General features: G+C 61.8%; 58 protein-coding genes, 2 riboswitches and 1 other annotated feature (2 of these 61 cut by a window edge). Of the genes, 40 read left to right on the plus strand and 18 right to left on the minus strand.

The features are described 5' to 3' along the window. Together KP003_RS06270 and KP003_RS06275 are read right to left on the minus strand one after the other, a co-directional pair. Window positions 1-138 carry the 5' portion of a hypothetical protein gene (locus KP003_RS06270; RefSeq protein ID WP_216498667.1) on the minus strand. The gene continues 291 nt to the left of window position 1, outside the view, so only the first 138 of its 429 coding nucleotides appear in the window; its start codon is at window positions 136-138; its stop codon lies off the left edge, out of view. Window positions 139-185: 47 nt separating this feature from the next. Next, entirely contained in the window at window positions 186-1,415 is a 1,230-nt protein-coding gene (locus KP003_RS06275) for a radical SAM protein (protein ID WP_367620819.1), read from the minus strand. 59 nt (window positions 1,416-1,474) lie between these two features. Between KP003_RS06275 and KP003_RS06280 the strand changes: the two genes are divergently transcribed. Then, window positions 1,475-1,612 carry a hypothetical protein gene (locus KP003_RS06280; protein ID WP_216498669.1) on the plus strand — a complete coding sequence of 46 codons (138 nt, stop codon included), beginning with the start codon at window positions 1,475-1,477 and terminating at the stop codon, window positions 1,610-1,612. A 432-nt stretch (window positions 1,613-2,044) separates the two neighbouring features. Here KP003_RS06280 and KP003_RS06285 read toward each other — a convergent pair whose 3' ends face one another. The 5 genes from KP003_RS06285 to KP003_RS06305 form a co-directional block, all read right to left on the minus strand. Further along, entirely contained in the window at window positions 2,045-2,413 is a 369-nt protein-coding gene (locus KP003_RS06285) for a hypothetical protein (protein WP_216498670.1), read from the minus strand. 270 nt (window positions 2,414-2,683) lie between these two features. Further along, window positions 2,684-3,349, minus strand: coding sequence for a lipid-binding SYLF domain-containing protein (locus tag KP003_RS06290; RefSeq protein ID WP_216498671.1), 666 nt, complete (start codon window positions 3,347-3,349; stop codon window positions 2,684-2,686). A 181-nt stretch (window positions 3,350-3,530) separates the two neighbouring features. Then, window positions 3,531-3,607, minus strand: a riboswitch (cyclic di-GMP riboswitch). A gap of 57 nt (window positions 3,608-3,664) precedes the next feature. After that, window positions 3,665-4,066, minus strand: coding sequence for a bacteriohemerythrin (locus tag KP003_RS06295; RefSeq protein WP_216498672.1), 402 nt, complete (start codon window positions 4,064-4,066; stop codon window positions 3,665-3,667). A gap of 72 nt (window positions 4,067-4,138) precedes the next feature. Then, complete coding sequence (locus KP003_RS06300; protein WP_216498673.1) at window positions 4,139-5,071, minus strand: DUF4382 domain-containing protein; 933 nt, start codon at window positions 5,069-5,071, stop codon at window positions 4,139-4,141. A 34-nt stretch (window positions 5,072-5,105) separates the two neighbouring features. After that, complete coding sequence (locus tag KP003_RS06305) at window positions 5,106-5,378, minus strand: hypothetical protein (RefSeq protein WP_236026854.1); 273 nt, start codon at window positions 5,376-5,378, stop codon at window positions 5,106-5,108. Between the two features lie 119 nt (window positions 5,379-5,497). Beyond that, a riboswitch (cyclic di-GMP riboswitch) is annotated at window positions 5,498-5,574 on the minus strand. 218 nt (window positions 5,575-5,792) lie between these two features. On the opposite strand from KP003_RS06305, the gene KP003_RS06310 reads away from it, so the two are divergent. Continuing rightward, window positions 5,793-6,164: a hypothetical protein gene (locus KP003_RS06310; RefSeq protein ID WP_216498674.1), complete on the plus strand. Its 372-nt coding sequence runs from the start codon at window positions 5,793-5,795 to the stop codon at window positions 6,162-6,164. 22 nt (window positions 6,165-6,186) lie between these two features. Here the strand turns inward: KP003_RS06310 and KP003_RS06315 are convergent, their stop codons facing one another. After that, a complete protein-coding gene (locus tag KP003_RS06315; RefSeq protein WP_216498675.1) occupies window positions 6,187-6,600 on the minus strand; it encodes a PilZ domain-containing protein in 414 nt (137 codons plus the stop codon). Window positions 6,601-6,927: 327 nt separating this feature from the next. Between KP003_RS06315 and KP003_RS06320 the strand changes: the two genes are divergently transcribed. The 9 genes from KP003_RS06320 (at window position 6,928) to KP003_RS06360 (ending at window position 13,152) form a co-directional block, all read left to right on the plus strand. Next, on the plus strand, window positions 6,928-7,878 hold the full coding sequence (locus KP003_RS06320) for a ribose-phosphate pyrophosphokinase (RefSeq protein ID WP_216498676.1): 951 nt from the start codon (window positions 6,928-6,930) through the stop codon (window positions 7,876-7,878). Between the two features lie 58 nt (window positions 7,879-7,936). Then, complete coding sequence (locus tag KP003_RS06325) at window positions 7,937-8,524, plus strand: 50S ribosomal protein L25 (RefSeq protein WP_216498677.1); 588 nt, start codon at window positions 7,937-7,939, stop codon at window positions 8,522-8,524. 12 nt (window positions 8,525-8,536) lie between these two features. Next, window positions 8,537-9,103: an aminoacyl-tRNA hydrolase gene (pth, locus tag KP003_RS06330; RefSeq protein ID WP_216498678.1), complete on the plus strand. Its 567-nt coding sequence runs from the start codon at window positions 8,537-8,539 to the stop codon at window positions 9,101-9,103. Between the two features lie 131 nt (window positions 9,104-9,234). Beyond that, window positions 9,235-10,329, plus strand: coding sequence for a redox-regulated ATPase YchF (gene ychF / locus KP003_RS06335; protein ID WP_216498679.1), 1,095 nt, complete (start codon window positions 9,235-9,237; stop codon window positions 10,327-10,329). Window positions 10,330-10,554: 225 nt separating this feature from the next. Continuing rightward, on the plus strand, window positions 10,555-10,956 hold the full coding sequence (gene rpsF / locus KP003_RS06340; RefSeq protein ID WP_216498680.1) for a 30S ribosomal protein S6: 402 nt from the start codon (window positions 10,555-10,557) through the stop codon (window positions 10,954-10,956). A gap of 3 nt (window positions 10,957-10,959) precedes the next feature. Then, window positions 10,960-11,238 (plus strand): 30S ribosomal protein S18, encoded by a 279-nt coding sequence (gene rpsR / locus KP003_RS06345; protein ID WP_183350613.1) that lies wholly within the window; start codon window positions 10,960-10,962, stop codon window positions 11,236-11,238. A 12-nt stretch (window positions 11,239-11,250) separates the two neighbouring features. Continuing rightward, a complete protein-coding gene (locus tag KP003_RS06350) occupies window positions 11,251-12,192 on the plus strand; it encodes a YybS family protein (protein ID WP_239027622.1) in 942 nt (313 codons plus the stop codon). A 23-nt stretch (window positions 12,193-12,215) separates the two neighbouring features. After that, window positions 12,216-12,659 (plus strand): 50S ribosomal protein L9, encoded by a 444-nt coding sequence (gene rplI / locus KP003_RS06355; protein WP_216498682.1) that lies wholly within the window; start codon window positions 12,216-12,218, stop codon window positions 12,657-12,659. A 103-nt stretch (window positions 12,660-12,762) separates the two neighbouring features. Next, a complete protein-coding gene (locus tag KP003_RS06360; RefSeq protein WP_216498683.1) occupies window positions 12,763-13,152 on the plus strand; it encodes a hypothetical protein in 390 nt (129 codons plus the stop codon). A gap of 163 nt (window positions 13,153-13,315) precedes the next feature. On the opposite strand, the gene KP003_RS06365 is transcribed toward KP003_RS06360, so the two are convergent. Next, window positions 13,316-14,086, minus strand: a complete 771-nt coding sequence (locus tag KP003_RS06365; RefSeq protein ID WP_216498684.1) for a DNA-binding protein — start codon at window positions 14,084-14,086, stop codon at window positions 13,316-13,318. Between the two features lie 307 nt (window positions 14,087-14,393). Here KP003_RS06365 and KP003_RS06370 point away from each other — a divergent pair, with 307 nt between their 5' ends. Next, entirely contained in the window at window positions 14,394-15,266 is an 873-nt protein-coding gene (locus KP003_RS06370; protein WP_216498685.1) for a hypothetical protein, read from the plus strand. A 96-nt stretch (window positions 15,267-15,362) separates the two neighbouring features. Here KP003_RS06370 and ilvC read toward each other — a convergent pair whose 3' ends face one another. After that, the gene (gene ilvC, locus KP003_RS06375; RefSeq protein WP_216498686.1) at window positions 15,363-16,835 is read right to left on the minus strand and encodes a ketol-acid reductoisomerase; all 1,473 of its coding nucleotides are present in this window, start codon (window positions 16,833-16,835) and stop codon (window positions 15,363-15,365) included. Between the two features lie 239 nt (window positions 16,836-17,074). On the opposite strand from ilvC, the gene ilvY reads away from it, so the two are divergent. From ilvY to KP003_RS06465, 18 genes are all read left to right on the plus strand, one after another. Next, window positions 17,075-17,998 carry an HTH-type transcriptional activator IlvY gene (gene ilvY, locus KP003_RS06380; protein WP_216498687.1) on the plus strand — a complete coding sequence of 308 codons (924 nt, stop codon included), beginning with the start codon at window positions 17,075-17,077 and terminating at the stop codon, window positions 17,996-17,998. Between the two features lie 248 nt (window positions 17,999-18,246). Further along, window positions 18,247-19,014: a 30S ribosomal protein S2 gene (rpsB, locus tag KP003_RS06385; RefSeq protein WP_216498688.1), complete on the plus strand. Its 768-nt coding sequence runs from the start codon at window positions 18,247-18,249 to the stop codon at window positions 19,012-19,014. A gap of 91 nt (window positions 19,015-19,105) precedes the next feature. Continuing rightward, on the plus strand, window positions 19,106-19,756 hold the full coding sequence (gene tsf / locus KP003_RS06390; protein WP_216498689.1) for a translation elongation factor Ts: 651 nt from the start codon (window positions 19,106-19,108) through the stop codon (window positions 19,754-19,756). Between the two features lie 175 nt (window positions 19,757-19,931). Beyond that, entirely contained in the window at window positions 19,932-20,654 is a 723-nt protein-coding gene (gene pyrH, locus KP003_RS06395; protein ID WP_216498690.1) for a UMP kinase, read from the plus strand. Window position 20,655: 1 nt separating this feature from the next. Then, a complete protein-coding gene (frr, locus tag KP003_RS06400) occupies window positions 20,656-21,213 on the plus strand; it encodes a ribosome recycling factor (protein ID WP_216498691.1) in 558 nt (185 codons plus the stop codon). Between the two features lie 114 nt (window positions 21,214-21,327). Then, window positions 21,328-22,074: an undecaprenyl pyrophosphate synthase gene (uppS, locus tag KP003_RS06405; protein WP_216498692.1), complete on the plus strand. Its 747-nt coding sequence runs from the start codon at window positions 21,328-21,330 to the stop codon at window positions 22,072-22,074. A 73-nt stretch (window positions 22,075-22,147) separates the two neighbouring features. Next, entirely contained in the window at window positions 22,148-22,897 is a 750-nt protein-coding gene (locus KP003_RS06410; RefSeq protein WP_239027623.1) for a phosphatidate cytidylyltransferase, read from the plus strand. A gap of 112 nt (window positions 22,898-23,009) precedes the next feature. After that, window positions 23,010-24,167 (plus strand): 1-deoxy-D-xylulose-5-phosphate reductoisomerase, encoded by a 1,158-nt coding sequence (locus KP003_RS06415; RefSeq protein WP_216498693.1) that lies wholly within the window; start codon window positions 23,010-23,012, stop codon window positions 24,165-24,167. 82 nt (window positions 24,168-24,249) lie between these two features. After that, window positions 24,250-25,317, plus strand: a complete 1,068-nt coding sequence (rseP, locus tag KP003_RS06420; RefSeq protein ID WP_216498694.1) for an RIP metalloprotease RseP — start codon at window positions 24,250-24,252, stop codon at window positions 25,315-25,317. 4 nt (window positions 25,318-25,321) lie between these two features. Beyond that, window positions 25,322-26,014: a tRNA (adenosine(37)-N6)-threonylcarbamoyltransferase complex dimerization subunit type 1 TsaB gene (tsaB, locus tag KP003_RS06425; RefSeq protein WP_216498695.1), complete on the plus strand. Its 693-nt coding sequence runs from the start codon at window positions 25,322-25,324 to the stop codon at window positions 26,012-26,014. Window positions 26,015-26,170: 156 nt separating this feature from the next. Beyond that, entirely contained in the window at window positions 26,171-27,832 is a 1,662-nt protein-coding gene (gene ilvD / locus KP003_RS06430) for a dihydroxy-acid dehydratase (RefSeq protein WP_216498696.1), read from the plus strand. A gap of 155 nt (window positions 27,833-27,987) precedes the next feature. Further along, the gene (gene ilvB, locus KP003_RS06435; RefSeq protein ID WP_216498697.1) at window positions 27,988-29,688 is read left to right on the plus strand and encodes a biosynthetic-type acetolactate synthase large subunit; all 1,701 of its coding nucleotides are present in this window, start codon (window positions 27,988-27,990) and stop codon (window positions 29,686-29,688) included. A 26-nt stretch (window positions 29,689-29,714) separates the two neighbouring features. Then, window positions 29,715-30,206 (plus strand): acetolactate synthase small subunit, encoded by a 492-nt coding sequence (ilvN, locus tag KP003_RS06440; RefSeq protein WP_199389755.1) that lies wholly within the window; start codon window positions 29,715-29,717, stop codon window positions 30,204-30,206. 151 nt (window positions 30,207-30,357) lie between these two features. After that, complete coding sequence (locus KP003_RS06445) at window positions 30,358-31,017, plus strand: phosphatidylserine decarboxylase family protein (RefSeq protein ID WP_217300487.1); 660 nt, start codon at window positions 30,358-30,360, stop codon at window positions 31,015-31,017. Between the two features lie 32 nt (window positions 31,018-31,049). Next, window positions 31,050-31,799 (plus strand): CDP-diacylglycerol--serine O-phosphatidyltransferase, encoded by a 750-nt coding sequence (gene pssA, locus KP003_RS06450; protein ID WP_216498769.1) that lies wholly within the window; start codon window positions 31,050-31,052, stop codon window positions 31,797-31,799. Window positions 31,800-31,983: 184 nt separating this feature from the next. After that, window positions 31,984-32,234: a binding site (T-box leader), on the plus strand. 118 nt (window positions 32,235-32,352) lie between these two features. Next, window positions 32,353-33,900, plus strand: a complete 1,548-nt coding sequence (locus tag KP003_RS06455; protein WP_216498699.1) for a 2-isopropylmalate synthase — start codon at window positions 32,353-32,355, stop codon at window positions 33,898-33,900. 255 nt (window positions 33,901-34,155) lie between these two features. Then, on the plus strand, window positions 34,156-34,662 hold the full coding sequence (locus KP003_RS06460) for a hypothetical protein (protein ID WP_216498700.1): 507 nt from the start codon (window positions 34,156-34,158) through the stop codon (window positions 34,660-34,662). Next, complete coding sequence (locus tag KP003_RS06465) at window positions 34,662-36,497, plus strand: MXAN_6640 family putative metalloprotease (protein ID WP_239027624.1); 1,836 nt, start codon at window positions 34,662-34,664, stop codon at window positions 36,495-36,497. Before KP003_RS06460 ends, KP003_RS06465 begins: the two co-directional genes overlap by 1 nt. Window positions 36,498-36,728: 231 nt before the next feature. Here the strand turns inward: KP003_RS06465 and KP003_RS06470 are convergent, their stop codons facing one another. Together KP003_RS06470 and KP003_RS06475 are read right to left on the minus strand one after the other, a co-directional pair. Then, window positions 36,729-36,932, minus strand: coding sequence for a cold-shock protein (locus KP003_RS06470; RefSeq protein ID WP_129126359.1), 204 nt, complete (start codon window positions 36,930-36,932; stop codon window positions 36,729-36,731). Between the two features lie 220 nt (window positions 36,933-37,152). Beyond that, entirely contained in the window at window positions 37,153-38,181 is a 1,029-nt protein-coding gene (locus KP003_RS06475; protein WP_216498701.1) for an LOG family protein, read from the minus strand. A gap of 161 nt (window positions 38,182-38,342) precedes the next feature. Here KP003_RS06475 and KP003_RS06480 point away from each other — a divergent pair, with 161 nt between their 5' ends. From KP003_RS06480 to KP003_RS06515, 8 genes are all read left to right on the plus strand, one after another. Next, the gene (locus KP003_RS06480) at window positions 38,343-39,626 is read left to right on the plus strand and encodes a 3-isopropylmalate dehydratase large subunit (protein WP_216498702.1); all 1,284 of its coding nucleotides are present in this window, start codon (window positions 38,343-38,345) and stop codon (window positions 39,624-39,626) included. 112 nt (window positions 39,627-39,738) lie between these two features. Further along, window positions 39,739-40,266 (plus strand): 3-isopropylmalate dehydratase small subunit, encoded by a 528-nt coding sequence (locus tag KP003_RS06485; protein ID WP_216791160.1) that lies wholly within the window; start codon window positions 39,739-39,741, stop codon window positions 40,264-40,266. Window positions 40,267-40,545: 279 nt separating this feature from the next. Then, on the plus strand, window positions 40,546-42,141 hold the full coding sequence (locus KP003_RS06490) for a hypothetical protein (RefSeq protein ID WP_239027625.1): 1,596 nt from the start codon (window positions 40,546-40,548) through the stop codon (window positions 42,139-42,141). Further along, window positions 42,138-42,914 (plus strand): MlaE family ABC transporter permease, encoded by a 777-nt coding sequence (locus tag KP003_RS06495; RefSeq protein WP_216498705.1) that lies wholly within the window; start codon window positions 42,138-42,140, stop codon window positions 42,912-42,914. The genes KP003_RS06490 and KP003_RS06495 overlap by 4 nt, the downstream gene beginning before the upstream one ends. 34 nt (window positions 42,915-42,948) lie before the next feature. After that, complete coding sequence (locus KP003_RS06500) at window positions 42,949-44,019, plus strand: MlaD family protein (RefSeq protein ID WP_217300488.1); 1,071 nt, start codon at window positions 42,949-42,951, stop codon at window positions 44,017-44,019. A 110-nt stretch (window positions 44,020-44,129) separates the two neighbouring features. Further along, window positions 44,130-45,011, plus strand: a complete 882-nt coding sequence (locus KP003_RS06505) for a carotenoid biosynthesis protein (protein WP_217300489.1) — start codon at window positions 44,130-44,132, stop codon at window positions 45,009-45,011. A gap of 114 nt (window positions 45,012-45,125) precedes the next feature. Beyond that, window positions 45,126-45,602 carry a cytochrome P460 family protein gene (locus KP003_RS06510; protein WP_216498708.1) on the plus strand — a complete coding sequence of 159 codons (477 nt, stop codon included), beginning with the start codon at window positions 45,126-45,128 and terminating at the stop codon, window positions 45,600-45,602. A 146-nt stretch (window positions 45,603-45,748) separates the two neighbouring features. Further along, a complete protein-coding gene (locus tag KP003_RS06515) occupies window positions 45,749-47,023 on the plus strand; it encodes a M16 family metallopeptidase (protein ID WP_216791166.1) in 1,275 nt (424 codons plus the stop codon). A gap of 102 nt (window positions 47,024-47,125) precedes the next feature. On the opposite strand, the gene KP003_RS06520 is transcribed toward KP003_RS06515, so the two are convergent. From KP003_RS06520 to KP003_RS06530, 3 genes are read right to left on the minus strand one after another with little or no spacing between them, the layout of a single operon-like run. Then, entirely contained in the window at window positions 47,126-47,335 is a 210-nt protein-coding gene (locus tag KP003_RS06520; protein ID WP_216498710.1) for a hypothetical protein, read from the minus strand. Window positions 47,336-47,363: 28 nt separating this feature from the next. Beyond that, on the minus strand, window positions 47,364-48,896 hold the full coding sequence (locus KP003_RS06525; RefSeq protein ID WP_217300490.1) for a phospholipase D-like domain-containing protein: 1,533 nt from the start codon (window positions 48,894-48,896) through the stop codon (window positions 47,364-47,366). Continuing rightward, window positions 48,893-49,633 carry an endonuclease/exonuclease/phosphatase family protein gene (locus KP003_RS06530; protein WP_217300491.1) on the minus strand — a complete coding sequence of 247 codons (741 nt, stop codon included), beginning with the start codon at window positions 49,631-49,633 and terminating at the stop codon, window positions 48,893-48,895. The genes KP003_RS06525 and KP003_RS06530 overlap by 4 nt, the downstream gene beginning before the upstream one ends. A gap of 75 nt (window positions 49,634-49,708) precedes the next feature. On the opposite strand from KP003_RS06530, the gene KP003_RS21600 reads away from it, so the two are divergent. After that, window positions 49,709-49,798 carry a pentapeptide repeat-containing protein gene (locus KP003_RS21600; protein WP_367620868.1) on the plus strand — a complete coding sequence of 30 codons (90 nt, stop codon included), beginning with the start codon at window positions 49,709-49,711 and terminating at the stop codon, window positions 49,796-49,798. Between the two features lie 142 nt (window positions 49,799-49,940). On the opposite strand, the gene KP003_RS06540 is transcribed toward KP003_RS21600, so the two are convergent. Continuing rightward, entirely contained in the window at window positions 49,941-51,413 is a 1,473-nt protein-coding gene (locus tag KP003_RS06540; protein WP_216498713.1) for a leucyl aminopeptidase, read from the minus strand. 22 nt (window positions 51,414-51,435) lie between these two features. Beyond that, window positions 51,436-52,788, minus strand: a complete 1,353-nt coding sequence (locus KP003_RS06545; RefSeq protein WP_216498714.1) for a class II 3-deoxy-7-phosphoheptulonate synthase — start codon at window positions 52,786-52,788, stop codon at window positions 51,436-51,438. 175 nt (window positions 52,789-52,963) lie between these two features. Between KP003_RS06545 and KP003_RS06550 the strand changes: the two genes are divergently transcribed. Next, window positions 52,964-54,466 (plus strand): C13 family peptidase, encoded by a 1,503-nt coding sequence (locus tag KP003_RS06550; RefSeq protein ID WP_217300493.1) that lies wholly within the window; start codon window positions 52,964-52,966, stop codon window positions 54,464-54,466. 47 nt (window positions 54,467-54,513) lie between these two features. Here the strand turns inward: KP003_RS06550 and KP003_RS06555 are convergent, their stop codons facing one another. Further along, window positions 54,514-55,242, minus strand: partial view of a TldD/PmbA family protein gene (locus tag KP003_RS06555; protein ID WP_217300494.1) — the 3' portion only. Its footprint extends 654 nt past the window's final position; 729 of the gene's 1,383 nt are visible here — the last part of the coding sequence; its start codon lies beyond the right edge, outside the window; it ends in the stop codon at window positions 54,514-54,516.

The raw sequence follows: 55,242 nt of genomic DNA on the forward strand, positions 1-55,242 counted from the left end.
CATTCCCATCTGGACGTTTTGGGAATACCCGCATCCTGATCCAAGTTTTGCCTGGACCTCTTCTGGGGGGACCTTGTACTGGTCGGCCATGTCGTCAGGAATCTCGTAAAAAGTGCCGTCTAGTCCTCTGGTAATCATGTTCATCCTCCTTTTTCCTGTTGTGGTTACGCGTTGGACAGCAGGTGCTACTCTCCTCCTTGTGCTCCGACCTCGATCTGACATCGGTGGTCGCCGTCTGTCGCTGTCGGTGGTTTCATGCACTGCTGCATTTTTCGCATGGTCATCTCGTGAAGCTTCCGGGCCTGATCGGGGTTGTTGCCGAAGTAGGTCCACATCTGCCTGGTGTAGTTGCAATGGTTCTCCCGGAAGTTTTCGGAAAGGTCGCAGGATATGGGGCAGCCGTGGGTGCAGAAGTGGTTGGCCTTGCAATCGAAGCAGCGGATATACCATGTTCCTTTCCTGGGGAAGTTGTCGCGCAGCCGTTGTACCCCGCATTCGTCGATCTCCTCGCCCAACCGGCCGAGCAGGTAATCCCTGTTCCTGGTTCCACCGCACACGAAGATGTTCCCCTCTGCATCTATGCCGACCTTGTCCTCCGCCGAGTCGCAGGAGCGGTTCCACTGCGGCTGGGAGGCGTTGCCATGGTTGGCGCAGAGGAATTGGTAGGCGAGTCTCCCGATCCTCATGTCGTCCACGGACAAGTCGGTCTTCAGCATGTGCTCTATCATCGCGACGGTGCTCCGGTACATCTGGTCCGCTGAAAGTTGCTCGGCATCGCCACGTCCCTGCGCGACCACGAAGTTCGAGATCATCCCCGCCACCCCCTGCTCACGCAGATACTCCATTACTTCCGGCATCCTGTCGCAGTTGTGCCTGTTTATGGTGGTGACCACGCCCACCTGAATGTTCCGCTTGCGTGCCGCCCCGAACAGTTCGTGGATCTTCGCTCCCCCCTCGCGACAGGCGTCGTGGATATGGGGCGGCCCGTCGCAGCTTATCGAGAACGAGACGCCGAGGTCGTGCAGCCTCACCATGCGCTCCTCATCCAGCAGCGTCCCGTTCGTACTCAGGGGAAAGATCACTCCTTTGCCCTGCTGTTGGCCAAGCGCCCTGGCATAGGCGACGAACTCCGCGATCCAGGCGTCCTCGACCAGCAACGGTTCGCCGCCGTATAAATGCAGGACTACTTGTGGGTACTGGGAATTCGCGACCAGGAGACGGGCTATCTCCTTTGCGGTGTCGAGCGACATCCTTGAATCGTTGGCAGGCGTGCAGTCGATGAAACAATACGAGCACCGCAAATTGCAGCGATCGGTGAGCAGCATGGAAACGTTCGAAATTTTGCGAAAGAGCCTCTCCAAAGTGGCGTTGCCAACAGTCATGTTCATCCCTCCGAGGTTAGAAGTGCCGGGCATTGCGACGGAATAAAATTAAAACATGCTAATGGTATCGCGGCCCAGGTGGGAGTCAAGCCGTGATGTGGGCCGTCAGAGGCGACACCGTTGTGGCCGGTATCAACATCGTTGCGATGGTCATCAACACTGCTGCGATGGTCATCAACATCGTTTTGATGGTCATCAACACTGCTGTGATGGTCATCATCATTGTTTAGATGGTCATCAACACTGTTGCGATGGTAATAAACATTGTTGCGATGGTCATAAACATTGTTTTGATAGTCATCAACATTGCTGCGATGGGTATCAACATTGTTTAGATGGTCATCAACATTGTTTAGATGGTCATCAACATTGGTGCGATGGTCATCTTCATTGCTACGATGGGTATCAACACCGTTTCGATGGTCATCAACATTGCTACGATGGTCATCAACACTGTTGCGACGGGTACCTTCACTGTCGTGAGGCGTTTCGAACTCGAAAATCAGAGATGGGGGGGCACCGGGGGCGTATTTGTAGAGGAGTTGACGCAGCGGCTGGGAAGGAAGCCCCCCCGGGAACTACGCCATAGGCCGGTTCCTCGGGGGGGATTTCATTTTAGCCTGCTTTAGCTGCTTGGGCCTGACGAAGTGATGTGGTCTTTTTTAACCTGCCATAGGTGCCGGTGCTGTCTTTTTGCGGTACACCGGAACATGGGCGTTGAACCCGGCTTGCATTAGAGCGGGGATATCCTCTTCTGTCGCTACTGACTGTAAGAACGAGACGATTTTCTTGAACATTTCCGTGACGACTTTGCGTGCGTTTTTACGCCTTTGGATCTGTGAACGATTACCGGATTTACCCTCTTCGTGCGCTGCATCATACTCATCTACAGCTTGTTGCACGATATTAATAGGGATGGGGCCGTTCTTGTACAGCTCCAAATCCGCCAATCCACGAGCACAGCGGCGAACGTTGCTTAGGCAGGTGGAGTCTTTACCTTTAACGTCAGCTGATACAGTGATGTAGGACATGGCTATTCTCCTCTTCTCCGGCAGGTTGCGGCCAGCATTAGCAGGATTTCACGAAGTCTAGGGCACGTTTTGGCGGTTTGCAAGCGGCTGAAACCCTCGCGAGCCATTCATTAGTTAAGTGGGGCGTAACGTGATTAATATCTTTGTGGGGAGAGCGGGATTAGCCTTGAAGAAATTGGAATCAATGAGAGCGTCGTCGGTTTAGCGTGCAGCAAAAAAAAGCCGCCCGGCCACGAGGGCAACGGGCGGCCTTCTGGTCTGGTGGGGGGATTACAGCAGGTCAAGCAGCTGCTTTACTTCCGGGGAGCGCTTGCCGGCCTGGCCGGCCGCTATGGTCCTTGGGTCGAGGTTGCCGTAGTATGCGCCGTTGGCATCGTCATCGATCATCAGGGCGGCGCCGTTGAGCGCGATACCGGCAAAGAGACCGCGGCTGCGAGAATAGGAGAGGATCTCGCTTTTCAGGGTGACGTCGGTCGCCCCCTCGGCGCTTCGACCGACCGGCCCTGCGGCCACAGATGCGTCGGCTCCGAGGGTAAACTTGCCCCTGAGGACGCCGTCCACTCCTTTTTTAGTCTTGAAGACCAGGATGAGGTCGGTCGACTCGGCACCGATCTGCCACCCCAGGCTGCCGCCGGCTATTTTTACGAAGACGGGATCGCTCCAGTTCCCTTTCTCGTCGCGTACGGTCAGCACGCCGGTGCCGTACCTGCCGCCGACTACGAAGCCGACCTTCAGCACTTCAGGAATGATCATGATCCCCTGCGCGTTCTTCAGCAGCATCGGGGGTATCCCATCCTCGGGGATGGCCTTGATCGCCTTGACCACCTCGATGCAGTCCTCGATCTTTCTCGACTCCTTCCCGGCATAGGCCGGCGTGACGGAAATGAACATTGCGACAGCCGCGACAGCTGCTGCCAATAGTTTCATCGTTTTCATATGCTCTTGTCCTCCTTTGCGTCCGTGCAGATTGTGGATCCAACCAATGCAAACCCCCTCAGTCTCCCCTTCACAAGGGGGAGGACGCGAGTTCTCGCGCAGCGGTTGATTTAAAAATATAATATTCCTTATATTCCAGGTGCGGACCAAAAAAAAGCCGGGGCCGAATATCAGGTGATAGTTCGGCAACCCGGCTGTCTCGGTGAGACCCTGTAGGCTTTCCGCCCCATCCTCGCGGATGGTTGAGTATTATCGCTTATCGATGCCCCCGCGGCGGCTTGCCTCCAGGTATATGTGTCGGTTCGCAGCTCCCCTTTAGCCGCGCCGGGACTGGGAGTTCAGGTACCTGCCGAAGTCCGCATCGGTTTCCCGTATGTGGTGGGTGACCCAGTTGCAGAGAAACCAGAGCAGCTCGACGGATGCCTTGGTGTCGAGGGGCTGTTTTTTCTTCAGTTGGGAGATCTTGGTGCGAAATTGCCGGTGCTCCTCCTTGTGCGGCCCGAGCTTTGGGTAGGAGGAGTTCTCCATCCAGCGCTCTTCGCAACCGAAATGCTGCATGGAATAGTCGATCAGGATCTCCAGCACGGAGGGGTCCAACGGGTGCCCCTCACGGAAGTGGTCATAGGTTTTGTTGAGATACTGCACCAGGCTTTGGTGGTGTTGATCGATCTCCTGTATGCCAACCACATAACAGTCCTTCCATTCAATTATAGGCATACACTTTCATCTCCTCTACGTTAATGCGCCCCCGGTCCTCCTCTGCGAGGACCGGGGCACTTCATGGCACTCTTATTGCGGAACCAGGACGATTTCACCCAGGTCCCTGGCCTGTCCCTGCACCACCGGTACTGCGGCGGAGGAGTAGAGCGCGAAGCCGTTGGAGTTGACGAAGGCCTTGTAGCCCCACCCCGGTTCGCTCGCCGGCACGAAGGCCGAGAAGGGGGCTTGCCACTTGCCGCTGGTATAGCCGGCGAAGATCTGGCCGGACGCGATGGGCGTGGTGTCGTTGATGGACCCGCGACGCTTGATGGAAACGGTCGCGCTGCTCCAATTCTGGAGGGTGCTGCTGACGTTGCCGATGATGGAGCCGAACTGCGTCAGGACGTCCGCCATCTGTATCAGCCTGATGCCGGTGGGTTTGAGGTTGTACTCGTTGGTGTTGCCGCGCTTGACCACCGCGGTGTTCGGGTCGAAGTCGATCATGACCGCGTTGATCACGCCGGGCTTGACCTCCATCGGCCCGAGGATCTTGAGCCCGGACTGCTGACCGCTCGGGGTGGTCAGCGGGATCTTGGTGTTCGGGTCGCTCTTCAGGGTAAGGTAGTTGACCGGCGCCTGGTTCCCGTTCGGGTTGGGGTACAGCACCAGGCGGATCTGGCGGTAGGTCCCGGCCGGGAGCACCAACTCGCCCAGGGCTTGCTGGACGAATTGCAGGGTCATCACGTCGATGACCTTTTCCTGCGGGTTGAACCTTGCCAGGACCGGGAGGGCGGGGTCGTCATCGGCGGCGTTCTCGTGGCCGGCCGGGACCACCCTGATCTCCTTGACGGAGATGACGAGGTTCTGGAAGTCGTCGCTTTGCTTGTCGGTGATGGCGAGCTTGAGGGTTCCTTTGCCGGCGCTGCTGCCGCCACCGCCGCAGCCGCTCAGGTACAAAAGGGTCGTGGCAACGGCGCAAACGAAAAGGATCATGATACGTAAGGCAGAACGTTTCTCTCGCATGGTGCTATCCTCCTGTCAGTGGGGAGTTATGCTCTCAGTCGCGATGATGTTTCTTGTGCCCTTTCTTTTTACCGTGGTCGTGATGCTCCTTTTCCTTCTGCTTCAGGTACACCCGCTGGTGGTTTTCGACGTAGTAGGGGCGGCCGGATTCGTAATAGATGTGGACTCCCGGCGGGGCGGGGATGTAGCCATTCAGTTGGACGTTGACGCCGACGGATCCGGCTTGCGCGGTCGGGGCGGTTGCCGCTCCGAGCAGAACGAATGCGGCTCCTGCCGCCAAGACGCTCAGTAACGATTTCATGCTCATGTCAGTTCCTCCTGGGGTACCACTTCGCCCGGCTGGCCACATGAATGTGGAGTCAAAGCAAAGGTGAATACGGGGTTTTGGGCAATAAAAAAGCCGGGGCCGAATATCTAGTCTGATATTTCGGCGACCCGGCTGTCTCGGTGAGACCCAGTAGGCTTTCCGTCCCATCCTCGCGGATGGTTTAGTATTATCGTGTATCGTATGTGGATCTGGAAAATTTGCTGGAACGATAGCGCAAGGCTGGAACCGTGTCAAGGGAGCTTTTGCTTTGTCGGGGCTTTTTCTTCTAATCGAAAGCAGATACTGCAGTCAAAAACACTAAAGTTTCCCGAGCAGTTGCCGAAATCTTACTTCATGGAGGCGATCGTTGCGCCGTCTTCTTTTTAATGATTTCGAGTTGTATCGGGAGAGGGCATGGTTAGAAGCATCCTTGAAATAGGTAATGCCAAGTACAAGATCGACCGGCTTATCTTGGGACGGTTCAAAGAGGAGGTCCGTCAGCACTGGACCAAAGGGGACGCTGGCGTAGAAGCGCCGGTGCCGGGCCCCGCTCCCTCGTTGGATGAGTCGCTGGAGCTTGTGTTCAAGGAAGTGATGCAGTTGTACAACGAATACGCGAAGACCGAGAGTATCGATGTCCTGTTGCGTTTAAAGGACAAACTGGAGCAGGTCTCCCTGAGGTACAAGAGCCTCGCCCTGGCCGAGGAGGTGCTCAATATAAACAGTTGCCTCCCCTACGAGCGGCGCGTTCCCCAAGGCTCGGAGGAAGGCCCCGCAAAGCATTGAGCCGGGGCTAGCGCCGCGGTGATCAGTAGGTGGCCGCCACCGGTTCCGGCATGCCGGCCCTGTCTTCCTCCGCAACTGATTTTCCCTTCTTGAGACTCTCCCACTCCTGCATCAGCTTGTCAGGCTCCGATGTCTTCTGCTTCAGTAATTCGAGCAGTCTCAGTTCCGAATCGCCGGTAAACCCGGTGAACTTCACGCCGATCATCGAGAAGAAGCAGTGCACCACGCTGACCGTGAGGGTCAAAGGTTCTGTGCCCGGTTCGAGGGGGACCGTGAGCCTGCAGGATTCGTTGAGAGGCACCATGAGGCACTCGTCGGCACTGATAAGGGCTCCGCGCAGGGAGACGTTTTCCAGGCGGCAACGATATTTGATGTCATGATGAACCAATTCTCCAGGCGCACTGTATGTGACCCGGTGAAATCGCCGCTGTTCCATCTTGGTACCCTCCTCGCACACATCGGTGATGTTCGCCAGGCATCTTATCGTCAAGATCCCTTACTAGCTGAAGTCTTTTTTGTCAACATTCCGTTGTGCCGGAACTTTTTGACCGCGGCGCGCGAATGGTCCTTCCTGGCGCCGGCCAGAACTCGCCTGCGCGAAGGGGGAGGGAGCCCCGTCACGGTAGGTTTTCCATTGACTTCACCCGGCAACTATTGTATTAAGTAGCGTTTCCTGGGTTTTGGATGCAGGCTGCCCCGCCGTCGCGAGTGGTGCACGCGCAGCCAATTTAAAAAGAAAAAAGTAGAGAGGGCCGGTGCATTGATGGAAAACAAGATCAGGGTGTTCAGCGGTAACTCCAATCCGGTTCTGGCAGAGAAGATCTGTGACTGCCTCAGGGTCCCTCTGGGCAAGGCGAAGGTCAGGACCTTCTCCGACGGCGAGATCATGGTCGAGATCGGCGAGAACGTGCGCGGTCGTGACGTCTACGTGGTTCAGTCCACCTGCTGCCCGACCAACAACAATTTGATGGAACTGCTCATCATGATCGATGCCCTGAAGAGGGCGTCCGCGGCGACCATCACCGCCGTGATCCCCTACTACGGCTACGCGCGCCAGGACCGCAAGGCTGCACCGAGGACCCCGATCACGTCCAAGCTGGTGGCGGACCTGATCACCACCGCGGGCGCGCACAGGGTGGTCACCATCGACCTGCACGCCGGCCAGATCCAGGGCTTCTTCAACATCCCGGTGGACAACCTCTACGCCGCACCGGTGCTTTTGGCCCACCTGAAGAGCCGTTTCGCCGACGACCTGGACAACCTGGTCATGGTTTCCCCCGACGCGGGGGGTACCGAGCGCGCCAGGGCCTTCGCCAAGAGGCTCGGCTGCACCCTGGCCGTGATCGACAAGCGCCGCACCGGTCCCAACGTCGCGGAGATCATGCACCTGATCGGTGACGTGAAGGGGAAGTCCGCCATCATCCTCGACGACATGATCGATACCGCCGGCACCCTGACCCAGGCAGCCCTGGCGCTGAAGGAGCACGGCGCCGCCAGCGTCTACGCCTGCGCCACCCACGGGGTCCTCTCCGGGCCGGCCATCGATAGGATCAACAATTCCGTCATCGAGAAGGTCGTCATCACGGACACCGTTCCGCTGGGCGAGAAGGCGGAACAGACCGACAAGCTCAGGGTGCTTTCCGTGGCAGACCTTCTGGCCGAGGCGATCCGCCGCATCCACGAGGACGAATCCGTCAGCTCCCTTTTCGTGTAGTACTAAAATATAAACTGTCATTGGAAGATCAAATACCAAGATTGACATCGGAGGATGTATGAGTAAGCAGGTGCTTAATGTTGAACTGAGGGAAAAAACCGGCAAGGGGATCTGCCGTCGTCTGCGCGCCGCCGGCCGCGTTCCGGCCGTCGTGTACGGCAAGGGTATCGAGCCGGTCTGCATCTCGCTCGGGCTGAAGGAACTGACCGAAGCCATCGCCGGCGAAGGTGGCCGCAACCACATCCTGACCCTGCAGGGCGTAGCCGCACTGGAAGGCGCCAACGTCATCGTGGCTGACCTGCTGCGCGACTCCCTCAAGAACCACGCACGTCACGTCGACCTGCACAAGATCAACCTCGCCGACAAGGTGAAGGTACAGGTCAAGCTGAACCTGGTCGGCACCCCGACCGGCGTCAAGGCAGGCGGCTTCCTCGACTTTGCGATGCACACCGTTGAAGTCGAGTGCCTCCCGGTTCACATCCCGGGGCACATCAACGTCGACGTCACCGAGCTCGCCATCGGCCACTCCATCCACGTGGGCGACATCAGCGCGCCGGTGGGCGCCGCCATCCTGAGCGATCCGAAGGCTCCGGTGGTCAGCATCCTCGGCCGCAAGGCTACTGCCGAGGAAGAGGCCGCTGCCTAGTCCAGGATCCTTATGGCAGCAAAATTGATCGTAGGGCTCGGCAACCCCGGGCCCAAGTACACATGGACCCGCCACAACGCGGGTTTCATGGTTTTAGACCGTCTGGCGAGCCTGTCCAACATCGCCGTCACCAGGAAGGCGTTTTCCGGCCTTGCCGGTGACGGCAGCTGGGCGGGCGAGCGGGTCTATCTCCTCAAGCCGCAGACCTTCATGAATCTGTCCGGCCGATCGGTGGCCGAGGCGCTCCGCTTCTACAAGCTCTCCCTGTCAGATCTCATCGTGATCCACGACGACCTCGATATCCCGTTCGGCAAGGTGCGGCTCAAGGAAGGGGGCGGGCACGGCGGGCACAACGGCCTGCGCTCGCTGGGGCAGGAGCTGGGCTCCAACGCCTTCGCCCGGGTGCGAGTCGGCATCGGCCGGCCGCTGCACGGCGATGTGGTGAACTTCGTCCTGACCAACTTCGCCAAAGAGGAGATGAACGAGCTGCTGGAAGTGCTGGACACCTCCCTTGACGCCATGGAAATGGCAATCAAGGAGGGGATGCCCAAGGCGATGAGCATCTTCAACGCGAAGTAGCCGAGACCCGGATAGAGAATAACATCGAGACCAAGACCCCCTCGCCCTTTGGGAGAGGGGGGACAGAGATACCCCCTCGAGGGGCTTCAGCCCCGTTGAAGCGGGTTGATTTAAGCTAAAAGGAAACACACATGGGTTTCAACTGCGGCATAGTCGGTCTCCCCAACGTGGGGAAATCCACCATCTTCAACGCGCTCACCTCGGCCGGTGCCGAGTCCGCCAACTATCCCTTCTGCACCATCGACCCCAACGTCGGCATCGTCTCGGTGCCCGATCCCCGCATGGACAAGCTGGCCGAGATCGTGCTCCCGGAGCGGATCCTCCCCACCACCGTCGAGTTCCTCGACATCGCCGGTCTTGTAAAAGGGGCGAGCCAGGGTGAGGGACTGGGGAACAAGTTCCTGGGGCACATCCGCTCCGTGGACGCGATCCTGCACGTGGTGCGCTGCTTCGAGAACGAGAACGTGGTGCACGTAAGCGGCAGCGTCTCGCCGGTGCGCGACATCGAGGTGATCCAGACCGAGCTGGCGCTTGCCGACCTCGATACGGTGGAAAAGCGCATGCAGCGAACCGAGAAGCAAGCGAGAAGCGGCGACAAGAAGGCCAAGGAAGACGTCGAGTTCTGCCAGAAGGTGAAGGCGACCCTGGAGAAGGGGCTCTCGCCGCGGGATCTCCCCGAGAACGAGGACGAGCGGATGATCCTGCGCGACATGCACCTGATGACCGCGAAGCCGGTGCTCTACGTCGCCAACGTGGCCGAAGACGACCTCGAGGGGAAACACCCCTACGTCGACGAGGTGCGCCAGTTCGCCGCCAAGGAAGGAAACGGCGTGGTCACCATCTGCGGCTCCATCGAAGCCGAGATCTCCGAGCTGGCGGGGGAGGAGAAGCAGGCCTTCCTCGAGGAGATGGGGCTCGCCGAATCCGGGCTCGACCGCCTGATCCGTTCCGGCTACGAGCTGCTCGGGCTCATCACCTACTTCACCGCCGGGGTCAAGGAAGTGCGCGCCTGGACCATCACCAAGGGGACCAAGGCCCCCGGCGCCGCGGGCGTTATCCACTCCGACTTCGAGAAGGGGTTCATCCGTGCCGAGGTGATTTCCTACAACGACTACATCGCCTCCGGCGGCGAGAGTGGCGCCAAGGAAAAGGGGCTGATGCGCCTGGAGGGGAAGGAGTACGTGGTGCAGGACGGCGACGTCATGCATTTCAGGTTCAATGTATAAAAGCAGATAAAGATTGAGATTAAGATTAAGAAGACCCGGCCGCCATGGCGGGATTGCGGACAGGGGCTGGAACTTTATCTTAATCTTTGTCTTAATCTGATTCTTTTTCCCTTGTCAAATTTTCATAAGTGTAGTAAGAAGTACCGTTCACCAGAACGGCCTTAGGGCCGTATCTCCTTGCTCCGGGTTGGACCGGGGCTAAATTAACCGTGAGGAGGCTTAACAATGAGCAGGATGTACGAGACGATTTACATCGTCCAGCCGGACCTCGGTGACGAAGAGATCAAAGCTCTTTCCACCAAGGTGCAGGACGTGATCGCCAGCATGAACGGCGATTTCAAGAGGCTTGAAGACTGGGGCACCAGGAAGCTGGCTTACCCGATCAACAAGAACCCGCGTGGCCGTTACTTTTACCTCCGTTTCGACGCCGATGCCCCGCTGATCGCTGAGCTGGAGCGCCGTCTGCGCCTTGACGACAAGGTGATCAGGTACCAGAGCGTTAAGCTCGAGCAGGAAGTGGTTGTCCCGGCAGCCGCTCCGGCCAAGAGTGCCGAGGAAGGGACCGAGGAAGTGGCTGCTGCTGCTACCGAGGCTCCGGCCGAAACGACTACTACGGTGGAGGAATAAAAGATGGCTGACGAAAGAGCACCCCAGAGAACCAGCAGCGGGCCGAGGAAGAAGCGTCCGTTCCAGCGTCGTAAGGTCTGCCGTTTCTGCGCGGACAAGCAGGTTACCATTGACTACAAAGATCCCCGCACCCTCCGTTATTTCGTTTCGGAGCGCGGCAAGATCATCCCGCGCCGCATTTCCGGCAACTGCTCCAAGCACCAGAGGGAAATCACCGAGGCGATCAAGCGCGCCAGGAACATCGCGCTGCTTCCGATTGCCGGCAGCCACGCAACCGCCTAGGTGCCGCTGACGGTGAATCCGTTGCAGGGGAAGATTTTCGATGTGATCAAGGGGAGCGTCGCTACGGTGACGCTCTTCCTTGCTTTCGTCTATCTCCCCGTGGTCGGCACCATTCCCGGGCTCTTTGCCTCGGCTCCTGCCGCGTTCTACGCGGTCAAGCGGGGGAGGGTGACCGGGTTTGCGATTGTCCTTGCCAGCTGCGCCATTCTTCTCGGCGTCGGTGATCCGGCCGCGACGGCCGTCTATCTGTTGCAGGCCGGCGTGCTGTCCCTGGCGCTTCCCGAGTTCCTGCTCAGGAACAAGGGGGGAGCACGCTCCGTCATCTACTCGGTGGCGGTGACCATCGCGGTCCTGTTGGTCGCGGCGGTGGTGTACGGCATGGCGACGGGGGCCGACCTGCATGCCAAGATCAGCAAAGGGGTGCAGACGAGCATCAACCAGACCTCGCAGATCTACCAGAAGGCGGGTGTCAAGGGGGACGAGCTCAAGGCGCTGCAGGATTCGATGTCCCAGGCAGGACAGCTGGTTGTCACCATCTACCCCGCGCTGGTCACCGTGGCCTACGGGATGATCGCCTGCATGAACCTGATGCTGCTGGCCGGGATAGCGGCGCGCCTGCGCATGCCGCTGTTCGTCGGTGACTTCAGGAAGTACAAGAACCCGGAGCCGCTGGTCTGGCTTTTGATCGTGTCCGGTTTCGGCACCCTCGTGCCGGAACCCATCGTGCACCTCGCCTCCCTGAACGTGCTGATCGTTCTGGGCGCCGTGTACTCTGTGCAAGGGTTCGCGATCATCAGCTTTTTCTTCCGTAAGCTCCAGGTTCCGGTCTTTATAAGACTTTTGGCGAGCCTGCTCCTCATCTTTCAGCCCATGATGGTGCTGGCGGTGGCGGCGCTGGGCGTATTCGATCTCTGGGCGGACTTCAGGTCCCCCAATAAACAGGAAAACCTGTAATCAACCAGGCTAGGAGGCAACACATGAAGGTCATTCTCAAAGAAAACGTAGAACATCTCGGCCACATCGGCGACATCGTCAAGGTAGCACCGGGCTACGCAAGGAACTACCTGCTGCCCAAGGGCTTCGCCATCGAGGCCACCGAGAAGAACGCCAAGGCCCTCGAGCACGCCAAGCGCCACCTCGAGTACAAGAAGAACAAGGTCCTCGAAGCTGCCAAGCTGATCGCGGCCAAGATCGAAGGGATCACCCTTTCCATCGCTCACCAGGCCGGTGCTGACGACAAGCTCTTCGGCGCCGTCACCAACATGGAACTGGCCGAGCAGCTCAAAGCCGCCGGCGTGGAAGTCGACCGCAAGCGCATCGTGCTTGCCGAGCCGATCAAGCACCTGGGCGAGTTCACCGCAGCCGTGAAGCTTCACCCGGAAGTGGTCGCCACCCTGAAAGTCGTGATCACCAAGGCCTAAGCCTTGCTGCAAAGCTCGTAGTTTCTGGTAATAATGAAGGGCCGCCTCCCCAGGGAGCGCGGCCCTTTTCCGTTTGGGCCAAGTAACCGCCACAGGGGGAGCCGTGAACATAGAGAAACACCACAAGCAGGATATCGCCACGAAGCAACTGGAGACGGCGCTGTTGCTGTTCTTCGCCCAGAAGGAGCTCTTCAGCATCATCACCCTGGCCGGGGCCGCCGAGGAGATACTGGGGCAATTGCTTGGGTTGCGTGACCGAGGCGATAAGGAGAGCCCGTTTCGGTCGGTCCTGGAACTGCTGCGACCGGCCAAGGGGGGGGCGCGCCGGGACGTTTCGGCGGCGCACGAGACGGAGCTGTACGTGCACATGGACGCGAGGCACGAGGCGGAGTTCCTGCTGGGGCGGGCGATAGACGACTATTTCGCGCTCACCGGCGAGTTGAGCGCCAACATGCGGAAGTACAACGAGGAAGTGAGAAGCAGGAGAGGGTAGGCCGGCGGCGGTAGTAGTAAGGGGACTGCGACGTTCGACGCCGGCAGGACCGGGGCTTCGCCGCCCTGCCCCCCTCCCGCCTTGGCGGACCGTGGCGCTTCGGCGCGCAGGCCCGCAAGGGGAGGGGGTGCCAAGAGACGTCTGAAGGTCGGGGCGGTGACCTTTACTTCTTCAAGGTGGCGTCCTGGATGAGGACGTTGTAGCGGTAGCCGGAGCCGAAGTCGAGGTTGTTATAAAGTATGCCGGAAACGGTTACCACATCCCCTTCCTTGGGAAGGTTCTTCGAAGTGATCACCAGGTCGTCGGTCTTCTGGGCCTTCGATCCGGTGCCGTCCACGAGGTGGATCCAGTTCTTCTTCATGATCTTCTGCGCTACCCGCGCCACGCGTCCGCGGACCACCACCGGCTTTTTCTCCAGTTTCTTGCTCTTGGCGTAGATCTCGGCGATGGTGTAGGCGTTGGGACCCTTGGCTTTGGTCACCTTCTGGTTCTTGGCCAGGGGTGCGGGAGCAACCGCGCGGGCGGGTGCCGGTGCCGCCTTGGCAGCGTCCTGCTGGGCTCCGGGAACCCCCTGGTGCACGGCCTTGATGGCCGACGGGCTCATCTCGATCTTTTCCGCGTCGGCGAGGCCGCCGGAGAAGATAACCCTGTCGAACTTGCGGTTCAGCCCCTTGCTGGTGAAGTTCTTCATCTCGAAGCCGGGCATGAGCGACAACTGCTGCCCGACCTTCACCTTGGTAAGCGGGATGGCGACCCACACCTTTTCCGACCCGTTCTGCAGGTTCACGTAGGTATAGCCGCCGCCGTCCATGGTTTCCAGTACCTTTCCTGAAAGAGGTATTTCCTTGGGCTTGGTGTCCGCTGCACCCACCTGCTGCGCGGTCAGTACGGCGAGGACGATCAACAGAGAGAGAATCTTTACGAGGCGTTTCATTTATTGACTCCTTCAGGGGGTGCTTTTTGTTCACGGCAGACTACTTTTTTCCCGCACTATTGACAAGGTTTTTCTAGAAACGGTGCCGGTCCCCTGCGCGCAAGGCTCCCCTTCGCTTCCTTGCGTTTGGTCTTTCTCCCCCCCTCATGACCGGGCAAGGGTTGCACCCTCGAATTAACCAGTTATATTTTGTGTTGCTACATTAAAGCGCGATTTGCGGTGGATGCCCCAGCGGGGGCGTAGACAACGCCGGTGCGGGGACGCGCGGTGCGCCTGTTCCAATGGGGGGGCGCGAAAGGGGGCATACATGAACAAGAAAGTGGGTGTGCTGCTTGTGCATGGTATGGGGACTTTGGCCGACGATTTCGCTCACGACATGGTCTATGAACTGCGCGAGAGGATCTCCGGGCGCGGTCTGAACCGGGAGGAGATCGCCTGGCAGGGGGTCTACTGGGCTCCGCTGCTGTCAGCCAGGGAGCACCAGATCTGGGTCGACCTGGCGGCGAACAACGACCTGAACTGGGCAAAACTGCGCAAGTTCTTCCTGAACGCCTTCGGCACCATGAGCTCCTACCACGCCTTGGGCAGCCGCACCGACAGTCTCTATCACAGGATCCATGGCGTGGTGCACCAGGGGCTCCAGCAGCTGCGTGCCAAACTGGGCGACCAGGACAAGCCGCTCGTCATCGTGGCGCATTCCATGGGGTCGGTGTTCATGTCGAACTACATCTGGGACCGTCAGAAGGGGTACGACCTGGAGCGCTACGGAAGCACCCCGTTCGAGCGGATGGAAACGCTCACCGGCCTGGTCACGCTGGGGAGCAACATCCCGCTTTTCTGCGTGGACAAGGAGAACCTCGCCTGCATCGAGTTTCCCCCCCGGCACCTCGCCGAGCCGCTCAGGAAAAAGGCGAAGTGGCTGAACCTCTACGATTCCGATGACGTGCTGGGGTGGCCGCTGAAGCCGCTCAGTCTCAGTTACTCGGCATCGGTCTCCGAGGACATCGAGGTGAGCGTCGGCAACATCCTGACCTCATGGAATCCGGCGAACCACTCCGCCTATTGGAGCGACGAGAACGTGATCAAGCCCATGGTCTACCTTCTGAGCAGCATCCTGGAAGCGACCCATGCGCCGGCGACGGGCACCTCGGAGGCGCAGGCCCCGAACGTCGGCGAATGAGAAGCTCCCCCTCCCGCAAAGGGAAGGGGATCGACGAAACAAAAAAGGCGCTCAAACGAGCGCCTTTTTTGTCCTGACTATCCCTGCCTTGAAGACTTACACGATCTTCTGCATACCCTTCATTGCGGCGCGCAGTTCGGCGCCCACTTCCTCGACCAGGTGGTTGCGGATCTCGGCGTTGACCGCGACCAGCAGCTGGTTGTCGACGCTGTTGTCCTTCACGTCGAGCCCCTTGCCGATCACGTCGGTGCCGACCTCGGCCATGAAATCCTTAAGCAGCGGCACGCAGGCGTGGGAGAAGAGGTAGCAGCCGTACTCGGCGGTGTCGGAGATGACGCGGTTCATCTCGTACAGCTTCTTCCTGGCGATGGTGTTGGCGATGAGCGGGGTCTCGTGCAGGGACTCGTAGTAGGCGCTCTCCGGCTCGATGCCGGTGTTGACCATGGTCTCGAAGGCGAGCTCGACACCGGCCTTCACCATGGCCACCATGAGGATGGCCTTGTCGAAGTACTCCTGCTCGGAGATCTCGCCGGCCGCCTCGGTCTTCTCGAAGGCGGTCTGGCCGGTCTGCTCGCGCCAGGTAAGGAGCTTTACGTCGTCGTTGGCCCAGTCCTCCATCATGGTGCGGGAGAACTCGCCGCTCATGATGTCGTCCATGTGCTTTTCGAACAGCGGGCGCATGATGTCCTTTAGCTCGGCCGCAAGCTTGAACGCGACCAGTTTGGCCGGGTTGGAGAGGCGATCCATCATGTTGGTGATGCCGCCGTGCTTGAGGGCCTCGGTGATGGTCTCCCAGCCGTACTGGATCAGCTTGACCGCGTAGGGGGCGGCGATGCCGTTTGCGGTCATCTTGTCAAAGCAAAGGAGCGCGCCCGCCTGCAGCATGCCGCAGAGGATGGTCTGTTCGCCCATGAGGTCGCTTTTCACCTCGGCGACGAAGGAGGACTCGAGCACGCCGGCGCGGTCGCCACCCTGCGCGGAGGCGATCGCCTTGGCGATCTCGAGGCCGTCGCCGTTGGGATCGTTCTCGCGGTGCACCGCGATGAGGGTCGGAACGCCGAAGCCGCGCTTGTACTCGGCGCGCACCTCGGAGCCCGGGCACTTCGGGGCGATCATGACCACGGTCAGGTCCTTGCGGATCTGGGTCCCTTCCTCGACGATGTTGAAGCCGTGGGCGTAGCTGAACACGGCGCCCTGCTTCATGAACGGGATGACGGTCGCGACGACGTTGCTGTGCTGCTTGTCCGGGGCGAGGTTCATGACGATGTCGGCGGTGGGAAGGAGTTCTTCGTAGGAGCCGACCTTGAAGCCGTTGTCCACGGCGTTTAGGTAGGACTGGCGCTTCTGCTCGATGGCCTCTTTCCTGAGGGTGTAGGAGACGTCAAGCCCGCTGTCGCGCATGTTGAGCCCCTGGTTGAGCCCCTGTGCGCCGCAGCCGACGATGACGATCTTCTTGCCTTTCACGTACTCGCAGCCGTTGGCGAACTCGGAAGCGTCCATGAAGCGGCAGGTGCCCAGTTCCTGCAGCTGGCGCCGCAGCGGCAGGGTGTTGAAGTAGTTCTGTCCCATCTTTCCCTCCTGAATATATAGTGTGGTGTGGTTACTCGCGGTCGGTGGTGTGAAAGTGTGGCGAATGTATACCAAATTTCACGTTGCGTAAATTGATTTGTTGTGCATATTGTGTTGCGTGTCGCGCAATAAGTGGCGCGGGCGGTGAAGGCGAGGTCGCGGGTATGACCTCATCCCGACCCACTCCCGGAGGGGGAGGGGGCGGCACGCGTGCATTTATATAGAGGCAGAGGGTTCACATGGATCTTAGAGAGCTGGAGATATTCCTTGCGGTTGCGGAGCTCAGGCACTTCGGCCGGGCCAGCCAGGCCTGCAACCTGAGTCCCTCGGCGCTCACCCGCACCATCCAGCGCATGGAGGAGGAGCTGGAGCAGCCCCTGTTTCTGCGCGACAACCGCACGGTCACGCTATCGCCTGCGGGCGAACGCCTGAAGTCCTACGCGCGGCTTTGCCTCAGCGAATGGCAAAGCCTGCGCTCGTCGGTGAAAAACGAGCAGGCCGTGGCCGGTTCCCTCTCCATCTACGCATCGATCACCGCGGTGTACGGCCTTCTTCCCGAGCTGTTGGAATCGTACCGGGAGAAGTACCCCGAGGTGCAGCTGGAGCTGCGCACGGGTGCCGCGGAGCAGGCGGTGTCCCAGGTGCAAAGCGGCGAGATAGATCTGGCTGTCGCGGCCTTTCCGGACGGGGCGCGCGCGAACATCCAGTTTCTCCCCATCGTCACCATCCCGCTGATCTTCATCGCGCCGCGGCGGTCCGGTGCCGCCGAGGTGCCGGTCGAGGGGGACCGTCTCGATCTCTCCCGGGCGCCGCTTGTGCTGCCGCAGACCGGGCTTTCGCGCCGGCGCCTGGACCAGTGGCTCAAGGAGCACCGCATCACTCCCAACATCACCTCCGAGGTTTCCGGCAACGAGGCGATCATCGCCATGGTTCGCCTGGGGTGCGGGGTCGGCATCGTGCCGCAACTGGTCCTCGAGCGGAGTCCGTTTCGGGACGAGGTGGTTGTCCTGGACAACGCGCCGGTCTTGAAGCCCTACGAGGTAGGGCTCTGCACCAGCAAGAGGAACCTGCAGCGACCGAGCGTGAAGGCGTTCTGGGAACTGGCAGAGGAGCACAACCTGACGGGGATGAAAGGGATAAAAGGGATGAAAGGCAAAAGGTGAGGCCTTTCCTGTGAGGGTACTGTTTTTGGGTTATCCATTTGACCCGTTTTTATCCCTGTCAAAGGTGTCGGCCTGGCGTCTTTGCTGCTTTTCGTGAGGCGGTTTTCGCCTTGCCTTCGTTTCTACCCTGTGCTATATAAGTTTGCTGTTTAAAATTCGCACGCCATTGCAGCCGTGCCGGTGGTGCCCGCCCAGCGGGTTCCGGTATTAATGGGTGGCGGAGGGAAAACCAAAAGGAGAAAGAAAAAATGTCGAACATCACCATGAAAGAACTGCTGGAAGCCGGCGTCCACTTCGGGCACCAGACCAAGAGATGGAACCCGAAAATGAAGCCGTACATCTTCGGCGCACGTAACGGGATCTACATCATCGACCTGCAGAAGACCGTAAGGCTCTTCAAGAACGCCTACAGCTTCGTCACCGACGCGGCCCAGGCAGGCGAGACCATCCTCTTCGTCGGCACCAAGAAGCAGGCACAGGATTCCGTGGCCGAAGAGGCGCTGCGTTGCGGGCAGTTCTTCGTCAACGACCGTTGGCTGGGCGGCATGCTCACCAACTTCTCCACCGTGAAGCAGAGCATCGACCGTCTCAAGCGTCTCGACGCCATGATCGCTGACGGCACCATCGAGGCTTACACCAAGAAAGAGCAGCTCAAGCTCGCCAAGGAGCGCGAGAAGCTCGAGAAGACCCTGGGCGGCATCAAGGGCATGGGCAAGGTTCCGGGCGTGCTGTTCGTGGTTGACCCGAAAAACGAAGAGATCGCCGTCAGCGAAGCCAAGAAACTCGGCATCCCGGTCGTCGCCATCGTCGACACCAACTGCGATCCGGACGACATCAACTACGTCATCCCGGGCAACGACGACGCCATCCGCGCCATCCGCCTTTTGACCAGCAAGATGGCTGATGCAGTCCTCGAGGGTGCCCAGGCTCGCAACGCCCGTCTCCAGACCGGCGCCGAGGAAGAGTTCTCCACCGAGGGCGAGGAAGTGGCTGAAGAGGTTACCGCCGAGGCCTAAGCCTCCCCGTCCGCGGCGACCGCAACACCTTTCAATAACACAATGACTAAGAAACCCGCGCCGCGAGGCGCGGGTGACTGTGGAGGATAACGTGAGCATTACAGCTGCACAGGTAAACGAACTCAGGAAAGTAACCGGCGCCGGCCTCATGGACTGCAAGAAGGCCCTGACCGAAACCAACGGCGATCACGAGAAGGCGATCGACTACCTGCGTACCAAGGGTCTGGCCGCCGCCTCCAAGAAGGCCGGCCGCGCCGCCACCGAGGGTCTGGTCGGTTCCTACATCCACGCCGGCGGCAAGATCGGCGTCCTGGTCGAGGTCAACTGCGAGACCGACTTCGTGGCCAAGAACGAGAACTTCCAGGCCTTCGTGAAGGACATCGCGATGCACATCGCCGCCGCCTCCCCGCTCTACGTACGCCGCGAGGAAGTGCCGGCAGAGCTCATCGAGCGCGAGAAGGCGATCTACCGCGAGAAGGCCAAGGAGAGCGGCAAGCCGGCGGCCATCATCGAGAAGATCCTCGAAGGGCAGATCAACAAGTTCTTCGGCGACATCTGCCTCCTCGAGCAGGCCTACGTGAAGGACCCGGACAAGACCATCCAGACGGTCCTCAACGAGACCATCGCTTCCATCGGCGAGAACATGAGCATCCGCCGCTTCGCCAAGTTCGTACTCGGCGAGGGGCTCGCCAAGAAGGAGAGCGATTTCGCGGCAGAGGTCGCCGCGGCGGCCGGCGTGTAAGACGTTCCAACGGGAGCCGGCCATGAAAATGGGCGGCTCTTTTTTTATCTGCAGCAAGGCAAACGGCCCTGCGCGGGAGGTTCTCGCCCGGGCGGGCGCACCGGGGAGGCAAGCCCCCCCGGAACCTGTTCTGCGTGAAGGCTATTTGCCGTCAAGAAAAGGCAAGGTGACTACGATGGCAGAACCCTATTACAAAAGAGTACTTCTCAAGCTTTCCGGCGAGGCCCTCGGCGGCGAACAGGGGTACGGCATCGACCCGAACACCATCACCGCGATCGCCCGCGAGGTGAAGCAGGTGGTGGATCTCGGCGTCGAGCTGTGCCTGGTCATCGGCGGCGGCAACATCTTCCGCGGCGTCGCAGCCTCCTCCAAGGGGATGGACCGCGCCAGCGCCGACTACATGGGGATGCTCGCCACCATGATCAACTCCCTCGCCATGCAGGACGCCCTGGAGAAGGTCGGCGTCGACACCCGCGTCCAATCCGCCATCGGCATGGCCGAGGTCGCCGAACCCTACATCCGCCGGCGCGCCATCAGGCACCTGGAGAAGGGGAGGGTGGTCATCTTCGGCGCCGGTACCGGCAACCCCTACTTCACCACCGATACCGCGGCGAGCCTCAGGGCCATGGAGATCGGCGCCGACGTGATCCTCAAGGGGACCAAGGTGGACGGCGTCTACTCCGCAGACCCCAACAAGGACAAGAGCGCCACCAAGTACGGCACCCTCAGCTACCTGGAGGTCCTCAGGAAGGGGCTCCAGGTGATGGACGCCACCGCGATCTCGCTCTGCATGGACAACAGCCTTCCGATTATCGTGTTCGATGTGACGACCGACGGCAATGTCGTGCGGGTGGTCAACGGCGAACCGATCGGCACCATCGTCAAAGAAGGAGAATAGCATGATAAAGGATGTCATCGCCGATATGCACGTCCACATGGACAAGTCCATAGATTCGCTCAGGAAGGACTACCAGAAGGTCCGTACCGGCCGCGCCAGCACAGCACTTCTGGACGAGATCAAGGTCGATTCCTACGGGACGCCGTCGCCGCTGAACCAGGTGGCCTCCCTTGCCGTTCCCGAGGCGCGCACCATCACCATCTCTCCCTGGGACAACAAGATGATCGGCCCCATCGAGAAGGCGATCATGAACTCAAACCTGGGGCTCACCCCGGCCAACGACGGCAAGGTGATCCGCCTCGTCCTCCCGCCGCTCACCGAGGAGCGCCGCAAGGACATCGTCAAGCAGCTGAAGCGTGACGCCGAGGAGGCCAAGGTGGCCCTCAGGAACATCCGCCGCGACGCCATCGACAAGCTGAAGAAGCTCGAGAAGGACAAGCAGATCTCCGAGGACGAGCTAAAGCGCGCCGAGAAGGACGTCCAGGACTCCACCAACAAGTACGTCGCCAAGTGCGACGAGGTGCTGGCCCACAAGGAAAAAGAGGTAATGGAGGTCTAAGGACCGACAGATCAGGGGGGAGCTTCGCTCCCCCTTGATCGTCGCCGTCCGGCTGCCGCCGCTCCCTCAAGTGAACCCCCCGATTCAAGGGGATTTTTTGTTTTCAGGATGCTCATGGACAACAGCTTAGACCCGAAGAAACTCCCGAAGCACCTCGCCGTCATCATGGACGGCAACGGCCGCTGGGCCAAGCAGCGCATGCTGCGCAGGATCGTTGGGCATCAAAAAGGTGTGGAGACCGTTCGGGTCATCGTCGAGGAGTGTTCGCGCCTGGGGATCGGCTACCTGACCCTGTTCGCCTTCTCCGCGGAGAACTGGCTGCGCCCCAAGACCGAGGTCAAGGCGCTCATGGCGCTGTTGAAGCAGTACATCCGGAGCGAAACCGCGCGGATGATGCAGAACGACATCCGCTTTAACGTGATCGGCAACCGCGCCGACCTCCCCGAGGACGTGAGCCGGGAGATCCAGCACACCATCGACAAGACGGCCGGCAACGGCGGCATGCTGCTCACCCTGGCGCTCTCCTACGGCAGCCGCCAGGAGATCGTGTCGGCCGCGAAGAGGCTCGCCGGCGAGGTCGCCGCGGGAAGGCTCGATCTCGAGCAGATCGACGAGAGCGCCTTCACCCGGTCCCTTTTCACCGCGGGGATACCGGACCCTGACCTCCTGATCAGGACCAGCGGGGAGATGCGCATCAGCAACTTCCTGCTCTGGCAGCTTGCCTACGCCGAACTTTACTTCACCGATGTCAATTGGCCCGATTTCGACAAGCACGAGCTGGCGCGGGCCTTCCGCGACTTCCAGTCCAGAGAGCGCAGGTTCGGCATGACCAGCGAGCAGCTGGCAGAGACGCCGTCCTAGACCATTTCCGGGGTGCGCCCCGAAGGAGTCCGCCATCAAACGACTAGCCACCGCAGCGGTCCTGCTGCCCCTCGTGATTGTTTTCATCCTGAAGGCGTCGGTGTTCCAGTTCTCGCTGCTGGTGTTCCTGCTGGCCCTTCTGGGGCTGGACGAGTTCTACCGCATGGCGCTGCCGCAGCGCCGGGGGGAGGGGAGGGTCGCCACGGTCGCAGGGGCCTGCGCCGTGTTCGCCGTCTTCTCCACGAACCCGGTACTGCCGCTTTTCACGCTCACCGCCCTGGTGCTGGCCTTCACCCTGGTCGCCCTTTTCAGGCTCCAGGACGTCAAGCAGGCCGCACCCGACGTCGCCCTTGTGCTGATGGGCTTTCTCTACGTGCCGCTTCTGCTGGCGCACCTGGTGCTGGTCCGTTCGCTCCCCAACGGCGTCTCCTGGCTCTTCCTTATCATGGTGATCGTCATGGCGGGTGACAGCGCCGCCTACTACGTCGGCTCCTCCCTGGGGAAGCACCGCCTCTACCCCGCGGTGAGCCCCAAGAAGAGCGTGGAGGGGGCGATCGGGGGGCTTTCCGGGAGCGTCATCGGCGCCCTCATCGCCAAGTTCACCTTCTTCCCCGAGCTTGCCCTGGGCGACTGTTTCGCCGCCGCGCTCCTTCTGGGCACGCTGGGACAGTTGGGCGACCTGTTCGAGTCGCTGATCAAGCGGAGCTGCGGCGTGAAGGATTCCGGCTCCATCATCCCCGGCCACGGAGGCGTCCTGGACCGGCTGGATTCGATTTTGTTCGCGGCGCCGGCAGCTTACTATTACGCCAGTTTCCTGTTTTAGGCACGGCCGCTGCGTCCGTACTTTTTTCCGGTGCAACCCGCCGGCAAACTCGGCAAAAAAATCCGTTAGTTAGCCTGCCGCGCCACTTGACTTGAGGCATCTGCGAGGGAAAATGAAAAATCTTACCATTTTGGGCTCGACAGGATCGATCGGGGCAAGCACTCTCGAGGTCGTTGCCGCCCACCGGGACAAGTTCCGCGTGGTGGCGCTCACCGCGGGATCCAACCTGGAGCTTTTGAAAGAGCAGATCGAAACCTTCCAGCCCGACCTCGTCTCTGTGCTCTGCGCCGACAAGGCCAAGGCTCTCAGCCGTTCGCTGCGTGGTAAAAAACCCGAGATCATGCACGGCGTGGAAGGGCTCATCGCGGCCGCGACCGCCGCAGAGACCACCATGGTGGTGGCTGCCATCGTGGGGGCCGCGGGACTCGTTCCCACCGCGGCGGCCATCATGGCCGGCAAGGACGTGGCGCTGGCCAACAAGGAGACCCTGGTCACGGCGGGGCACCTGATCATGAGGATGGTGCGGGAGAAGGACGTCCGCCTCTACCCGGTCGACAGCGAGCACTGTGCGGTGTTCCAGTCCATGGCCGGCCACCGCAGCCAGGACATCCACCGCGTGATCCTTACCGCGTCGGGTGGGCCCTTTCTCAACTGGGGCAAGGAGAAGCTCGCCTGCGCCACGGTGGCGGATGCGCTGAACCACCCGAACTGGAGCATGGGGAAGAAGATCACCGTGGACTCCGCCAGCATGATGAACAAGGGGCTGGAGGTGATCGAGGCGCGCTGGCTCTTCGACATCCCGGTGGAGCGGATCGCGGTGAACATCCATCCCCAGAGCATCGTCCACTCCATGGTCGAGTACATCGACGGCAGCGTCATGGCGCAGCTCGGGGTGCCCGACATGAAGGGACCGATCGCCTACGCCCTCACCTATCCCGGGCGCGTCGCCTCAGGGGTGAAGCCGCTCGATCTCACCGAGCTTTCGGGGCTCACCTTCCTGAAGCCGGACACCGACCGTTTCCCGGCGCTGAAGCTCGCCTACGACGCGGTTCAGGCGGGAGAAAGCATGCCGGCCGTCATGAACGCGGCCAACGAGATCGCCGTGGAGAACTTCCTGTCCGGCAGGATCGGCTTCATGGCCATCTCCGAGACCATCGCCAGGGTGATGGAGCTGCACACCCCCCGGTCCCTGTACTCCATCGAAGAGGTGCTGGAAGCCGATCGCTGGGGAAGAAGGACCGCCAGGGAGCTCCTCGGCTGCACCAACTAACCTTTTACCGCCTCGTCCGCCGCCTTAACGCCGCAGTGGCGAGGCGCCGGCGTGCCCCCGGGCACACTTTAGAGGGGACCACATGAGCATAATTTTCGCCATCATAGCCCTCGGGGCGCTGATTTTCATACATGAGCTCGGGCACTTCCTGTTCGCCAAGGCCTTCAAGGTCGGGGTCGAGAAGTTCTCCCTGGGGTTCGGTCCCAAGGTGTACAGCAAGCAGGTGGGCGAGACCGAGTACCTGCTCTCCGCGCTGCCGCTTGGGGGGTACGTCAAGATGGTTGGGGAGGGGGAGGAGGTCGAGCTCACCGAGGAGGACCGCAAGCGCTCCTTCGCCGACAAGCCGGTGCTGCAGCGCATCCTCATCGTCGCCGCCGGCCCGGTCTTCAACCTCCTTTTCGCCTACGTCATCTTCGTCGTCATCTACATGTTCCTGGGCGTCCCCGCCGTCACCACCAAGGTGGGCGAGGTGCTCCCGGACAAGCCGGCCGCCCGCGCCGGGATCCTGACCGGCGATGCCATAAGGAGCGTGAACGGCAGGGCGGTGACCCGCTGGGACGAGTTCGCCAGGATCATCGTGGAGGGGAACGCCGCCCCGGTGCAGGTTGAGGTGCAGCGCGGCAAGTCGCTCCTGAAGTTCACCATGGTCCCCGAACGGCGCACCAGCAAGAACCTCCTGGGCGAATCGGTGACCCATCCCGTCATCGGCGTGGTCGCCGCCGGCGAGACCGTCGTCGACCATTTCCCTCCCGGCGAGGCGATCGTCAAGGGAAGCACCCAGTGCTGGAACGTGATCGAACTGACCGTGCTCTCCCTGGTGCGCCTCGTGGAGCGCGCGATCCCCTTGGACAACATCGGCGGCCCGATCATGATCGTCAAGATGGCCGGGGAGCAGGCGGCGGCCGGGGGGGTGAGCTTCCTCGCCTTCGTGGCGCTCTTGTCGGTGAACCTGGGCGTGCTGAACCTCTTGCCGGTGCCGATCCTGGACGGGGGGCACCTGGCCTTCTTCTTCATCGAGCTTGTGACCGGAAGGCCGCTCAGCAAGAGGACCCGCGAGATCGCGCAGCAGGTGGGGCTCGTGCTCCTGATCAGCCTGATGATGCTGGCCTTCTACAACGACATCGCGCGCATGATCGCGAGCAAGGCGTAACTCCTTGAAGATACTCACCGTCGATACCTCCAGCAACTGCTCCTCGGTCTCGCTCAGCGACGACGCGACGCTCCTCGGCGAGTGCCTCCTTGGGGAGGACCGCAGCAACTCGGGGCGCCTCATGGACTCCATCTCGGGTCTCCTGCGGGCCGCCCGGCTCGCCCCCGAGGGGCTCGACTGCCTCGCCGTTTCCCTGGGCCCCGGCTCCTTCACCGGCGTGCGCGTCGGCATCGCCACGGTAAAGGGGCTCGCCCTCGCCACCGGCAAGCCGGTGGTCGGCTTTTCCTCCCTCGCCATGCTCGCCATGAACCTTCCCTACAGCTCCGCGCAGGTCGCCCCCCTGTTCGACGCCAGGAAGGGGGAGGTCTACGGCGCGCTGTACCGCTGCGGCGCCCTTCCCGACGCGGTGGTCGCTGACGCCGTGCTTTCCCCCGCTGACTTCCTGGCCCTGGTCAGGGAACCCACCATCTTCGTCGGCGACGGCGCGCTCCGCTACTGCGACCTGATCCGGGACACCCTGGGAGAGCTCGCCATCTTCCCTCCCTGGCACACCAACCTGCCGCGCGCCAGCGCCGGCGCGGTCATCGCGCGCGAAACCGCCCGCGAGGGGAAGTTCACCCCGCTTGCCCAGTTGAACCCCACCTACCTGCGCGCCTCCGAGGCGGAGATCGCCAAGAGAAAGCGCGACTCTCTTTAACGCCGTTTTAGCCGGTTGACAGCTTGGTTTTAATGTATTATCGTGTCCATTCCTACCGTTCCCGGTAACTGCTTTCAACTATTGAGCTTTTGGTAAGACCAACAGCCGGTTTGGCGAACCTGAACAGGGTTCCCCGCCGGCGTCAGGGAGAAATGCATGCGTAGCGACATGATCACCCAAGGGCTGGAGCGCACCCCGCACCGCGCCCTTTTGAAAGGAACCGGCCTGCCGCAAAGCGAGATGGGGAAACCCTTCATCGGCATCGCCACCAGCTTCACCGATCTCATCCCGGGGCACGTGGGGATGCGTGATCTCGAGCGCTTCATCGAGAAGGGGGTCCACACCGGCGGCGGCTACTCCTTCTTCTTCGGCATCCCCGGCGTCTGCGACGGCATCTCCATGGGGCACAAGGGGATGCACTACTCGCTCCCCACCCGCGAGCTGATCGCCGACATGGTCGAGTCCGTGGCCGAGGCGCACCGCCTGGACGGCCTGGTGCTCCTCACCAACTGCGACAAGATCACCCCGGGCATGCTGATGGCGGCGGCCCGCCTGGACATCCCCTGCATCGTGGTCACCGCCGGTCCCATGATGAGCGGCCGCGGCGACGCGGGGAGGAAATACTCCTTCGTAACCGACACCTTCGAGGCGATGGCCCGCTACAAGGCAGGCGTCATCGACGACCAGGAGCTCGCCCGCTGCGAGGAGAACGCCTGCCCCGGCATGGGCTCCTGCCAGGGGCTCTTCACCGCCAACACCATGGCCATCCTCACCGAGACCATGGGGATGAGCCTGCCGCGCTGCGGCACGGCACTCGCGGTCTCCGCGCTCAAGCGCCGCATCGCCTTCGCCTCCGGCGAGCGCATCGTGGACCTCGTGCGCCAAAACATCACCCCGCGCTCCATCATGACCCGCGAGGCGTTCGAGAACGCGATCCGCGTTGACCTGGCGCTTGGGGGCTCCTCGAACACCGTGCTGCACCTCCTCGCCATCGCGCACGAGGCGGGTGTGGAACTGCCGCTTGAGACCTTCGACATCCTCTCCAAAACGACCCCGCAGATCGCCTCCATGAACCCGGCGGGGGAGCACTTCATGGAGGACCTCGACGCCGCAGGCGGCGTGGCCGGCGTCATGAAGCAGCTGGGCGACAGGATCCACGACTGCCCGACCCTTATGGGGCTCTCCACCAAGGAGATCGCGGCGAGCCTGAAAGGGGTGGACGACTCCGTGATCCGCTCCGTGGACGCGCCGGTCAAGAAAGAGGGTGGCATCGCCGTCCTCTTCGGCAACATCGCCCCGGAAGGCGCCGTGGTCAAGCAGTCCGGCGTGGGCGAGAAGATGATGCAGTTCACCGGCACCGCCCGCTGCTTCGACTCGGAAGACATCGCCATGGCCGCCATCATGAACGGCCAGATCAAGAGCGGCGACGTGGTGGTGATCCGCTACGAAGGTCCCAAGGGTGGGCCCGGCATGAGGGAGATGCTTGCCCCGACCGCGGCCATCATGGGGCTCGGCCTCGGCGATTCCGTGGCGCTCATCACCGACGGCCGCTTCTCCGGCGGCACCCGCGGTCCCTGCATCGGTCACATCTCCCCGGAGGCGGCCGTGGGCGGTCCCATCGCCCTGGTCGAAGACGGCGACAAGATCGAACTCGACATCCCGTCCCGTTCCCTGAAGCTCCTGGTGAGCGACGAGGAGCTGGCCAGCCGGCGTGCCCGCTGGGTCGCGCCCGAGCCGAAGATCAAGAAGGGGTGGCTCGCCCGCTATGCGAAGGTGGTCACTTCCGCCCACACCGGCGCCATCACCACCGCTGAATAAAACCCCGACCCCCTTTACCAAGGGGCAGAGGGAGGCCCTCCTTTCACCGGGGAGGGTCGGCCTCAGGGGAAGTCTTCATTACTAGTGATCCGGCGCTTACCGAGCGCGGGATCGATCAATAGCGGCAGGTTTCTGCCGCGGCATGGGGGTAATACATGAAGCTGAACGGAGCACGCATCCTTTTGGAGTGTCTCAAACGGGAGGGGGTCGACACGATCTTCGGCTATCCCGGTGGGACCGTTATCAACCTCTACGACGAGCTCTTCTCGTTCAAGGAGATCAGGCACATCCTGCCCAGGCACGAGCAGGCCGGGGTCCACGCCGCCGACGGCTACGCCCGCGCCACCGGCAAGGTCGGCGTCGCCATCGCCACCTCGGGGCCCGGCGCCACCAACACCATCACCGGCATCGCCACCGCCTACATGGACTCCATCCCGATGGTGATCATCACCGGGCAGGTGCCCACCGCGCTGATCGGCAACGATGCCTTCCAGGAAGCCGACATCATCGGCATCACCCGTCCCTGCACCAAGCACAACTTCCTGGTGAAGGACGTCAAAGACCTCGCCACCATCATGAAGAAGGCGTTCTACATCGCCCGCACCGGCCGCCCCGGCCCGGTCGTGGTCGACCTCCCCAAGGACGTCCAGATCGCCCAGACCGAGTTCCACTACCCCGACAGCGTCGAGATCCGCGGCTACAAGCCGACCGTTGAAGGTCACCCAAAGCAGATCGAGAAGGCGGTCGCCATGATCATGCAGGCGAAGAAGCCGGTGATCTACGTGGGTGGCGGCGTCATCCTCGGCAACGCCTCCGCCGAGATGGTCGCGGTCGCCAAGCGCCTCGGGATACCGGTCACCACCACCCTGATGGGCCTTGGCTCCTACCCGGAGAACGACCCGAACTCCCTGGGGCTCTTGGGGATGCACGGCACCTACTACGCCAACATGGCCGTCTCTCACTGCGACGTGCTGATCGCCATCGGCGCCCGGTTCGACGACCGCGTCACCGGCAAGATCGCCTCGTTTGCGCCCCACGCCAAGATCGTCCACGTCGACGTCGACCCGACCTCGATCAAGAAGAACGTCCGCGTCGACCTCCCCATCGTGGGGGACGTGCGCGACGTCCTCGCCAAGATGCTGAAGGTGGCCGACGAGATCGGGCCGGACGCCAAGGCCTGCCAGGCCGCGCTCGCCCCCTGGATCGCCGAGATCGACGAGTGGAAGACCAAGCACCCGATGACCTACAAGCAGTCCAGCACCGTGATCAAGCCGCAGTACGTGATCCAGAGGCTGCGCGCCCTTTCCGACCCGGACGCCATCGTGGCCACCGACGTCGGCCAGCACCAGATGTGGACCGCGCAGTTCTTCGGCTTCACCGCCCCGAGGACGCTCCTTTCCTCCGGCGGCCTCGGCACCATGGGCTTCGGCCTCCCCGCCGCCATGGGAGCGCAGGCTGGCTTCCCCGAGCGCCAGGTCATTGTGGTCTGCGGCGACGGCGGTTTCCAGATGAACATGCAGGAACTCGCCACCATCGTGCAGAACCGTCTCAACGTAAAGATCGTCATCCTCAACAACAACTTCCTGGGCATGGTACGCCAGTGGCAGGAGCTTTTCTTCGACAAGCGCTACTCCTCGACCTGCATGGAACTCCCCATCGACTTCATAAAGCTCGCCGAGGCCTTCGGGGCCACCGGCCTGCAGGCCACCAAGGTGGAGCAGGTGGACGAGGTCATCAAGAAAGGGTTCGCAACCAACGGGCCCGTCCTGATGGAGTTCAAGGTCGCACGCGAGGAGAAGGTGCTGCCGATGGTCCCGGCCGGCGCTTCGCTGACCGAGATGGTGCTTGCCAGCTAATTTGCCAATTGCCCTAGGAGGTTAACATGAGACATACCATTGCTGTTCTGGTCGAGAACGAGTTCGGCGTTCTCTCCCGCGTGGTCGGACTTTTTTCCGGGCGCGGCTTCAACATAGATTCGCTCACCGTGGCCCCCACCAACGACGAGGCCCTCTCCCGCATCACCCTGGTGACCCGCGGCGACGAGCAGATCATCGAGCAGATCACCAAGCAGCTCAACAAGCTGATCGACGTGATCAAGGTGATCGACTTCGAACCTGAGCACGCCATCGAGCGCGAGATGGTGCTGGTGAAGGTCTCCGCGGAGGAGCAAAGCCGCGCCGAGGTGCTGAGGATCGCGGACATCTTCCGCGCCAAGGTCATCGACGTGACCCCGAAATCCTACACCCTGGAGGCTACCGGGGCTCCCGCCAAGGTGAGCGCCATGGTGGAACTTTTGCGCCCCCTGGGACTCAAGGAACTGGTCAGCACCGGCCCCGTGGTGATCGGGCGGGGGGCCAAGGCCTGGAAGGGGTAGTAGCTTCTTTTATTGCATGAAAGGCCGTTTTCGGGCTATACTCCCGCTTTGGTGCGCAGGGGCCCGGAAACGGCCTTTTTCTGTCCCGGTTCCGCCCGGAGCCTCCCCGGCTCCCGCTGTTCCCGCACGACTACTCAACAAGAGGTACTAGATGCGCAACACACATACCCCGGTCGCAGTCGAGGGGTACCCCTTCATTGCCGGTTTCGCCGCAGTCGCGGCACTGCTGGCGCTGCTCGGTCAGTTCCTGCATTTCGGCTTTTTCATCCTTGCGGCGCTCTTCGTGCTGCTCGCCCTGTTCTCCGTCTTCTTCTTCAGAAACCCCGAGCGCAGCACCCCCGCCGGTGAAAACGTGGTGGTGGCTCCCGCCGACGGCGAGGTGATCTTCCTCGGCAAGGTGACCGAGCCCCATACCGGCGCCGAGATGGAGAAGATCAGCATCTTCATGTCCGTCTTCAACGTGCACGTGAACCGCGCCCCGATCACGGCGAAGGTGGCCGACGCCTTCTACACCAAGGGCAAGTTCTACGACGTGCGCGACGAGCGCGCCAGCTTCGAGAACGAGCAGCAGGGATTGGTGCTGGAGACCGAAAACGGTCTCAGGATGGTGGTGGTCCAGGTGGCGGGCCTGATCGCGCGGCGCATCGTCTGCTACGCCAAGGTCGGAGACCTGTTGAACCGCGGGCGCCGCTACGGCCTGATCCGCTTCGGCTCGCGGCTCGACGTGTACCTGCCGCTTGGCACCCGCATCGACGTGGTCATGGGACAGAAAACCGTTGCCGGTGAAACCGTACTGGGGATACTGCCGTGAGCGAGGAGAAACCGAAAGTAGAAAGGGAAGGGATGCGCAAGGGGATCTACGTCCTCCCCAACCTGTTCACCGCCGGGAGCCTGTTCGCCGGCTTTTACTGCATGGTCTCCACCGTGAACGGCGATTACCGGACCGCGGCCCTGTGGATCCTTGCCTCCTCCATCTTCGACGGTCTGGACGGCAAGGTGGCGCGCCTGACCGGGACCGCCAGCAAGTTCGGCGTCGAGTTCGACTCGCTGGCCGACGTGGTTTCCTTCGGTGCCGCGCCGGGGCTTCTCATGTACTGCTGGGCCTTGAAGCCCTTCGGGCGACTGGGGTGGCTGGCCGGATTCCTGTTCCTCGCCTGCGCGGCGCTCAGGCTCGCGCGTTTCAACGTCCAGGTGGAGACGGTGGAGAGCAAGCGTTTCGTCGGCCTTCCGACGCCGGCTGCGGCCAGCATGGTATCCGCCACGGTCCTCTTCTTCTACCACATGGGGTGGCCCGCCTCCTACAACAAGCTCGCCATACTGGTGCTGATCTACTTCCTTGCACTGCTCATGGTCTCCAACGTGAGGTACTACTCGTTCAAGGACCCGAGCCTCATCAAGCGGCAGCCCTTCGCCATCCTGGTGCTCGCGATACTGCTGCTGATCGTGATCGCGGCGGAGCCGGTGATCATGCTCTTCACCATCTTCATCTGCTACATCCTCTCCGGTCCCATCGGCTTCGTGATCACCTACCCGCGCCGGCGCCGCCTGGAGCGCGCCATAAACCGCGGCCACGAGGTGAAGAAGAACCACTAGTCAGGTTCTGCGTTCTACGTTCTACGCAAAACCGGACTTCGTGCCGGGACATCAAATTGCGGTTTCGTCGGCTCAAAAGATGACGGCGTTGTCATAGCGACAACGCCGTTTTAGTAGCGGCTGCACGAAAATAAAACAAAAAGCGCTTGACAGCCGTCGGCGCCTTTTCTATTATCTCCCGAAACTAAAGGCAGTGATGAGGAGTAGTAGCCTTTCCCTTCCCCTACAGAGAGCCGGTGGTTGGTGCAAACCGGTGAGGAAGCAGGTGAACTCGCCTTGGAGCCGTCACGGTGAACAACGGTCGTTCTATTTCTGAAACGGGAACCGCCGGTAGTAGCCGTGGTCGTTGGCCCGCGTAAAGGGCGCAAGAGGTCCGTCGTTGACGGATGAATGAGGGTGGTACCGCGGAAGCTTTCAAAAGCCTTCGCCCCTTACTGGGGCGGAGGCTTTTTTTATTTCGGCCTGCTGGTTTTTACCACCCCGTCTGTTTTAATTAGCAGGCGGGGGAGGGTAGGCTAACGAGGCAGTACAACCACACAAGGGGGAAGCGCAAGTGAACAACACGGAACCGAAGACCATCAAGATCTTTGACACCACGCTCAGAGACGGGGAGCAGTCCCCGGGCGCCAGCATGAACATCGAGGAGAAACTCCGCCTCGCCAAGCAGCTCCAGAAACTGAACGTCGACGTCATCGAGGCGGGTTTCCCGATCGCCTCGGAAGGGGATTTTGAGGCGGTGAAAAAGGTGGCCCAGACCATCAAGGGGCCGGAGATCGCCGGCCTTTGCCGCGCCGGTTTCAAGGACATCGATCGCGCCTGGGAGGCCCTTAAGTACGCCGAGGAGAAGGGACGCATCCACACCTTCATCGCCACCTCCGACATCCACATGAAGTACAAGCTGCAGATGACCCCGGCCCAGGTGCTGGAGGCGGCGGTGAAAGGGGTGAAAAGGGCACGCTCCTACACGGGGAACGTGGAGTTCTCCTGCGAAGACGCGGTCCGCACCGATCTCAAGTTTCTGGCCGAGGTGGTGGGCGCCGTCATCGACGCGGGCGCCACCGTGGTCAACATCCCCGACACCGTCGGTTACACCATCCCCTTCGAGTACTTCAACATCATCAAGTACCTGAAGGACAACGTGAAGAACATCGACGACGCCGTCATCTCGGTGCACTGCCACAACGACCTCGGGCTCTCGGTGGCCAACTCCATCGCCGCCGTCCAGGCGGGCGCGGGGCAGGTCGAGTGTACCATCAACGGCATCGGCGAGCGTGCCGGCAACTGCTCCCTTGAGGAGTTCGTCATGGCCATCCGGACCCGCGGCGACATCCTCCCCTTCAAGACCAACGTGGTCACCGAACAGCTCACCCCGGCCAGCCGGCTCCTGACCCAGGTGACCGGGATCGCGGTACAGCAGAACAAGGCCATCGTCGGCGCCAACGCCTTCGCCCACGAGGCGGGGATCCACCAGCACGGCATGCTGATGGACAAGTCGACCTACGAGATCATGACCCCGGAGTCGGTCGGCCTCAAGGCGAGCGCCCTGGTGCTCGGCAAGCACTCCGGCCGCCACGCCTTCAAGAAGAGACTCGAGGAGCTGGGACACGAGCTGGACGAGGACGCGTTGAACAAGGCCTTCACCCGCTTCAAGGCCCTCGCCGACCTGAAAAAGGAGGTCTACGACGAGGACCTGGATACCATCGTCGCCGACCAGACCAAGAAGATCGACGAGAAGTACAAGCTCTCCCACATCACCGTGACCTGCGGCTCCTTCGCCGTCGCCACCGCGACCGTGCAGATGGAGATCGACGGCATGCAGGTGCGGACCGCCGAACTGGGCGACGGCCCGGTCGACGCGACGCTGAAGGCGATCAAGAAACTCGCCAAGCGCGACGCGCAGCTCTTGCAGTACAACGTGGGCTCCATCACCGGCGGCACCGATGCGCTTGGTGAGGTCACCGTGCGCATCACCGAAGGGGAGCGCACCCCCGTCGTCGGCCGCGGTTCCTCCACCGACATCATCGAGGCGTCGGCCAAGGCCTACATCGACGCCCTCAACCGTCTCTACTTCGCGACCGACCGCGACGTAGAGTCTCTCTAAGCCAACCTCCCCATAGGGAACAGGAAGCCCCGCTCTTGCAGTTTGAAGCTGTGAGTGCGGGGCTTTTGTTTCTCCGCTTCGCCCTGTCGGCGATGACGGCTTGATCGACTGTGCTGAAATTGCCTGAGAGGAGATTGCCCGGCTCGCCGGTTCTTTACATTTTTTTACTGTGATTGTTTTTCTACATGTGTAATGTTACAGTTCATTTCTCTAAAACTTTTGCGGCACCGTCCGATCCATAACAAGGTGAAAAACATGTCCAGTGGCCTTCGCTTTTGCCTCGTCGCTCTGACTTTAGCCCTGACCTGTCTGGCTGCGCACGGCTTTGCCAAGAGGCCGGCAGAGCTTTGGTCCTTCTTCTATTTCAACGGTACTGCCTTCGTCCCTGGCAGGCCTGCGCCGCTGTCACCCTTTGTGGCCGTAAGGGATGGGTTCCTTCCGGTGGTCGAAACCAGGGAAGAGCGGATCAAGGAAATGAAACTGCCCGAAGGGACGGGTGCGCTGGTCGGCATCTGCTACGTGCAGTCCTACGGGGGAAAGCTGAAACCGGCAGGAGGGTACCATCCCGTCCCCATGCTGGAGGTCCCGGTTTGGGCTGGCGAGAAGCCGGCGAGCCCGGCGCAAACCGACAGTGAGGGTTACTTCGTAACGCCCCTTCCCGCCGGCAGCTACCGGGTCGGGAACCAGAAAGTCGAGGTCAATGTGGAAAACGGCAAAATCAGTTTTATCCCACTGCGCGTGGGGAAAAGGATGGTGGACTAGTGGCAAAACTCAGATCTGTGCGTGCGCTCTGCTTATCACTTCTCTTCCCGGCAATCGCCTCCGCCGCGTCGCTTGACGACTACTACCTCTCCAAGTTCGGCCAGCAGGCACAGCTGGCCAAGGCGCTGGAGAGCGTGGTCGGACTCCAGGGCCAACACGCGGAACGCTGCCGCACCGATTTATACCGCAGCCTTAAACGGGATTTCACTTCCCTGCAGCCGGCCACCCAGAAGACGCTGGCCAAATATGTGGGGAGGCCGACCCTCTCGGGGCAGACCTCTCCGACCTCGTCGCCGAGCTACAGTTCAGCTCACTTTACCGTCCATTACACCACCACGGGCGCCGACGCCCCTGACCTGACCGATGCGGACGCCGATGGCGTGCCTGACCACGTGGAGCGCGTGGCCGCCGTCTTCGAGGAGGTCTACGCCGCCGAGGTCACCACCATGGGGTACCGCCCCCCCCCGGTGAGCTCGCGGTACGACGTCTACCTGCTCGACCTCATCCCCCAGGGGGCTTACGGCTTCACAAGCGACGACGGCGCTCCCACCGCTCCGAATCTCTCCGTGGGGAGCTCCATCGAGATCGACAAGGCGTTCACGGACCCGATGTTCACCGTCAACGGTCTCTACACCCCGGACCAGATGCTGCAGATCACCGCGGCGCACGAATTCAACCACGCCATCCAATTCGGCTACAACTACTACTTCGACATCTGGTACGGCGAGGCCACCTCCACCTGGATGGAAGACCAGGTCTACGATTCCGTCAACCAGTGCTACAGCTACCTGACCGATTACGTGCCCCTTGCCGCCACTATCTCGCTCAACGCCGGTCTCAACGGCGGCTCGGAGTACGGCCGCTGGATTTTCAACCGCTTCCTGACCGAGATGCACGACACTCAGACCACCTCCGTGGTCCGCTCCATCTGGGAAAAGCTCGGCACTCTCAGTCCGAGCAGCAACCCGAAGACCGCCGCCGGTGACGTGCAGATGCCGCCGGTGATAAATTCGGTGCTGGTCGGTTCGTACGGTAGTTCGCTTGCCGCCGATTTCGTCGGCTTTGCCCAACGGGTCTACGCCAGGAGCTGGTCCAGCCACCCCGCCGACCTCAACAGGATTCCGGCTGCGACCATCGCCGCCAGCTATTCGAGCTACCCGGTTCCTTCCCAGGTCGTCACCATGCCGCATTACACCTTCGCCTTTCACAGGTTCGTCCCGTCGGCCGGCGTGGCAGACCTCACCCTCACCGTTGCCAAAACCAGCGGTGCGCAGGTGGCGGTGCTGAAGAGAAGCGGCGGGACGGTAAGCGAGATTGCTGCCAACAGTGGCGGAACCTCATACACCGTCACCGGATTCGGATCTCTGAACCCGGCGACGGACGAGGTGGTGCTGGTGGTTGCCAACACCACCGACGTCGACAATCACCAGGTGAGTTTCAGCACCGACGGCACTCCTTCGACCCCCACCGAGCCCAAGGTGAGCAGCGGCGGAGGTGGCGGCGGGGGAGGGTGCTTCATCGCGACGGCGGCCTACGGCAGCTACCTGCATCCCAAGGTGGCGGAACTGCGGGCCTTCCGCGACCGGTACCTCATGACCAACGCTCCCGGACGTCTCTTCGTGTCGGCGTATTACCGGCTGAGCCCGCCGATCGCGGACGTCATCAGCCGGCACGGGTGGATGAGGAGCGGTGTGCGCTGCCTGCTGCTGCCGCTGATCTTCGCGGTCGAGCACCCGGCGGCGGCGCTGGCGCTGCTGCTGTTGGTGCTGGCGGCGTCCCTGCGTTGGGGCGTACTTTACCTGAAGGGGAGGGCGCGGGAGGCTGCTGCGGCCTGAGTTCGCCCTCAGCCCCGCCCTTTCCCGAAGGGCGAGGGGGGGACATATGGTGTGTTGTTATTGTGAAGAGGCGGGCGAATGATTATTCGCCCCTACAGGTCTTGTGTGCGCAGCAGGGGGGCATCGTGCGCCTCGTGCAAGGCCGTAGAGTTTACAGGGGTGCCGGGTGTGACAACAAAAAAAGGCCCCGCCGGAATCCCGGCGGGGCCTTTTGACGCTCGAGGCTAGATCTTAGCCCAGCTTCTTGACGTTGGCAGCCTGCAGACCCTTCGGCCCGTTGGTCACGTCAAAGGAGACCGCCTCCCCTTCAGCCAGGGACTTGAAGCCTTCCCCGGTGATTGCGGAGAAGTGCACGAACACGTCCTCGCCGTTCTCCTGCTCGATGAAGCCGAATCCTTTCGCGTCGTTGAACCATTTAACTTTGCCCTGTGCCATTTTCCTGCCTCCTTTTCTAACCTCCGGGACTCTGCCGGATCTACGTTTGATGCTGCAATTTCCGGAAGGTTCTTGGGCTGGAAATGGCACAAAGTGGCGGTAACCCTTTGGCTTTTCGGCGCGGCAAACTTCCAGAACTAGCTGCTGGAATAAAAATTAACATCGTGTAATAACCTTGTCAAGAAAATATTTACAAAACGCTTTTTTCTAAGCGTCTCTACTAAAAGGTGTTTAACCTCCTAATGAAGGCGATGAGAAGCCCGTAGTGCTGGTGGTGGAAGCGGAAGGCGATGCGCGGCAGATCAAGGAGATCCGGCTCGTCTGCCTCCTCGGGGCGGGCACTAATGAGCTCGATGCGGCTCCCTTCCATTCTCAATTCGGGGAACTCGTTTTCCAGCATCTCGATCTGCTCCGCGGAAAGAATCTTGTTGAGACGGATGATCAGCTCGCCGTTGACGAAGCGAATAGAATGATAGTTGGTGTAGAAGTCGTCGATGACCTGTACCGCTTCCTCGTAGCTCTTGGTGATGGTGAAGATGGAGAAGTCCTCGGCCGAGATGAAGCCCATAACCAGCAGCCGCTCCTTGATGAAACGGAAGAAGTGCTCCCAGTATCCCTCCTCGTCGTCCACCAGGACCAGCGGTTTGGGCGATGTCTTTCCGGTTTGAACCAGCGTGAAGACCTCCATCGCCTCGTCCAGCGTCCCGAACCCTCCCGGGAAGACGGCGATGGCGTCGGATTCCTTTACGAAGGCGACCTTGCGGTTGAAGAAGTACTTGTAGGTGATCAGCCTGGGGTTCTTCAGCATGATCGGGTTGGCGCTCTGCTCGAAGGGGAGCTTGATGTTGGCGGCGAAGGACGCCTCGCTCCCGGCGCCTTCGTTGCCCGCCTGCATGATCCCGCCACCGCCGCCGGTGATGATCATGTACCCTTTGTCGGCCAGGAGCCGGCTGAACTGGATGCACTTCTTGTACATCGGTTCCTCGGGGAGGGTGCGGGCCGAGCCGAAGATGGTCACCTTCTTCTTCTGGCGGTAGGGGGCGAACACGGTGGTCGTGTAGCGCATCTCTTTCATGGTGTTGCTCAAAAGCTTCAGGTCTGCCAGGTAGCTGGTGTCCTGTCCAGCCTTGAGCGCGGCGATGATCATCTCGCGCGTCTGCTCGGGGTGGTGCACCCCTCCGGCCTTCTCCATCAGTGCATCGATCATTTGGTCGATTTCATTGTTTGTTCTGTTGAAACGAAGTTGCATACCGGGCTCCCTGTTGAATTGAGGGGGCCATTATAGCACGGGTATATCTACAGGCAAATGTTTAATAACATTGAACAATTATTAGTTTGATTTGTTGCTGTTATTTTATTATCTTGGCACCTGTGAAAAACCATTCCAACCGTTAAAAGGAAGCGCAATTTATGGGTATGACTACGGCTCAAAAGATATTCGCGGCCCATCTGGTTGATGAGCCTTTTGCAGGAACCAAGGTGCTCGGCATCGACGTGGTGATGTGCCACGAGATCACCACCCCGATCGCCATCGCGGACCTCATGGCGCGCGGCAAGGACCGGGTGTTCGACAACACCAAGATCAAGGCCGTCATCGACCACGTGACCCCGAGCAAGGACTCAAAGACCGCCACCCAGGCGAAGATGCTCAGGGACTGGGCGCGGCGCCACGACATCAAGGACTTCTTCGACATCGGCGCCAACGGCGTCTGCCACGCCCTGTTCCCGGAGAAGGGGTTCATCCGTCCCGGCAACACCGTGATCATGGGTGACTCGCACACCTGCACCCACGGCGCCTTCGGCGCCTTCGCCGCCGGCGTCGGCACCACCGACCTCGAGGTGGGGATACTGAAGGGGGTCTGCGCCTTCCGCGAACCCAAGACCATCAGGATCAACCTGAACGGCACACTCCCCAAAGGGGTCTACGCCAAGGACGCCATCCTGCGCGTCATCGGCGAGCTCACCGTGAACGGGGCCACCGACCGGGTCATCGAGTTCGGCGGTCCGATCGTCGACGCCATGACCATGGAGTCCAGGATGACCCTGTGCAACATGGCCATCGAGGCGGGCGGCACCTCCGGCATCTGCGCCCCCGACCGGGTCACCGTGGAGTACCTCTGGCCTTTCATCTCCGACTCCTTCGCCTCCAAGGAAGCGGCAGTCGCCGAGTACAGCAAGTGGGTCTCCGACGCCGACGCCGAGTACGACAAGGTGATCGACCTCGACCTCTCCGACCTGACCCCGCTTTGCACCTTCGGCTACAAGCCGGACCAGGTGAAGAGCATCGACGAGATGGCCGGCGCCCCCGTGGACCAGGTCTACCTCGGCTCCTGCACCAACGGCCGCCTCGAGGACCTGAGGGTGGCCGCCCAGATCCTGAAGGGGAAGAAGATCGCCCCGACCGTGCGCGGCATCCTCTCCCCGGCTACCCCGCAGATCTACAAGGACGCGGTCGCCGAGGGGCTGATCCAGATCTTCATGGATGCCGGCTTCTGCGTGACCAACCCGACCTGCGGCGCCTGCCTCGGCATGAGCAACGGCGTCCTGGCCGAGGGGGAGGTCTGCGCCTCCACCACCAACCGCAACTTCATGGGCAGGATGGGCAAGGGGGGGATGGTGCACCTCCTCTCGCCGGCGACCGCCGCCGCCTCCGCCATCGAAGGGAAGCTTGCCGACCCGCGCAAGTACCTCTAGGCAATTGACAGTGGACAATTGACAATTGACGGCGAACGCGCCAATTGACCAGCGACCATTGACAGCTGACAACGAATACGCGGGCAGCTCCCCGCTAGACTAGGAGACCGATATGAAAAAATTTGGCGGCCCGGCCCTTTTCCTGGACCGTAGCGACATAAACACCGACGAGATCATCCCGGCCAAGTACCTGACCGAGATCACCAAGGAAGACCTGAAGCCCTACCTCCTGGAGGATCTCAAGCTCCCGGGCTTCGACCCCAAGAGCGAAAGGACCTACGGCGCCGGCGCCGTGGTGACCCGCGCCAACTTCGGCTGCGGCTCCTCCCGCGAGCACGCCCCCTGGGTCTTCGAGGTGAACGGCATCAACGTGGTCATCGCCCAGTCCTTCGCCAGGATCTTCCGCCAGAACATGTTCAACTGCGGCATGGCGGCCATCGAACTCACCCCGGAGAAGATCGACCAGCTCTTCAGCTACGCGGGTGCTGCCGACGCCGCCATCGAGGTGGACGTCGCCAATTCCACCCTCACCATCAAGGGGGGCGGTCGGGAGGAGTCGATGCAGTTCGAAATCTCTCCTTTCGATAAGGCGCTGGTTCTCGCCGGCGGCTGGGTCGACTACGCGGACAGCAAGTACTGATTCGACCCGACATCAAAGCACAACATCATACAACGAGGCAGGAGACAGAGGTTTCCTGCCTCGTTGTTTTTCATTAGGGAGCTGGACATTTCCTGGATAAGTGGCATAACTTTCGCCTAGGGCTTGGAAATGGAGCCCAAGGGTGCGTCGATTCTACAGAGAGCGGTGGTGTATAACCAATCCTGTGCCCCGTGCAGACTATATTTTGATTGACTATGCCTGATTGCAGCAGTTACTATCCAAAATCCAACCCAATATATAACGGTTTGTAAGAGGTACATGACTCGTTCTACCCTGTCCATAGCTGCACTTTCGGCTCTGCTGTTCCTGTCACCCGCGGCCCACGCCGAGCCTCAGCCTCAGCCTGAGCCTCAACCCGTGCAGAAGCCGGAGCAGAAGCCGGAGCAGAAGCCGGAGCAGAAGCCGGAGCAAAAGCCGGAGCAAAAGCCGGAGCAGAAGCCGGAGCAGAAGCCTGAGCAGAAGCCTGAGGCCGATGAGAAGGGGACCATCTTCACCCTGTGGCCCCTGATCGACTACCGCGAGAGCCCGAAGGAGCGCTTCAGCAACCTCGCCATCCTCGGTCCGCTGTTCAAGTACCAGAAAAACGGGGAGGACAGGGACATCGCCCTGCGTCCGCTGTTCTACAGGACCAACCACGCCAAGGAGCAGGCCTCCTCGTCCTATTACCTCTATCCGGTCGCCACGCAGGAGAAGACCCCCGAGGCTGACAACTTCGAGGTGCTGCAGCTCTTCAGGACCTCGAGCTACCGGAAACAGGAACCGGACGCGGAACGGGAACGCTCGACCATGCTCTTTCCGTTCTACATCTCGGGCGACTCGGAGCGGCATGGGCGCTACCGTGCCTTCTTCCCGATCTACGGGGATATCTACGACCGGTTCTGGCGCGACGAGTACCACTTCGTGCTGTTCCCGCTTTACGGAAGCACCGTGAAGAGGGGTACCACGACCAGGCATTACCTCTGGCCTTTCTTCGCTACCACCTCGGGGGAGAACGAGTCCGGGTTCGATGTGTTCCCGCTGTACGGTCAGTCGCACAAGACCGGGGTGTACGAGAAGCGCTTCGTGCTCTGGCCCTTCTACACTTCGGAGAGCACCGGGCTTAACACGGACAACCCTACGCACAGGAAATTCATCTTCCCGCTTTACGCCTCCACGGACTCGCCCAAGAAGACCTCGCGCAGCTACCTGTGGCCTTTCTTCGGCTACACCGAGGATCGCGGCAAGAAGCAGGAGGAGACCGACTACTTCTGGCCCTTCGTCACCAAGATACGCGGCGAGAAGAAGAACAGCGACAGCTTCCTCCCGTTCTACTCGCACGAGACCTTTACCGGCGGCGAGAAGAGCTGGTATCTGTGGCCGTTGTACAGGCACGAGGAGCTGAAATCGGAGAGCTTCGGCCAGGACCAGGACCGAGTGCTCTTCTTCCTGTACCGCGATAACCGTGAGTACTGGCCCAAAGACGGCAACCAACGGCGCCGCACCACCATGTGGCCGCTGTTCTTGTATCGTAAGAACAGCGACGGAGTTTCCTCCTTCTCGTTCCCCGCGCCCGTCGAGTCGATCCTTGACAAGGAAGGGATCGAGAAGGATTGGGCGCCCTTGTGGCGCATGTACCAAAGGCGCTGGGACGAGGCCGGCAACTCCACCTCCAGTCTGTTCTGGAACCTGTTTTGGCACGAGAGGCGCGGCGACGACCTCGCCTACGAGCTCTTCCCGTTCATCTCCTACAAAAACACGGACAAGGAGAGGGAGCTGAAATTTCTGAAGGGGCTGGTCAGCCTGAAGCGCGACGGCGGACAGGAGGAGCTGAGCCTCTTCTGGCTCCCCTTCGGAGTGAAATGGGGGGATAAGTGACCCAAGTTTTCGAACCGCTAGGCAAGAGGGTGCTCTACTTCTACCAGGTGCTGGGGGAGATGACCATCCTCATGGGGAAGATCGTGTACTTCATACGCGAGGCGCCCCGCAACATCCCGAGCATCCTTACCCAGATGGCCATTATCGGTTGGGACACCCTTCCCGTCGCCTCGGTCATGGCCTTCTTCGTCGGGATGGTGCTCGCACTGCAGACCGGCGTCGAGCTGCAGAAGTACGGCGGCCAGAACATCATCGGCGCCATCGTCGGGCATTCCATGGTGCGCGAACTGGGGCCGGTCATGACCAGTTTCCTGGTAGCCGGGCGCTGCGGTTCGGCCATGGCTGCCGAACTGGGTGTCATGACTGTGTACGAGGAGATCGACGCCCTCAAGACGCTCGACATCGACCCGGTCCGCTATCTCGCCATGCCGCGCTTCATCGCCTGCATCATCTGCGTGCCGGCCCTGGTCCTCTATTCGGACCTGATCGGCATCATCGGCGGCGCGTTGATCAGCAATCTGCACCCGCAGATCTTCGTCTCCTACGCGACCTACTACGACAGCCTCACCGCCGCGCTCAAGATGAAGGAGATCGGCATCGGCCTCACCAAGTCCATGGCGTTCGGCGGCATCATCGCGCTGGTCTGCTGCTACGTCGGTTTCGCCACCTCGGGGGGCGCCAGGGGGATCGGGCAGTCCACCACCAGGTCGGTCGTGCTCTCGTTCATGCTGATCCTGGTCGCGGATTACGTCCTGACCAGGCTTCTTATGTAGCACTTTTTTGCTTTTGTTCCGGAGGTAGATATATATGGCTCTGTCAGTCGAGAAAAAGGTCGGCATGTTCTTCGTGTTCGGTCTCATCATCCTGGGCGTGCTGCTCGAGGTGGGCGAGAAATGGAACCCCTTCGAGAGGAAGATCATGTACCGGACCTACCTCACCAGCATCACCGGTCTCAAGGTGGGCGACCCGGTCCGCCTGGCGGGGGTCGACGTCGGGCGGATCACCAAGATCATCGTGCTCAACGACAAGATCGAGATCGACTTCGAGGTGAAACCGGAAACCCGCATCAAGGTGGACACCGTTGCCGGCTTGAGGCTCACCAACCTCCTCGGGGGGCAGTTCCTGGGGCTTTCTTTCGGGTCGCCGGACGCCGCGCTCCTGCCGGAAGGGGGGACGGTGCGCGGCAAGGATGTCGCCAACATCGACATCATCGTGGACAACCTCTCGGACGTGGTGAAGGACACCAAAGTCCTCATCAACAACCTGAACAAGAACCAGGAGGATGTGCTGAAGAAGGTGTCGGGGATGCTGGACGAGAACCGCGGCAACCTGAGGGACTCGATCGCCAACATCAGCAGCATCACCGGCAAGATGGACCGCGGCGAAGGATCGCTGGCCATGCTCCTGAACGACAGGAAGCTTTTCGACGACGCCTCCAGCGCGGTCAGCAGCCTCAAGGTGGTCTCCAACAAGATCGAGAAGGGGGAGGGGACCCTGGGCAAGCTGGTGAACGACGAGACCGTGTACAACGATACCTCCGCCCTGATCAAGGATCTCAGGTCGGGGGTCAAGGATCTCAACGCCGGCATGAAGGACGTGAAGGAAATCACCGCCAAGATCAACCGCGGCGAAGGGACGCTGGGCAAGCTGGTGCAGGACGACTCCCTCTACACCGAACTGCGCGACGCCTCGAAGAACGTGAAGGAGATCACCCAGAAGATCAACTCCGGCCAGGGAACCATCGGGAAACTGGTGAACGAGGATCAGCTCTACCGCGACACCACCGCCACGCTGAAGAAGGCCGAGCGCGCCATGGAGGGGTTGGGCGACACCGGTCCCATCTCCGTCCTTGGGAGCATCGTGGGGACCCTGTTTTAATGGATAGCTGACCCCCTCCGGCTGGAGGGGGGATCGTGAGGTGCGGTAGGGGCGGACCATGTTCGCCCCTGCTTTGCGTATGCACCCGTTTAACTGGAGGCCTGCCCGGCATGACCCACATCCTCGATATCGCCGTGGGGACCGTCATCATGCGTCCCTACGTCTTCGCCTTTTTCGCGGTCTACCTGGTTGCGGCGGTTCTGCACCTGGGGTGGAAGAAGACCATCCTGTTCACCGTGTGCGGCTACCTGGTCGCCTTCGCCTCGGAGTTCTCCTCCATCAACAACGGCTTCCCCTACGGCTGGTACTACTACGTCGACGTGACCCGGGACCGTGAGCTCTGGATCGCCGGCGTTCCCTTCTTCGACTCCCTTTCCTACGTCTTTCTGACCTATTGCAGCTACGCCACCGCCCTTTTCGTGCTGGCGCCGGTCAAGCGGATCAAGGGGGACCTGGTCCTTCTCGAGACCGGCCGGCTCAGGCGTTCCTTCGCGGTGCTGCTGCTCGGCTCGCTGTTTCAGGTGTTCCTCGATATCGTCACCGACCCCGTGGCGCTGCAGGGAAGCCGGTGGTTCCTCGGGAGGATCTACGGCTACCGCGAGGTGGGCACCCACTTCGGCATTCCTATGTCCAACTACTTCGGTTGGTGGCTGGTGAGCGCCCTGCTGGTCCTGGTCCTGCAGTCGATCGACCGGATCGGCTCAGGCAAGGGGCGTCCCGCCGGGGTAGGTGCCGCACCGTACCGCGCGCTGTACGGACCCTTCCTCTACCTCTGCGTGATCGCCTTCAACCTGGGGGTCACCTTCTACATCGGGGAGAACCTGATGGGGCTCACCGGGGTTTTCATCTTCACGCTGCCGGTGGTGATGACCCTGGTGCTTTTCCGGCAGAGGCTGGACCGCTACCACAAGGACGAGCTTGCCGACCATCTTGCCGATTACCCCTGGTCCCCGGCCGGTTCTGGCGCCGCCGGACGCGTCACTGACAAATAAAAACAAACCCGGACTTTGAACGCGCCAACGCGCTGTGGTATCCCAGTAGGGCGATGATCATTCGCCCGTCCCGTCCCACGCAAGGACCAACTATTCAGTCTTCGGAGGCCTGACATGAAAAAAACGTTATCCATCCTTACCCTCGCGGCTTTGCTGAGTGCCGTCGGCGCGGCCTGCGCCGCCGACCAGGGCTCGCTTCCCAGGAACTACGAGAGCTGGGAAAAGAGCAAGGCCAGGGTAATCACCGACAAGAAATCGATGTTTTACGGGATCCACTACATCTACGTGAACAAGAAGGCGATGCCGACCTACAAGACCGGCGGCGCCAACTACCCGGACGGCAGCCGCTTCGTCGCGGTCAACTACTCCATCAAGGAAGAGGGGGGCAAGCAGGTGCCGGGGAAGAAAACCATGATCGTGATGATGCAGCGGGACAAGAAGCAGCAGGAGACCGGCGGCTGGCGTTTCGTCGGCTTCACCCCCGACGGCAAGCCCTCCGGCCTCGACGGCAAGCGGGACTGCTTCGGCTGCCACGAGAAGGACGCCAAGGATAGAGGCTTCGTCCTCTCCCGTTACCCCGACTTCAAGTAGCCTTCGCTTTAGCAGCGAAAGAGGGGAGAGCGCCTGCCGGAAAACCGGCGGGCCTCTTTTTTTCCCGGACTGTTTTTCCTTAAAGCGCACGTGTTATAATTGCTGACATCGAAACTAAAACGATTCCGTAGCTTTAAGGAGCCTTTATGTCTACTTCGTCGACTTACCCCAAGCTTCGCCTCAGCACGCTCCCCAACGGGGTGAGGGTGGTCAGTCAGCAGATCCAGGGAATGCAGAGTGCAGCGATCGGTATCCGCATCGACAGCAGCACCCGCAACGAGGAACCCGAGACCGGGGGCGCCTCGCACTTCATCGAACATCTCCTCTTCAAGGGAACCCCGAGCCGCAGCGCCGACCAGATCACCGATGAATTCAACAGCATCGGGGCACGGGCCAACGCCTACACCAGCCAGGAGGAGGTCTTCTACTACGCCACCTCGCTCGCTTCCATCATCCCGGCCACCTTCGAGATACTGGCCGACATGTTCGTCCACTCCTCACTTCCCGAAGAGGAGGTGGAGAAGGAACGCGGCGTGGTGCTGCAGGAGATCCTGATGAACCAGGACAACCCGAGCCGGTTCATCTACAACCAGTTCCACCAGGGGTTCTGGCAGGGGCATCCGCTGGGGACGCCGATCCTTGGAACCGCAGAAACCATCGGTGCCATCTCGCGCCAGCGCCTGATGGAGTACAAGTTCGCCAACTACCTGACCAACGCCACCATCGTCTCGGTGGCCGGCAACGTCGAGCACGACCTGGTCGTGGAACAGGCTGCGCGCCTTTTGGGCGAGCTCCCGACCGGCACGCCCCGCACCAAAAAAGCGGACCCGCAGCACCGGGTCGCCGTGGGGCAGAACGTACATTACCAGCGCTCCATGGAACAGACCCACTTCTACATGGGGTATCCGCTCCCCCCCGCCGGCAACGAGCACCGGCACAAGCTGGCGGTCCTGAACCAGGTGCTGGGGAGCGGCATGAATTCCCGCCTTTTCCGCGAGGTGCGCGAGCGCAGGAGCCTCGCCTACACCGTCTACTCCATGATGTCCTCCTACACCGACTCCGCCGGCCTCATGATCTACGCCGGGACCGGCCCGGAACGGGCCCAGGAGGCGGTGGACGTCTGCCACGGCGAGGTGCTGAGGTTTTGCGACGAGTTGGTGACCGAGGAGGTCCTGGCGGCCGCCAAGGAGCAGATCCGTTGCGCGAGGCTCATGGCGCTGGACGACTGCGAGACCCAGGTGCGCAGGATTTCCAACACCACGTCCCTTCTGGGAGCGCCGGAACCGATCGAGCTGTCCCTGGAGGGTATCGCCGCCGTCAGCGCCGAGGAGGTGCGGGACGTGGCCCAGTTGCTCTTCAGGGGTGTGGTGCCGAGGGTTGAATCGGTGGGGCCGGGGGAAGGGCCGGGACTGCCGCGCTAGGAGGTGATTCCCGGCGCTTGGCGAGAGGGGCTGCATTGCGGAAAATGAAAAGGGGTGGCTTTTATGCCGCCCCTTTTTTATGCGCCGCCTCTCAAAGAGACGCTAGCTCATCTGGTCGCTGTCGCCGCTTAGGTGAGGGAAGTGCTCGTGGTGCATTTCGTGGGTCAACCCCTCTATCGTGCCGCAGGTGGCGCAGAGGTACTTGTCGCTTTCATTGATGTACACGTTGCGCTGACAGGACGGACTCCAGACCCTGACGCCGCACGCGTGGTCGTCCATTTCCACTCCCGTCTCTCTTCTCTCGTCTGTCATGGCCGCATCCTCCTTTCCCTGAGCGTTTCTAAAGCCCGATGATCATCTGGCTTAATTTAAATATACCCCTTGCGAAGGAACCGAGCTCGGATTTTGTGAGGCTCTCGAAGATGAATTCGCTGCCGATCGGGTGCTCCGGGTCCACGACCCGCTGGATCGGCTCCAGCACGTCGGGGAGGTCGCTGTTCTCGAAGGTGGTGTCCGGCTGGTAGCGGCAGAGACGGGCAGCGCGGTCGTCGGCCAGGCATTCGAGGTTTCGGCTCAGGTTCTCCACCTCCTCGAAGCGCCATTCCTCGCCCGAGCCCAAAAGTCCGGCGTGCTCGGCAAGGAGCGAGGCGCGCAGACAGCGCACGGCGGCCGTCATCTCCTCTTTCCGCCCGCACAGGCCTGCCTCCCAGGCCACGTTGAGCTCGGTGTCCAGCCCCATGCTTCGGTTGGTGGCGTTAGCCGAGCCTATAGTCACAAAGCGGTCGTCGACCAGGAGCAGCTTAGAATGGATGAACGTCATTTTCCTGGTGCCGTGGTCCATCTCGGCCGAGGAGTAGACGCTCAGGGTATGTCCGGTCTTCTCCGCAACCCGCTGCAGGGAACGGATCATGCGCATCTGGGGGAGCCCCAGGAACAGCTCTTCGGTGAGCGGCAGCCGGTCCGGGAGCAGCATGATGATCTGGAGGGGAGGGCGGTCCGCCATGCTCATCCGTGCCACCAGCGACCAGAACACCACCTGGGAGCTGAAGTACTGGTTTTCCAGGTAGATCAGCCTCTGCGCCGCCATGATGGCGTCCACGAAGAGGTGCCGGATCTCGTGGATCTCACGCTGGTCGGTGAGCGGGGTGCGCGCGACGGTGCGACAGACCGCCACCCTCGTCGCAGGGATGGGAAAGGCGCCGGGGGGAAGCACCTGGCGCAAGGCTCTCGCAGGCGGCAGCTTCAGCTCTCCGCCACCGGAGTCGCGCCAGCGCTGGCGGAACAGGGCGAGCAGGACCCCGACCACCTCTCCGGTGTGGTAGGTCTGGATGTCGTGATAGGAGCCGTACCTGGTGCCGTCGACGTCGGCCCGGTCCGGGTTCTCCTTCAGGTGACGGCGGTCGTCCCAGCGCGAGGAGCAGATGTCCATGCCGCCGAGGTAGGCTATGCTGCCGTCGGCTATCACGAATTTCTGGTGGTGGGTGGCCCCGGTGGCGTGGACGCTGTCGAAGCGGAAATGCATGCGCTTGTTGGTGGTCCAGTTGAAGATGATGTCCTGGAACCACTCCCGCTCCAGGGAAAAGACGGCGCTGAAATCCCAGGCCAGGATGTAGATGTGCAGCTGCAGGTTCACCTGGCAGAGCCGTTCCAAAAATTGCAGGAACCGGGTGTCGCCGACCGAGCCGTGTTCCTCCCTCCCCCGCAAGAGGCGGACCTCGGAGTCGAACTGCCACCCGGCCAGCAGCAGATAGCTTCGCGCCGCGAGGGCGGTGTGGTAGAAGGCGCGGTAGTAGTCCTCGGCATCAACCAGCACCCCCGTCTCCTCGACTTCGTAGATCCCCATGCAATTGGTGCCCGGTTTCAGGATGCTCATGGCAACTCCAGCGTGACGACCAGCGGCAGGTGGTCGGAGGCGACCCTGGTGAGGGGGGTGCGCGGCACCCAGACCTGGCGGACCTTCAGGTCACGCGAGGCGAACATGTGGTCTATGCGTATGAACGGGAGCTGCGACGGCCAGGTTCCCCGCGGCAGGCGCCCCTTGACGCCCCGCTGCACGTCGTGCAATTGCCGGGTAAGCAGCCGATAGACGTAGGAACCTGCCATGGCGTTGAAGTCGCCGCAAAGGACCACCGGGCGCACGCATTCGGGGTGTTCCAGCCACTCGTGACCGGTCATGGCCCGGGCCTGTTTCACCCGTTCACCCCGGTTCAGCCCGAAATGGGTGGCCAGCACCTGGATGGTGTGGCCGCGCAGGGTCACCTCGGCCCAGACCGCGCCACGGCGCTCGAAAGAGGGGTTTAGCGGATCGGTAGGAACCGCGCCCGCCTTGATCAACCGTACGTCGCCGCGGCTGAGGACGGCGTTGCCGTACCCCCCTTCCTTGAGGTGGATGGAGGAGTGGAAATGAAAGGACATCTCCAGGGTCATGGCGATGAGATGGGCCTGGTCTATCATCTGGGTGCGGGGCAGCCCCGCATCGAGTTCCTGCAGAGCGACGATGTCCGGGTTGCATCGGTCGATCACCTCCGCGATGCGCAGCGGGGATAGTTTTCGATCCGTTCCGATGCAACTGTGGACGTTGTAGGTCATCACGGAGAATGTTTTGGGCATGGGGGGCTCCCTGGCCCGGTCTTAATATTAAAAACTTTTATAGATTAGCGGGCGCGAGGGGGATGTCAATTGAAGGTGCCGGTCGAGGCACGGCTGGGGGAGGCAAGGCTGCGGGAGGCAAGGCTGCGGGAGGCAAGGCTGCGGGAGGCAAGGCTGGGCTTGTGATCAGGGACTAGGGATTAGGGACTGGGGACTGGGGACTGGGGACTGGGGACTGGGGACTGGGGACTGGGGGGCGTGCCCCCCTCCCGTCGTGGGAGGGGGAGGGACAAAGGACGATGCTTTCCGGAGAAACCGGAACCTGACTTCACCTGGCCTGCAGGAACTCGACGAGCAGCCGCACGCCCACGCCGGTGGCCCCCTTGGGGCCGTAGGGGCGGGCCTTGTCGTTCCAGGCCGTCCCGGCGATGTCGAGGTGAGCCCAGCGGGTCTCTCCGACGAACTGCTTCAGGAACCACCCGGCGCTGATGGCCCCGCCGTCCCTGCTGCCGGCATTCTTGAGATCGGCGATGTCGCTCTTCATCACCTCGCCGTACTCATCCCAAAGCGGCAGTGGCCAGACCCGCTCGCCGGTCTCTTCGCCGGCCCGCCTCAAGGCGTCGACCAAGCGCTGGTCGTTACCCATGAGGCCGCTCGCCTCGTGCCCCAGGGCGACTACGCAGGCCCCGGTGAGGGTGGCCAGATCCACCATGGCGGCGGGTTTGAACTGCTTCCGGGCGAAGTGGAGCGCGTCGCACAGGATCAGGCGCCCTTCGGCGTCGGTGTTGGTGATCTCGATGGTGGTCCCGGAGCAGGAGGTGAGGACGTCACCCGGCTTGAAGGCGTTGCCATCGGGCATGTTCTCGGCTGTGGGTATGATCCCCACCAGGTTCACCGGCAACTTGAGCCGTACCGCCGCTTCCAGGGTTCCCAGCACGGCCGCGCTTCCTGCCATGTCCGTTTTCATCGCCTCCATCCCGGCACCGGGCTTTATCGAGATCCCGCCGGAATCGAAGGTTATTCCCTTGCCGATTAGCGCCACCGGCCGCCCCTTGCCCCCGTGGTACTGCAGCACGATCAGGCGCGGCGGGATGGCCGCCCCCTTGCCCACGCCGACCAGGGCGTTCATCCCCATCTGTTCCAGTTCCCCGAGCTCGTAGACCCGGCAGTCGAGGGCGTTGCGCTCGGCCAGCTCCCGGGCGGCCTGGGCGAGGTAGGCCGGCGTCACCACGTTGCCGGGGTGGGAGACGAGGTCGCGCGCCAGCATGACGCCGTCGCCGATGATCTGTGCCCGTTCCAGCGCCTGGCGCCCGGCCGCCTCCTGGTCGGGGGACAGGAGCACGGTCATGGTGTCGAAGCCGAAGCGCTCCTCTTTTTCCTTGGTCTTGTACTGCTCGAAGCTATAACTGCCGAGCAGCATCCCGATCGTCGCGTTATCGATGGCGTCATAGAGGGGGGCGGCGAGATGCAGGGCGCTGCCGAACGAGGCGACGCGCGCGCCGCGCAGCGCGGCAACGGCGTTCCCCGCCCCCTGGCGCAGGCGCTCGGCGCTCAAATCCTTCTTCTTCCCCAGTCCGACCAGCACGAGGCGCTCGGCGGGGAGCCTGCCGAGCGTGTGCAGCAGGCGGGTGGACCCTTTCTTGCCGGTGAACTCGCGGCTCTGCGCCAGTCGGCCGAGCAGGCCCCCCAGGGCGGAGTCGCATGCCTGGTGGAGCCTGTCCTGCTCGTCCTCGAAACAGCCGATGACCAGGGCGGGGGTGGCATACTCAAGCGGTTGGGCTGAGCTGATTTCGATTCTCATGGCAAACCTCGCTAGGGATGGGTTACTTGCACGGGTGCAGCATCTCGGCCAGCTCGAAGGCGAGCTCCACGCTCTGCTCCGCGTTCAGGCGCGGGTCGCAGTTGGTCTGGTAGTTCAGGTGCAGGTGCTTGTCCAGAAGCTGGCGGCTCCCCCCGGTGCACTCGGTGACGTGGTCGCCGGTCAGCTCGAGGTGCACCCCTCCCGCGACGGTCCCCTCGGACTTGTGGATCGCCCAGAATGTCTTGATCTCGCGCAGGACGTCCTCGAACTTCCTGGACTTTTGCCCGAACTCGTTCTGGTAGGTGTTGCCGTGCATGGGGTCGCAGCTCCAGACCACCCGGTACCCCTCGCGCTGGATCTCGCCCAGAAGTTTCGGAAGGTAGTCGGAGACCTTGTCGGCGCCGAAACGGGTGATCAGGGTGAGGCGGCCCGCCTCGTTCTCCGGGTTCAGCCGCTCCACGATCGCCTTGATGTCGTCGATGTCGTACTTGGGGCCGATCTTCATCCCCAGCGGGTTCTTGACCCCGCGCAGGAACTCGATGTGGGCTCCCTCCAGCTGCCGGGTGCGGTCCCCGATCCAGAGCATGTGGCCGCTGCAGTCGTACCAGCCGCCGGTGGTGGAATCCATGCGGGTGAGGGCCTCCTCGTAGTCGAGCAGCAGCGCCTCGTGCGAGGTGTACAGGGTCACCTGGTTCAACTGCGGCGTGTGCTGCGGATCAAGGCCGATCGCGGTCATGAAGTTGATGGTTTTCCAGATCTGGCGCACCAGGTCCTCGTACTTCTGGCCGGCGGGGAGGGCGTCCAGCGAGGCGCGGTGCCAGGCCTGCACGCGGTCCAGTGCGGCGTAGCCGCCGAGGGTGAAGGAGCGCACCAGGTTAAGCGTGGCCGCCGCCCGGTAGTATCCCTCCAGCATCCGGCGCGGGTCGGGCGTTCTCGCCTCCATGGTCGGCTCAGGGCTGTTCACCATGTCGCCACGGTAGCTCGGGAGCTCGACCCCGTTCACGAGCTCGGTGTCGGAGGAGCGGGGCTTCGCGTACTGGCCCGCCATCCGTCCGATCTTGATGACCCGCTTCTCGCCGGCGTAGGCGACCACCACCGACATCTGCAGGATGACCTTCAAAAGTTCCCGGATGTCCGGCCCGGTGCAGCGCGAGAAATCCTCGGCGCAGTCGCCGCATTGCAGCACGAAGGCCTTCCCCTCGACGGCCTCGGCCAGTTGCGATTTGAGTGTCTGGCATTCGCCGGCGAAAACCAGCGGCGGCAGTTGCGACAGCGTTTTCAGCGACTCGTCCAGTGCGGGCCCTGCCGGCCACACCGGCTGCTGCAGGGCGGGAAAAGAGCGCCAGCTCGATTTGCTCCATTTCTTGGTAGGCATGCTGAAACCTCTTGATTGAGAGTGGGCATCCCGGCGGCGATACGTGCGAGCCGGGGAGCGCGCTGCAATGGTAGCAGGATTGCGGGCGATTGAAAAACTAAAAAGTTAATAAAATCAAGTAAGGTGGTGCTAAAGACTCTTCCAAACCGGCGCCATCGTGGTATGATGCACGACCATGAATGAGGATCGCCCCACAGACACGACACCGAACCGTCCCGCCGAACCACCTGCCGAAACTGCACCCGGCACCGCTTCGGAAGAAAACGAAGGCGTTCCCCGCGACGGGGTTCCCCAGGAGCCGGTAACGGTAAGGAACACCCTTGCCAGGCTCTGGTCCGACCTCTACGGCGGTCTGCGGGGCGCTCTCTTGCTGCGCTCCGGCTTCGAGCCGCTCTCATCCGCGCCCGCCGGCCTGGTGGTCCTGGTCGCCGCGGACCTGGTGCTGAACCTGCTGGTTTCCTTACTGCTGGTCGGGGGCGGCGGGAATTTCTCTTTCTCGTCGATACCGTACTTTCTTTTCTACCTGCCGCTTTTCCTGCTCTTCGGGGCGGCGGCAAGTGGGGTGGTGCACCGTCCCAAGGCGATCACCGGCCTCGCCGCCGCGCTGGTCGCCTTCAGCATCCCGATCGAAGTCAGCCACGGCATCCTGGAATGGCTCGCCCAGTGGCGCCCCTTCGAGTGGCTCTCGGACTACCTCGCCGCGCCGCACTACTACCGCTTCTTCGGCTGGTGGGTCGCTGCCTCCCTGGTATTCCTGCTGCGCCTGGATGGTCCCGGCGGCTTGGGGCGTCGCCTCCGGCTGGTGCTGCTGTTCCTGCTGCTGGTGGCTGCGCCGCTCTACTATTTCCAGCGCGGCGACCTCTGGGTCAGCAAGGAGGGGGGAAACGAGAGCGGCGAACTCTCCCTCACCGACGAGGTGCTCACCGCCCAGAACCGGCTCCTGGAAGAACAGCTCCGTTCCCTGCTCCACGGGCGTCCCGGCCACAGCGATCTCTACTTCGTCGGTTTTGCCGGGGACGCCTCGCAGGACGTCTTTTTGAAGGAGTTGAGCGCGACCCGGCAGCTCTTCGACAGCCGCTTCGGGACCGCCGGTCGTTCGGTGCTCCTGGTCAACAACCCGCAGAGCGCCACCGCGCTCCCTTTCGCCACCGTCGGCAACCTCGAGCGCGCCCTGGCGCGGGTCGGGGAGGTGATGAACCGCAACGAGGACGTCCTCTTCCTCTACCTCAGCTCGCACGGGTCGCGAGACCAGGAACTGGAGGTGAATAACCCTCCCCTGGAGCTGAAACAGGTCACGCCGGAGCTGCTGCGGCGCATGCTGCAGAAGGCGGGGATCAGGTACAAGGTCGTGGTGGTGTCGGCCTGCTTCTCGGGAGGGTTCATCCAGCCCCTGCAGGATGACGGCAGCCTGCTGATCACCGCCGCCGACGCGACCCACGAGTCCTTTGGCTGCGGCTTCGGCGAAAACTACACCTGGTTCGGCGAGGCGTTCGTCGGGGATGCGCTTAGGAACACGTTCAGCTTCACCGACGCCTTCGAGAAGAGCCGCGACACCATCAGGAAGTGGGAAGAAGAGCGGGGCGAGACGCCGTCGAACCCGCAGATCTGGGCCGGGAAGGAGATATGGCCGGTGCTGAAGAGGGTGCAGGAGGAATTGGCGCAGCGGAAAGGGAGGTAAGGCGGCGGTAGGCCGCGCGGGTGCGACCCTTACGCGCCCTTTTCGATTCAGCGTGCGCCGCCGACGGTGATGGCCGGGATGAGGAGCGTCGGCTGCGCGTCGGAGACCGGCACCCCCTGGCCGTCCTTGCCGCAGGTGCCGATGCCGAAACCAAGGTCGTTGCCCACCATGGCTATCTGCCGCAGCACCTCGGGGCCGTTCCCCGCCAGGGTCGCACCCCGGACCGGTTCGCCCACCACGCCGTTTTCGATCAGGTACCCCTCGGAAACCTCGAAGACGAAGTCGCCGTTCACCGTGTTCACCTGTCCCCCGCCCATGCGCTTGACGAAGAGGCCGTTGGTTACGCTCTTCACGATCAGGGCGGGATCGCTCTTACCGGGCGCGATCAGGGTGTTGGTCATGCGCACGATGGGACGGTTGCGGTAGGACTCGCGCCGCCCGTTGCCGGTGGAAGCGCAGCCTTCCTTCATGGCCGAGAGCCGGTCGTACAGGTACCCCTTCAGGATGCCGTTTTCCACCAGCACCGTCTTCCGGGCCGGCGTCCCCTCGCCGTCGAAACCGAATGAGCCGCGGGCGTAGGGGATGGTGGCGTCGTCGATGACCGTGATCAGCTCCGAGGCGACCTGCTCGCCGATCCTCCCCCGATACACCGAGCTTCCCGCCTGCACCAGGTCCGCCTCCAGGCCGTGGCCGATCGCCTCGTGCACCATGGTTCCCCCCGCCTCGCTGGAGAGGACCACCGGGAACTGTCCCGCCGGCGACTTCCGCGCTCCGAG

Source organism: Geomonas diazotrophica (assembly GCF_019063885.1).
Classification (GTDB): Bacteria; Desulfobacterota; Desulfuromonadia; order Geobacterales; family Geobacteraceae; genus Geomonas; species Geomonas diazotrophica.

Excerpts from the sequence above, each read along its gene's own strand:
- KP003_RS06515 (WP_216791166.1), top strand. The coding sequence starts at position 45,749 with ATGTCTACTTCGTCGACTTACCCCAAGCTTCGCCTCAGCACGCTCCCC.
- ilvY (WP_216498687.1), top strand. The coding sequence starts at position 17,075 with ATGGATCTTAGAGAGCTGGAGATATTCCTTGCGGTTGCGGAGCTCAGG.
- KP003_RS06365 (WP_216498684.1), bottom strand. The coding sequence starts at position 14,086 with ATGAAACGCCTCGTAAAGATTCTCTCTCTGTTGATCGTCCTCGCCGTA.
- KP003_RS06510 (WP_216498708.1), top strand. The coding sequence starts at position 45,126 with ATGAAAAAAACGTTATCCATCCTTACCCTCGCGGCTTTGCTGAGTGCC.
- KP003_RS06370 (WP_216498685.1), top strand. The coding sequence starts at position 14,394 with ATGAACAAGAAAGTGGGTGTGCTGCTTGTGCATGGTATGGGGACTTTG.
- rpsB (WP_216498688.1), top strand. The coding sequence starts at position 18,247 with ATGTCGAACATCACCATGAAAGAACTGCTGGAAGCCGGCGTCCACTTC.
- frr (WP_216498691.1), top strand. The coding sequence starts at position 20,656 with ATGATAAAGGATGTCATCGCCGATATGCACGTCCACATGGACAAGTCC.
- KP003_RS06520 (WP_216498710.1), bottom strand. The coding sequence starts at position 47,335 with ATGACAGACGAGAGAAGAGAGACGGGAGTGGAAATGGACGACCACGCG.
- KP003_RS06460 (WP_216498700.1), top strand. The coding sequence starts at position 34,156 with ATGTCCAGTGGCCTTCGCTTTTGCCTCGTCGCTCTGACTTTAGCCCTG.
- KP003_RS06500 (WP_217300488.1), top strand. The coding sequence starts at position 42,949 with ATGGCTCTGTCAGTCGAGAAAAAGGTCGGCATGTTCTTCGTGTTCGGT.
- KP003_RS06310 (WP_216498674.1), top strand. The coding sequence starts at position 5,793 with ATGGTTAGAAGCATCCTTGAAATAGGTAATGCCAAGTACAAGATCGAC.
- pth (WP_216498678.1), top strand. The coding sequence starts at position 8,537 with ATGGCAGCAAAATTGATCGTAGGGCTCGGCAACCCCGGGCCCAAGTAC.
- KP003_RS06480 (WP_216498702.1), top strand. The coding sequence starts at position 38,343 with ATGGGTATGACTACGGCTCAAAAGATATTCGCGGCCCATCTGGTTGAT.
- rseP (WP_216498694.1), top strand. The coding sequence starts at position 24,250 with ATGAGCATAATTTTCGCCATCATAGCCCTCGGGGCGCTGATTTTCATA.
- KP003_RS06305 (WP_236026854.1), bottom strand. The coding sequence starts at position 5,378 with ATGAGCATGAAATCGTTACTGAGCGTCTTGGCGGCAGGAGCCGCATTC.
- KP003_RS06300 (WP_216498673.1), bottom strand. The coding sequence starts at position 5,071 with ATGCGAGAGAAACGTTCTGCCTTACGTATCATGATCCTTTTCGTTTGC.
- rpsR (WP_183350613.1), top strand. The coding sequence starts at position 10,960 with ATGGCTGACGAAAGAGCACCCCAGAGAACCAGCAGCGGGCCGAGGAAG.
- rplI (WP_216498682.1), top strand. The coding sequence starts at position 12,216 with ATGAAGGTCATTCTCAAAGAAAACGTAGAACATCTCGGCCACATCGGC.
- KP003_RS06530 (WP_217300491.1), bottom strand. The coding sequence starts at position 49,633 with ATGCCCAAAACATTCTCCGTGATGACCTACAACGTCCACAGTTGCATC.
- rpsF (WP_216498680.1), top strand. The coding sequence starts at position 10,555 with ATGAGCAGGATGTACGAGACGATTTACATCGTCCAGCCGGACCTCGGT.
- KP003_RS06325 (WP_216498677.1), top strand. The coding sequence starts at position 7,937 with ATGAGTAAGCAGGTGCTTAATGTTGAACTGAGGGAAAAAACCGGCAAG.
- KP003_RS06545 (WP_216498714.1), bottom strand. The coding sequence starts at position 52,788 with ATGCCTACCAAGAAATGGAGCAAATCGAGCTGGCGCTCTTTTCCCGCC.
- KP003_RS06415 (WP_216498693.1), top strand. The coding sequence starts at position 23,010 with ATGAAAAATCTTACCATTTTGGGCTCGACAGGATCGATCGGGGCAAGC.
- KP003_RS06470 (WP_129126359.1), bottom strand. The coding sequence starts at position 36,932 with ATGGCACAGGGCAAAGTTAAATGGTTCAACGACGCGAAAGGATTCGGC.
- ilvC (WP_216498686.1), bottom strand. The coding sequence starts at position 16,835 with ATGGGACAGAACTACTTCAACACCCTGCCGCTGCGGCGCCAGCTGCAG.
- KP003_RS06485 (WP_216791160.1), top strand. The coding sequence starts at position 39,739 with ATGAAAAAATTTGGCGGCCCGGCCCTTTTCCTGGACCGTAGCGACATA.
- KP003_RS06275 (WP_367620819.1), bottom strand. The coding sequence starts at position 1,415 with ATGCCCGGCACTTCTAACCTCGGAGGGATGAACATGACTGTTGGCAAC.
- KP003_RS06290 (WP_216498671.1), bottom strand. The coding sequence starts at position 3,349 with ATGAAAACGATGAAACTATTGGCAGCAGCTGTCGCGGCTGTCGCAATG.
- ilvN (WP_199389755.1), top strand. The coding sequence starts at position 29,715 with ATGAGACATACCATTGCTGTTCTGGTCGAGAACGAGTTCGGCGTTCTC.
- ychF (WP_216498679.1), top strand. The coding sequence starts at position 9,235 with ATGGGTTTCAACTGCGGCATAGTCGGTCTCCCCAACGTGGGGAAATCC.
- KP003_RS06445 (WP_217300487.1), top strand. The coding sequence starts at position 30,358 with ATGCGCAACACACATACCCCGGTCGCAGTCGAGGGGTACCCCTTCATT.
- KP003_RS06505 (WP_217300489.1), top strand. The coding sequence starts at position 44,130 with ATGACCCACATCCTCGATATCGCCGTGGGGACCGTCATCATGCGTCCC.
- KP003_RS06285 (WP_216498670.1), bottom strand. The coding sequence starts at position 2,413 with ATGTCCTACATCACTGTATCAGCTGACGTTAAAGGTAAAGACTCCACC.
- pssA (WP_216498769.1), top strand. The coding sequence starts at position 31,050 with ATGCGCAAGGGGATCTACGTCCTCCCCAACCTGTTCACCGCCGGGAGC.
- KP003_RS06320 (WP_216498676.1), top strand. The coding sequence starts at position 6,928 with ATGGAAAACAAGATCAGGGTGTTCAGCGGTAACTCCAATCCGGTTCTG.
- KP003_RS06315 (WP_216498675.1), bottom strand. The coding sequence starts at position 6,600 with ATGGAACAGCGGCGATTTCACCGGGTCACATACAGTGCGCCTGGAGAA.
- ilvD (WP_216498696.1), top strand. The coding sequence starts at position 26,171 with ATGCGTAGCGACATGATCACCCAAGGGCTGGAGCGCACCCCGCACCGC.
- KP003_RS06295 (WP_216498672.1), bottom strand. The coding sequence starts at position 4,066 with ATGCCTATAATTGAATGGAAGGACTGTTATGTGGTTGGCATACAGGAG.
- uppS (WP_216498692.1), top strand. The coding sequence starts at position 21,328 with ATGGACAACAGCTTAGACCCGAAGAAACTCCCGAAGCACCTCGCCGTC.
- pyrH (WP_216498690.1), top strand. The coding sequence starts at position 19,932 with ATGGCAGAACCCTATTACAAAAGAGTACTTCTCAAGCTTTCCGGCGAG.
- KP003_RS06525 (WP_217300490.1), bottom strand. The coding sequence starts at position 48,896 with ATGAGCATCCTGAAACCGGGCACCAATTGCATGGGGATCTACGAAGTC.
- KP003_RS06475 (WP_216498701.1), bottom strand. The coding sequence starts at position 38,181 with ATGCAACTTCGTTTCAACAGAACAAACAATGAAATCGACCAAATGATC.
- ilvB (WP_216498697.1), top strand. The coding sequence starts at position 27,988 with ATGAAGCTGAACGGAGCACGCATCCTTTTGGAGTGTCTCAAACGGGAG.
- KP003_RS06540 (WP_216498713.1), bottom strand. The coding sequence starts at position 51,413 with ATGAGAATCGAAATCAGCTCAGCCCAACCGCTTGAGTATGCCACCCCC.
- KP003_RS06490 (WP_239027625.1), top strand. The coding sequence starts at position 40,546 with ATGACTCGTTCTACCCTGTCCATAGCTGCACTTTCGGCTCTGCTGTTC.
- KP003_RS06550 (WP_217300493.1), top strand. The coding sequence starts at position 52,964 with ATGAATGAGGATCGCCCCACAGACACGACACCGAACCGTCCCGCCGAA.